The organism is Rahnella contaminans (assembly GCF_011065485.1).
Lineage (GTDB): Bacteria > Pseudomonadota > Gammaproteobacteria > Enterobacterales > Enterobacteriaceae > Rahnella > Rahnella contaminans.
Genome location: NZ_JAADJS010000001.1, coordinates 1,614,281 through 1,671,951, shown reverse-complemented (window position 1 = coordinate 1,671,951; position 57,671 = coordinate 1,614,281). Strand labels below are relative to the sequence as shown.

Here is a 57,671-nt window from a genome sequence, read left to right as displayed (position 1 = left end):
GCGGACTATCCGCAAACAGGCCACGCAGGTTTATAAGGAAGGTTCGACGTTCACCATCGGCAAGGCGAATCTGCTGCGCGACGGCAGCGATGTGACGCTGATTGCCAACGGTATTATGGTGGCGGAAGCGCTGAAGGCGGCAGAAATGCTGGAGCGTGAAGGCGTCAGCGCCGCCGTGATCGACATGTTTACACTCAAACCTATCGATAAAGACATCATCATTAAGTACGCCGCGAAAACGGGCAAAATCGTGACCTGTGAGAACCACAGTATTCATAACGGTCTGGGATCGGCGGTAGCTGAAGTGCTGGTAGAGAATCACCCTGTACCGATGCGCCGTGTCGGTGTGAAAGAGCGTTACGGTCAGGTGGGAACACAGGAGTTTTTACAGCAGGAGTATGGCCTGACGGCAGAGCATATTCTGGAAGCCGCAAAAGCGTTGCTGTAATTTCCTTTGCGCCAAAAAAAACGCCGGTCATCAAGACCGGCGTTTTGCGTTCAGAGGGTTCAGCTTATTTAGCCGGAACCGCCGCTTCTGCCTGAGCAGACTGAATCGCAGTCAGGGCTACGGTGTAGACGATATCGTCAACCAGTGCGCCACGGGACAGGTCGTTAACCGGTTTGCGCATGCCCTGCAACATCGGCCCGATAGAGACCAGATCCGCAGAACGCTGTACCGCTTTATACGTGGTGTTACCGGTGTTCAGATCAGGGAAGATGAACACGGTAGCTTTACCTGCAACCGGTGAGTTTGGTGCTTTGGATTTCGCTACGTCAGCCATGATAGCGGCGTCGTATTGCAGCGGGCCATCGATGATCAGGTCAGGACGTTTTTCCTGCGCCAGACGGGTCGCTTCACGCACTTTCTCAACGTCGCTACCTGCACCGGAGTTGCCGGTAGAGTAGGAGATCATCGCAACGCGCGGTTCGATACCGAATGCAGCCGCGGAATCCGCAGACTGGATTGCGATTTCTGACAGCTGTTCAGCCGTTGGGTCCGGGTTGATCGCGCAGTCGCCATAAACCAGAACCTGGTCAGGCAACAGCATGAAGAATACGGAAGAAACCAATGAGCTGCCCGGTGCGGTTTTGATCAGCTGCAACGGAGGACGGATGGTGTTTGCGGTAGTGTGAACAGCACCGGAAACCAGGCCGTCAACGTTACCCTGTTCGAGCATCAGTGTGCCCAGAACCACGTTGTCTTCCAGCTGTTCGCGGGCAACCACTTCGGTCATCCCTTTGCTTTTACGCAGCTCAACCAGACGGGCAACGTATTCTTCACGCACAGCAACCGGATCAACGATTTCGATGCCTTTACCCAGCGTTACGCCCTGAGCGGCTGCAACGCGTTTGATTTCGTCAGGGTTACCCAACAAAACGCATTCCGCGATACCACGTTCAGCACACAGCGCTGCGGCTTTCACGGTACGCGGCTCGTCGCCTTCTGGCAGCACGATACGTTTGCCGGCTTTGCGGGCCAGTTCGGTCAGCTGATAACGGAAGGCCGGAGGAGACAGACGACGTGAACGCTCGGAGTGTGCGCTCAGGGAGTTAATCCAGTCAGCGTTGATGTGAGAAGCCACGTATTGTTGCAGTTTCTCAACGCGCTGATGGTCGTCCGCAGGCACTTCCAGATTGAAGCTTTGGAGGCTCAGGGAAGTCTGCCAGGTGTTGGTGTCTACCATGAAGACCGGCAGGCCAGTCTGGAAGGCACGTTCGCACAACTGGTTGATACGGTCATCAATTTCATAACCGCCGGTCAGCAGGATTGCGCCGATCTCAACGCCGTTCATTGCGGCCAGACACGCGGAAACCAGCACGTCAGGACGGTCTGCGGACGTCACCAGCAGGGAACCCGGACGGAAATGTTCCAGCATATGAGGAATGCTGCGTGCGCAGAACGTCACGGACTTCACGCGGCGGGTTTTGACATCACCTTCGTTGATGATGCGGGCATTCAGGTGTTTCGCCATGTCGATTGCGCGGGTGGCAATCAGCTCGAAGCTCCACGGAATGCAACCCAGAACCGGCAGCGGGCTGTTGGCAAACAGCTGAGTCGGGTCAACGTTGGCAACGCTGGCTTTGGTGGAATCATCGAAGATTTCAGACAGGTCAGGACGTGTACGACCCTGATCGTCAACCGGTGCGTTCAGTTTGTTGATGATAACGCCGGTGATGTTTTTGTTTTTGCTGCCGCCGAAGCTGCTGCGCGCCAGTTCGATGCGCTCTTTCAGCTGTGCCGGAGAATCGTTACCCAGCGCCAGAACGAAGACGATTTCTGCGTTCAGGGTTTTGGCGATTTCATAGTTCAGGGCGTTCGCGAACTGGTGCTTACGCGTAGGAACCAGGCCTTCAACCAGAACGACTTCAGCGTCTTTGGTGTTTTCGTGGTAACGCGCGATGATTTCTTCCATCAGCACGTCTTGCTGGTTTGAACTCAGCAAGGTTTCAACGTGGCTCATTTTCAGCGGTTCCGCTGCGGTCACGGTGGAGTTAGCACGAATGATGGTGGTGGTCTGGTCCGGAGCATCGCCGCCGGTGCGCGGTTGCGCGATAGGCTTGAAGATGCTCAGGCTGACGCCTTTTTGTTCCATGGCACGGATCACACCCAGGCTGACGCTGGTCAGACCTACGCTGGTGCCTGTGGGGATCAACATAATTGTACGGGACACGGCTAAACCTCTTTAACGGTTGCCAGGCAAGAACATTCGCAGGTTTGTGCAGAGGGGATAATGATCAGCATAAGCGCGACGATTATCCTGCGCGGTGCGTCCAAACGGGCGGCGTTTGCCTTTGATGATAATAGAAAAATGACTGCCAGCTTTCGCTGGCAGTTTAGGGTCGTTTTATGCGGTCAGGCGCGCGGCGTCTTGTGCAATGACCAGCTCTTCATTGGTTGGAATAACCAGCGCGGTACGGGTGCCCTCTTTGTTGATAGCACCGGATTTGCCAAAACGTGCAGCCAGGTTACGCTCGTGGTCAACTTCAAAGCCCAGCAGAGCCAGTTTGTCCAGAGACAGTTCGCGGACCATTGCCGCGTTTTCGCCGATACCACCAGTGAACACGACAGCGTCCAGACGGCCTTCCATCAGTGAAGTATATGCACCGATGTATTTCGCCAGACGGTGGCAGAACACGTCCATTGCACGTTTAGCATCAGCTTTGGTGGCGTAGTTGTCTTCAACATAACGGCAGTCGCTGGTGACTTCAGTCAGGCCCAGCAGGCCGGATTCTTTGGTCAGCATTTTGTTGATTTGATCAACGCTCATGCCCAGAGAATCATGCAGGTGGAAGATGATTGCCGGGTCGATGTCACCGCTGCGGGTACCCATGACCAGACCTTCCAGCGGGGTCAGACCCATAGAAGTATCAACGCATTTACCGTTACGGATTGCGCTGACAGAACCGCCGTTACCCAGGTGGCAAGTGATCAGGTTCACTTCTTCCACTGGTTTGTTCAGCATTTTCGCGGCTTCCTGAGTCACATAGAAGTGGCTGGTGCCGTGTGCGCCGTAACGACGGATGTGGTGATCTTTATACAGGCTGTACGGCAGCGCGTAGAGGTAAGATTCTTCAGGCATGGTCTGATGGAACGCGGTGTCGAAGACAGCAACGTTTTTGTCAGCCAGTTTAGGGAAAGATTTCAGTGCTTCATCAATACCGATCAGGTGGGCCGGGTTATGCAGCGGTGCAAACGGGATAGATTCTTTGATACCCTCGATTACAGCGTCGTTGATCAGCATGGATTTAGTCAGCTTCTCGCCGCCATGAACGATGCGGTGGCCGATTGCTACCAGCTCAGCAGACAGTTCAGGTTTTTTGCTCAGAATATTGTTAACGATGAATTTCAGCGCTTCGCTGTGTGCGGCACCCGCACCTAAAGCGGCTTCTTCTTTGCCACCGTCCATTTTCCATTTAATGCGTGCTTCTGGCAGATGGAAACATTCGGCTAAACCTGAAATGTGTTCTTCACCGTTTGCAGCATCAATGATGGCAAACTTAAGGGAAGAACTACCACAGTTAAGAACCAGTACAAGCTTACTCGACATGGAAGTACCTATTTATTGTTGGTGCTGTTTAAAAAAAACAATACACATGGTTAATAAATCGTCAGTCTGACATCAAGCGTAGCGCATAATGGCGGCGACAATTATGATTAACATCATGCCAGAGAGCCATAACAGGCATGACGATGAAAAAGCTGAAGAATCGTTGGGAGCAGATTTTTTAATCTCCCGGATAACGGAGAAACGTCCGTCCTGCAGACGAAAACGTTTCTGTTATGCCTCTTCAGAATGTTGCTAATAAGTAAAAACACTAACAAAAAATACAATAACTAATTACAAAACCACCCGACGCAAGGCACTATGCTTAATGTAGGGAGAAAACATTGCAATTTCGCGTTTCCGCCCCAACTTTATATTAACCTTGTCGGCTGAGAGGTATGCAAGGCTGCGATAGAATACCGACAGGTGCCAGCAAAAACAAAATATATTTTATCGTGGTAAACTCCAGTTTGTGTTTTACAAATATTTTTTAAATTTTATGCGTGAAGTTGAGGTGCATCTATGACGAGTAAGCCAACAGGCTCCGTAGGCTGGTTCCAGATTTTCCAGCGCGGGCAGCACTACATGAAGACATGGCCGTCAGATAAGCGTCTGGCTCCGGTATTCCCTGAGAACCGGATTTCCAGTGCCACCCGATTTGCCGTACGCGTTATGCCCGCCGTGGCCGTTTTCACGCTGAGCTGGCAAATTGCCATGGGCGGACAACTGGGCCCGGCCGTGGCGACCGCTATTTTTGCCTGCAGCCTGCCGATGCAAGGGTTGTGGTGGCTTGGCCGTCGTTCCCTGACGCCGTTGCCGCCGACGCTGATGAGCTGGTTCCACGATGTGCGCAATAAACTCGTCGAAGCCGGGCAGGCATTAGCCCCGATTGAAGGCACGCCGACATATCAGTCGCTGGCCGATGTCCTGAAGCGGGCTTTCAAGCAGCTTGATAAAACCTTTTTAGACGATCTGTAATTCTGCCCGTCCCGTCATTAACATCGTTTTACGCCGCATTTTGACCGGAGGAACGTCTCCTCCGGTGATTATTTCAGATGAGATCCAGACCCAAATCAAAGAATGGTGTGCTTGCGATTTCGCAGAACTTTGCGCTATGCCATGCTTTGCTCATTATGCAGACATGAGGATTTTCACGATGGAAATGACGAACGCTCAACGCCTGATTTTGTCGAATCAATATAAAATGATGACCATGCTGGACCCTGATAACGCGGAGCGTTATCGCCGGTTACAAACGGTGATCGAACGTGGTTTTGGTTTGCAAATGCGCGAGCTGGACAGGGACTTTGGCGAATTGCCGGAAGAAACCTGCCGCACCGTAATTAACATTATGGAGATGCATCATGCGATGCAGGTTTCATGGACCAATCTGAAAGACACCCAGGATTTGGATCGCCGCCGTATTGATTTCCTCGGTTTTGATGCTGCAACAGAATCCCGCTATTTAAGCTATGTCCGCTTTATGGTGAACACCGAAGGACGTTACACTGATTTTGATGCGGGGACGCACGGCTTTAACGCACAGACCAAAATGTGGGATAAATACCAGCGCATGCTGGCCGTCTGGCAATCTTGTCCTCGTCAGTATCATTTGAGCGCCGTCGAGATAGCGCAAATCATAAATGCCTAAATTGAGATAACTAAAGAGGAATTGCCTGTGGAGTGCAAAGGTTTCTTGTTCGACCTTGATGGAACGTTAGTGGATTCACTGCCCGCCGTAGAACGCTCATGGATTAACTGGGCACTCAGCTGGGGGGCCAACCCGCAGGAGGTTCTGGCCTTTATTCATGGCAAACAGGCAATCACTTCTTTACGTCATTTCATGGCAGGCGCAAGCGAAGAAAAGATTCAGGAAGAGTTCGATAAACTGGAAAAGATCGAAGCCACTGATACTGAAGGGGTTACGGCGCTGCCGGGCGCTCATCTTATTCTGAGTGAACTCAGCCGTATGAATATTCCGTGGGCGATTGTGACCTCGGGTTCCATGCCGGTGGCCAGTGCGCGTCATAAAGCCGCGAATTTGCCTGAGCCGGAAGTGTTCATCACGGCAGAACAGGTTAAACACGGTAAGCCTAAGCCAGATGCTTATCTGCTGGGTGCAGAACATCTGGGCCTGGCGCCGGAAGATTGTGTCGTGGTGGAAGATGCCGCGGCGGGCGTAATGGCCGGTCTTGCTGCCGGTTGTAAAGTGATTGCGGTTAACGCGCCGTCTGACACTCCGGGAATCGAAGACGTAGATTTCGACCTTTCCTCGCTGAAAGATTTACTGCTTAATCCTTCCGATAACGGCGTGACCGTCAGTCTGCGATAAGCGCATAAAAAGTACAATTAACGCCTTTTAATTGATATAAACCCCGCAGCCACGGGGTTTTTTTATGCCATCCTGAACCCCGTTATTCTTCAAATAACCTCATTGAGCTTATTTCTGCCATCTCAACGCAAAAGGAGTTTGTTTTGACCGGTGAATTAATCTGGGTAGTGATACTGCTGGTGATCGCCATGGTGCTGTTCGCGCGCAATACGCTGCGGATGGATATCGTGGCGTTACTCGTCATCATTGCTTTCGTGCTGAGCGGAACGCTGACCATCAATGAAGCGCTGGCCGGATTCAGCGACCCGAACGTGATTCTGATTGCGGCGCTTTTTGTTGTCGGGCACGGGCTGGTCAGGACCGGCGTGGCTTATCAGGTGGGCGACTGGCTGATGAAAGTCGCGGGTAACAGCGAAACCCGTATGCTGGTTTTACTGATGCTGACCGTCGCCGGGCTGGGCGCGTTCATGAGTTCGACCGGCGTAGTCGCGATTTTCATTCCCGTTGTTATCAGTGTCTCTGCCCGCATGAAAACCTCTCCCGCCCGCCTGATGATGCCACTGAGTTTTGCGGGGCTTATCAGCGGCATGATGACACTGGTCGCGACCCCGCCCAATATGGTGGTTAACAGCGAGTTACTGCGTGAAGGATTTGATGGTTTTGGTTTCTTCGGCGTGACACCGGTGGGGCTGGTCGTGCTGGTAATGGGCGTAGGATATATGCTGCTTGCCCGCCGCTGGCTGTCTTCCGATGACGCCTTACAGGATAAACAGCGCTGGAAGCGTCGTACTTTTCGTGATCTTATCCGCGATTACCATCTGACCGGTCGTGCGCGGCGGATGACGGTACGTCCCGGATCTCCGCTGGTCGGCCGTACGCTGGACGACGTGCATCTGCGTTCCCGCTATGGCGCAAACGTGGTGGGGATTGAACGCTGGCGCAAATTTCGTCGTGTGATGGTCAGTGCAACCGGGAGCACCGAGCTGTGTGCCCGCGATGTGCTGCTGCTGGATATGGCTGATCCTGACGTTTCTGTCCGCCAGTTTTGTACCGATGAAATGCTTGAGCCGATGGTTTTACGCGGTGAGTATTTTTCCGAGCAGTCACGGGATGTCGGAATGGCTGAAGTGTCTCTGATCCCCGACTCCGAGTTGCTGGGTAAAACGCTGCGCGACGTGGCTTTCCGCTCAACTTACGGTCTGAACGTGGTCGGTATTCGCCGGCAGGGCGAAGCGCTCGACGGCAAACTTGTTGATGAGGTTTTACAACTGGGCGATATGTTGCTGGTGATTGGCGACTGGAAACTCATCCGCCAGCTACAACAGCAAATGCATGATTTCATTGTGCTGAATCTGCCCGCAGAAGTGGATGAAGTCGCGCCTGCACTCAGCCAGGCACCCCATGCGCTGTTTTGCCTGGCGCTGATGGTCGCGTTAATGCTTACCGACGACGTGCCGAATGCCATCGCGGCCATTATTGCCTGCATGCTGATGGGCAAGTTCCGCTGCATCACGATGGAAGGCGCATATAAAGCCATTCACTGGCCGAGTCTGCTGCTGATCGTCGGGATGATGCCTTTCGCGCTGGCGCTGCAAAAAACCGGCGGGGTGGCGCTGATTGTGAAAGGCCTGATGGAAGTGAGCGGGGGATACGGTCCGTACATGATGCTGCTGAGTTTGTTTGTGCTCTGCGCCGGTATCGGGTTATTTATTTCCAATACTGCAACGGCCGTTCTGATGGCGCCGATCGCCATTGCGGCGGCGCATCAGATGGGTGTTTCGCCTTACCCGTTTACCATGATTATCGCGATTGCGGCCTCAGCGGCGTTTATGACGCCGGTTTCATCACCGGTGAATACGCTGGTGATGGTGCCCGGTAACTACAAGTTCGGCGATTTCATCCGTATCGGCGTGCCTTTTACGCTGCTGGTGATGGTCGTCAGCATTTTTCTGGTGCCGGTACTTTTCCCGTTCTGACGCGCGGGAGGCGATCAGAGCGGAGAATCGAGGCTGATTTCATCCAGTGACAGACTGAAGCTCGGGATAAAGACTTCCATGAAGTAGTCCATTTCCGGGCTTTTTCTGTCGGCCAGCGTCTTCTCCAGACGCGCTTTTGCCAGCGTAAACTCGTTATTCCCCGCAGACAATTCTTCCAGGCATTTCAGGTATGCGCACAAGGCATCGGCCTGTTTTACTGTCAGTTTTTCATCTTCCGTATAGTAATGCTCGTCAATCAGCGGACGGAAATCCTCCTGCAGTTCTTTCGGCAGCATTTCGATCAGTTTTTGCTGAGCAATTTTCTCGATCTTTTTGTATTCATGAGCAATTTGCGGATTGTAATACTTAATTGGTGTGGGCATATCGCCGGTCAGTACTTCACTGGCGTCATGATACATCGCCAGAAGGGCAACGCGTTCGGCGCTCAGATTGCCGTTAAATTTGCGGTTTTTAATCACGGCTAAAGCATGAGCCACAAAGGCGACCTGGAGGCTGTGTTCGGACACATTCTCGGTGCGGACGTTGCGCATCAGCGGCCAGCGGCTGATCAGTTTAAGACGGGAAAGGTGGGCGAAAAAATGGCTCTGACTCATAGCACTCTCAATAACAACGGTGAATGAGAGTCCATTGTGAGCAGTGCGAAACCGTTATGCAAATGCGGAAATGCGCAGAAAGAAAAAAGGGCGCAGATGTCTGCGCCCTGATCATTACTGACGGTAAGTTTCGAGGAAACGACCGAACTTGTTCACTGCCATTTCCAGTTCGTCTACGCGCGGAAGCGTCACGATTCGAACGTGGTCCGGATAAGGCCAGTTAAAGGCGGAACCCTGAACCAGCAGGACTTTTTGCTGTAACAGCAAATCGAGCACCATTTTCTGGTCATCCTGAATATTGAAACGCTTGGCATCAATTCGCGGGAACATATACAGCGCGCCTTTCGGCTTCACGCAGGACACACCCGGGATCTGATTAATCAGTTCCCACGCGCGGTCACGCTGTTCGACCAGGCGCCCGCCCGGCTGAATGAATTCGCTGATACTCTGGTAACCGCCCAGCGCCGTCTGAATGGCGTGCTGCATCGGAACGTTGGCACACAAACGCATCGAGGCCAGCATTTCCAGACCTTCTATATAGCCTTTGGCGTGCTTTTTCGGGCCGTTCAGTACCATCCAGCCCTGACGGAAACCGGCAACGCGGTAAGTTTTTGACAGACCATTGAAGGTTACGGTCAGAAGATCCGGCGCCAGCGACGCAATGGAAATGTGCTGAGCGTCGTCGTACAGGATCTTGTCGTAGATTTCATCGGCAAAAATGATCAGATTGTGTTCACGCGCAATCTCGACGATCTGCATCAGCAATTCCTTGCTGTACACCGCGCCGGTCGGGTTGTTCGGGTTGATGATCACAATGCCACGGGTACGCGGCGTGATTTTGTCACGAATATCGGCGATATCCGGGAACCAGTCAGCGCCCTCATCACACAGGTAATGCACCGCGTTACCGCCAGACAGGGAAACTGCGGCGGTCCACAACGGATAATCGGGCGCAGGCACCAGCATTTCATCGCCCGTGTTCAGCAATGCCTGCATTGACTGAACGATCAGCTCAGAAACACCGTTACCGATGTAAATGTCTTCAACCGTGATGTCGCGCATATCGCGCGCCTGATAGTGCTGCATGATCGCTTTACGTGCAGAAAACAGGCCTTTTGAATCACAGTAGCCCTGTGAAGTCGGCAAATTGCGGATTACGTCGATCAGGATTTCATCAGGCGCGTCGAAACCGAACGGGGCAGGGTTGCCGATGTTCAGTTTGAGGACTTTGTTGCCTTCTTCTTCAAGACGTTTAGCTTCTTTGAGCACCGGGCCGCGAATGTCATAGCAGACGTTGTCCAGTTTGTGGGATTTTTCAATCGGGGACATGTAAATAGGAGCCTTTTGCAGTAAAGCCTGTTCTTCCCTGGCGCCAGGCGACCGTAGAACAGTGCGAAGGGGTCAATTTACTCCCCCGAAGCGGGTGTGAGAAGGGCTGTGCACCGTTTTGGTGAAAAACAGCAGTAATGCGACCGGAGGTGGTTCTTTCCCATGGCTTGCATGACGGTGGATGGTTTTTAATTCTTATAATTGGTGTTTGTGTAATTTTTTATTTTGCAATAGCTGATTCTATAACCGGTAATTCCACTGTTTTTGCTGCACTACGATCTTCGTTCCGGCTTAGCGGCTGTGTTCTTTTTGGGCAGAACATCATGAAAACTTACCAAAGCTCGACAAATTCTGAAAAAAAATCGGGTGCGGATGATTAACAAGGAAAAATGTCTGATGAGAATTAGTTTTATTTATCTAATGATTAATAGTAAATGCTGGATGAATGATCATGTCGGGGCAATATCTGAAACCTATTCTTTTTTGAATAAGTGAATGCTTTACTGGCATATATATAATAAAAATCGCTATAAACAAAATTTGATAAAACAAGAAAAGTCTTAATGATCATTTAACTAATGACCAGTGGCATTAAATGGTTATTCGTTTGAGCCGATGAATTTAATAGGTTATATTTCCATATCTTACTTTTATTCGTTAATTTAACTTATGTTTTTTCTCCAGATGATTTAACGATTGTCAGGGTTTTGTCAGCAGCAGGCCGGTATGTAGGTATGTGGAAGGGTTTCACGGGACGGACTATATTAATTAAGACGCTCTAATCATTCCTGCTTTGTGCGGAATTACTGTGCGTGCTTTAAAAGGTTCGATGCTCACAAAGTGGAAAACTTTCGTGCACAAATATTTCTCAATTTCACTTATCAAATGAGTGAGTATCTGCCATATCTGGTATTCTGCTTTTTGCGGGTACTTTGACGCACCATCAGGGTAGCTTGTTATTAGATTCTATAAAGTGAAGAAAAACTATGACAATAGCAAATCGTCCAATCCTCAATCTCGACCTTGACCTGTTGAGGACATTTGTCGCTGTTGCCGATTTAAATACGTTCGCTGCGGCAGCTGCTGCCGTGTGTCGTACTCAGTCGGCGGTCAGCCAACAGATGCAACGTCTAGAACAACTCGTTGGAAAAGAACTGTTTGCCAGACATGGACGCAATAAATTATTAACTGAACATGGTATTCAGTTATTGGGGTACGCACGGAAAATTCTTCGTTTTAACGACGAAGCGTGCACCTCTTTGATGTACAGCAACGTCCAGGGCGGGATAACGATTGGTGCGTCAGACGATACGGCTGACACCATCTTACCTTTCCTGCTCAGCCGCGTGACTTCGGTATATCCAAAGTTGTCTATTGATGTTCGCGTGAAACGCAGCCCGTTTATGTTGTCGATGCTGGAAAGTGAGGAAGTCGATTTGGCCATCACGACGATGACCAACACCGATCATCCGCATATCGTCCTGCGGACTTCGCCAACATTATGGTATTGCTCGGCTGATTTTGCCTATCCGTCAGGAGACAGTGTGCCGCTGGTGGTGCTGGATGAACCCAGCCCGTATCGCATGATGGCGATAGAGCATCTCAACCAGGCGGGGATCCCGTGGCGCATTGCGTATGTGGCATCAACATTGTCTGCCATTCGTGCTGCGGTTCGTGCCGGTTTGGGCGTGACTGCGCGGCCGATTGAAATGATGAGCCCGGAACTGCGTGTTTTGGGTGAGCAGGATGGTCTGCCACGCTTGCCGGACACTCAGTACGTGCTGTACAAAAATGCCCGTTGCGAAAATGAACTGGCGATGGCGATTTTCAACGCTGTTGAGCAAGGGAATGATCCTTATTCTCTCAGTGCCTATGGTCCGCGTCCGGTTGTGGATGACGATCATGAGTTCCTGGCAGACTCTCAAAGTTAAAAATAAACCCGGCTTTACCTTCCGCCTCCGATCAGCGGGGCGGGGGTAAAGGTTTCTACCTCTTTAGAGGTGCAAAAGTTGTATTTTTAGCGGTTTAATTTAATAACTCCACTCAAACCTGACTTTTTCTGCATTAACCCCGTTTCTTTCCCGCTACGACTGTCATTCCCGTTGACTATCACTTCACTAAACGACGCAAAATCCTGAACTTTTTTAGGTTAAAAGAATGCATCAAATTTCTCCGTAATTCGCTTGTCATTTTTTGAAAATCAATAAAACTTGTTAAATGTGTGGCCATTTCTGTCTCAAAATTGACAGAACTCTGACATGGATCAAAAAAATACCCCTATTAAGAGAGTGGAAGAGCCGACTATTCCTGCGACAATAGGAAAGCCCGAAAGATGTAATAACTCCCATCCCAGGCCCATGCTTTATCACGGTATTTAACTGACACGATTTAGCTTAAGTTCCGTCGCATGATATGTTAATTAAATGCTAAGCATGTAAACTAATGTGGAGATACTTTTGTCAAAGTTGACAAAAGGTTATAGAAAAGGGTAAAAAGCCCACAACAAATCACTGGCTTAATGCCTTGTTGAGCCGTGAACTGTGTGGTTATTAATCCTTCCCTTGAATCGATGTGGTACGCAAACTGCCGGCCCTAAGAGCAGATGCCAAAGTGCCACTTTTGATGAGTAAGCAATGAGTATGTCAACAGCCACTGAAGTCATCGCTCAACATTGGGCGTTCGCCGTTTTTCTTATCGTTGCCGTTGGGCTGTGCTGCCTGATGTTACTGGGCGCCGCGTTCCTTGGCGGGAGAGCCAGAGCACGCTACAAAAACACGCCTTTTGAATCAGGTATCGCCTCGGTGGGCACTGCCCGTCTGCGCCTTTCCGCAAAGTTCTATCTGGTTGCAATGTTTTTCGTCATTTTCGACGTTGAAGCCCTGTATCTCTATGCATGGTCAACGTCAATCCGCGAAAGCGGCTGGACGGGATTCGTTGAAGCCACCATTTTCATTTTGGTACTGCTGGCCGGTTTGTTCTATCTGGTGCGAATTGGCGCACTCGACTGGACCCCAACACGTTCGAAAGGACCTGTTAAACCGAGCCCGGCAATTAATACCAACAATCACCCTCAGTAAGCAGTCATAGCGAGGCATTAAGATGGACTATACGCTCACCCGCATAGACCCGGACGGTGAGAACGACCGTTACCCCCTGCAAAACCAGGAGGTCGTCGGCGATCCTCTTCAGGAGCAGGTTAAGCGCAGCGTTTTCATGGGGAATCTCCAGGAATCATTGCACGGCATGGTGAACTGGGGACGCAAAAACTCCCTCTGGCCCTACAACTTCGGCCTTTCCTGCTGCTACGTCGAAATGGTGACGTCATTCACTGCGGTGCATGACGTTGCGCGTTTTGGGGCAGAAGTTCTGCGTGCATCACCCCGTCAGGCTGACTTCATGGTGGTTGCAGGTACCTGCTTCACCAAAATGGCCCCGGTTATTCAGCGCCTGTACGACCAGATGCTGGAACCAAAATGGGTGATTTCGATGGGCGCCTGTGCGAATTCCGGCGGCATGTACGATATTTACTCTGTTGTGCAGGGCGTGGATAAATTCCTGCCTGTCGACGTGTATATCCCGGGTTGCCCGCCGCGTCCGGAAGCGTATATGCAGGCATTACTGCTGCTGCAGGAGTCTATCGGTAAAGAACGTCGCCCATTGTCATGGGTTGTCGGCGATCAGGGTGTTTACCGCGCGAATATGCAGTCTGAAAAAGAGCGTAAACGTGCTGAGCGTATTGCCGTGACAAATCTGCGTTCGCCGGACGAGATTTAACACTGCGGTCTGAGAGTCAACCCTGAGGGGTGAGGTGTCCCCCTTATGGCATAAATGACCATTTAGTGTGGTGAAAAAAATATGACAGATTTGACGACGCAAGATTCCGCCCTGCCAGCATGGCATACCCGTGATCATCTCGATGATCCGGTTATTGGCGAATTGCGTAACCGTTTTGGGCCAGAGGCCTTTACTGTTCAGGCGACCCGCACCGGAATTCCCGTGGTGTGGTTCAAACGCGAACAGGTACTGGAAGCGATTACCTTTTTACGAAAACAGCCAAAACCTTATGTCATGCTTTTCGATTTGCATGGCTTTGATGAGCGTTTACGTACTCACCGCGACGGTTTACCGGCTGCGGATTTTTCCGTTTTCTACCACCTGATCTCGGTCGAGCGTAACCGCGACATCATGATCAAGGTGGCGTTGTCAGAAAACGATCTCCATGTTCCGACCGTTACCAAGGTGTTCCCGAACGCCAACTGGTACGAGCGCGAAACCTGGGAAATGTTCGGTATTACCTTTGATGGCCACCCGCATCTGACGCGCATCATGATGCCGCAGACCTGGGAAGGTCACCCGCTGCGTAAAGATTATCCGGCGCGCGCCACTGAGTTCGACCCTTATGAGCTGACTAAGCAAAAAGAAGAACTCGAGATGGAATCGCTGACCTTCAAGCCGGAGGACTGGGGCATGAAGCGCGGTACCGACAACGAGGACTTCATGTTCCTCAACCTCGGGCCAAACCATCCGTCCGCGCACGGTGCGTTCCGTATCGTATTGCAGCTTGATGGCGAAGAAATTGTCGACTGCGTTCCGGACGTCGGTTACCACCACCGTGGTGCTGAAAAAATGGGCGAACGTCAGTCCTGGCACAGCTACATCCCGTATACCGACCGTATCGAATATCTTGGCGGTTGTGTTAACGAAATGCCTTACGTGCTGGCAGTTGAAAAACTGGCCGGTATCGTAACGCCGGATCGCGTTAACACCATCCGCGTGATGCTGTCTGAACTGTTCCGTATCAACAGCCATCTGCTGTACATCTCTACGTTTATTCAGGACGTGGGCGCGATGACGCCGGTGTTCTTTGCCTTTACCGATCGTCAGAAAATCTACGATCTGGTGGAAGCGATCACCGGTTTCCGTATGCACCCGGCCTGGTTCCGAATTGGTGGCGTTGCACATGACCTGCCGAAAGGCTGGGATCGCCTGCTGCGTGAGTTCCTTGACTGGATGCCAGCGCGTCTGGATTCCTACGTCAAAGCGGCGCTAAAAAACACCATTCTGATTGGCCGTTCCAAAGGCGTGGCTGCGTATAATGCAGATGACGCTCTGGCCTGGGGCACCACCGGTGCTGGCCTGCGCGCAACGGGTATCCCGTTCGACGTGCGTAAATGGCGTCCCTATTCTGGCTATGAAAACTTTGACTTTGAAGTTCCGACAGGTGATGGCGTCAGTGACTGCTATTCCCGCGTCATGCTCAAAGTAGAAGAACTGCGTCAGAGCCTGCGCATTCTGGAACAGTGCTACAAAAACATGCCGGAAGGCCCGTTCAAGGCGGATCACCCGCTGACCACGCCGCCACCGAAAGAGCGCACGCTGCAACACATCGAAACCCTGATCACCCACTTCCTGCAAGTGTCGTGGGGGCCGGTCATGCCTGCGCAAGAATCTTTCCAGATGGTTGAAGCAACCAAAGGGATCAACAGCTACTACCTGACCAGTGACGGCAGCACCATGAGCTACCGCACCCGTGTCCGTACGCCAAGCTTCCCGCATTTGCAGCAGATCCCGTCCGTAATCCGTGGCAGCCTGGTATCCGACCTGATCGTGTATCTGGGCAGTATCGATTTTGTAATGTCAGATGTGGACCGCTAACGATGACAGATATCAATAAAGACTCAGAAGTTCAGTACATCAACGTCAGCGAGCCCGTCGCGCCGCCGGTGTTTGTGCTGAGCGACGCTGAACGTGAAGCGATTGAGCACGAAAAACATCACTACGAAGATGCCCGCGCGGCCTCTATCGAAGCGCTGAAGATCGTGCAAAAGGCGCGTGGCTGGGTGCCAGATGGCGCTATCTACGCGATCTCCGATGTTCTGGGCATTCCTGCCAGCGACGTCGAAGGTGTGGCGACATTCTACAGCCAGATCTTCCGTCAGCCGGTAGGGCGTCATGTGATCCGTTACTGTGACAGCGTGGTGTGCCACATCACCGGTTATCAGGGGATCCAGGCTGCTCTGGAACAACAGTTGCACATCAAGCCGGGCGAAACGACCGAAGACGGACGCTTTACCCTGCTGCCGACCTGCTGCCTCGGTAACTGTGACAAAGGCCCGTCAATGATGATTGACGAGGACACGCACAGCCACCTGACGCCGGAAGCGATCGGCTCGCTACTGGAGCGCTACGCATGACCTACATTCCAAGACATATCGAACGCACACCGGAGATGCATCCGCTGACCTGGCGTATGCGTGAGGATAAACAGCCTGTCTGGTTCGACGAATACCGCAGCAAAAACGGTTACGTCGGTGCAGAAAAAGCCCTCAAAGGCATGGCTCAGGAAGAAATCGTCAATCTGGTTAAAGACGCGGGCCTGAAAGGGCGCGGCGGCGCAGGTTTCTCCACCGGTCTGAAGTGGAGTCTGATGCCGAAAGACGAAAGCATGAACATCCGCTATCTGCTGTGTAACGCCGATGAGATGGAGCCGGGTACGTATAAAGACCGCATGCTGATGGAGCAAATGCCGCACCTGCTGGTGGAAGGCATGTTGATCTCGGCATTCGCGCTGAAATCTTACCGTGGTTATATCTTCCTGCGCGGCGAATACATTGAAGCGGCTGTTAACTTACGTCGTGCGATTGCCGAAGCTACCGAAGCGGGCCTGCTGGGTAAAAACATCCTCGGCACCGGTTTTGATTTTGAACTGATTGTTCACACCGGCGCAGGGCGTTACATCTGCGGTGAAGAAACTGCGCTGATTAACTCGCTGGAAGGCCGTCGTGCTAACCCGCGTTCCAAGCCACCGTTCCCGGCATCTGCCGGAGCATGGGGTAAACCGACCTGCGTTAATAACGTCGAAACCCTGTGCAACGTGCCAGCGATCCTTGAGCACGGCGTGGACTGGTACAAAGGTATGTCTGCGGGCAAAAGTGAAGATGCCGGCACCAAACTGATGGGTTTCTCCGGCCGGGTTAAAAATCCGGGCGTCTGGGAGCTGCCGTTTGGGACTACCGCACGTGAAATTCTTGAAGACTATGCCGGTGGCATGCGCGATGGTCTGAAATTCAAAGCCTGGCAGCCGGGCGGGGCAGGGACTGACTTCCTGACCGCCGATCATCTGGACCTGCCGATGGACTTTGCCAGCATTGGTAAAGCCGGCAGCCGTCTGGGGACTGCGCTGGCGATGGCAGTGGATCACGAAATCGGCATGGTTCCGCTGGTACGCAACCTGGAAGAGTTCTTCGCCCGCGAATCTTGTGGCTGGTGTACACCGTGCCGCGATGGCCTGCCGTGGAGTGTGAAAATTCTTCGTGCGCTGGAACGGGGTGAAGGTCAGCCGGGGGATATCGAAACTCTCCTGCAACTTTGCCGCCAGCTTGGCCCGGGCAAAACCTTCTGCGCACACGCGCCGGGTGCCGTGGAGCCATTGCAGAGTGCGATTAAATATTTCCGGGAAGAATTTGAGGCGGGTATCGCCAAACAGCATTACAACAACGCACATGCGATTGCGGGCATTCAGCCAAACAATCTGCTGAAAGAGCGCTGGTAGTGAAGGCAACAGGCAGCGGACGTGAGCCCGCTGTGCGCGAATTTCCGGAACAAGGGACGCGCTGTCGAATGATATACGCCAACCCGGCAAGAATTTTTGATTAACGCCCGCTCAGGCGGGCCACGTGGAAGCATGCTGACTATGGCTACGATTCATGTAGACGGCAAAGAATACGACGTAGACGGAGCGGACAACCTGTTACAGGCTTGCCTCTCTCTCGGCCTCGATATTCCTTATTTTTGCTGGCATCCGGCGCTGGGAAGCGTCGGCGCTTGCCGCCAATGTGCGGTTAAGCAATACCAAAATGCGGAAGACACGCGCGGTCGTCTGGTGATGTCATGTATGACACCAGCGTCTGATGGCACCTTCATTTCCATCGACGACTCTGAAGCGAAAGAATTCCGTGAAAGCGTCGTGGAATGGCTGATGACCAACCACCCGCACGATTGTCCGGTGTGTGAGGAAGGTGGTAACTGTCACCTGCAGGATATGACAGTGATGACCGGCCACAGTATGCGCCGTTACCGCTTCACCAAGCGTACCCATAACAACCAGGATCTCGGTCCGTTCATCTCGCATGAAATGAACCGCTGTATCGCCTGTTATCGCTGTGTCCGTTACTACAAGGATTACGCGGACGGCACTGATCTGGGCGTTTATGGCGCACACGACAACGTCTATTTCGGCCGCCCGGAAGATGGCCCGCTGGAAAGCGAGTTCTCCGGTAACCTGGTAGAAGTGTGTCCGACCGGCGTATTCACCGATAAAACGCACTCCGAACGCTATAACCGTAAATGGGACATGCAGTTTGCACCAAGCATCTGTCAGCAATGTTCTGTTGGCTGCAATACCAGCCCGGGTGAGCGTTACGGCGAACTGCGTCGTATCGAAAACCGTTATAACGGTACCGTAAACCACTACTTCCTGTGTGACCGTGGTCGTTTCGGTTATGGCTACGTGAACCTGAAAGATCGTCCGAAGAAACCTTTGCAGCTGCGTGGTAACGACTGGATCGAACTTAACGCCGAACAGGCGATGCAGGGCGCGGCAGATATTATCCGTCAGGCGAAGAAAACCATCGGTATCGGTTCTCCGCGTGCCAGCCTGGAAAGCAACTTTGCGTTGCGTGAACTGGTCGGTGCTGAAAACTTTTATACCGGAATTAACGCGGCAGAGCAGGGGCGTCTGCAACTGATGCTGAACATTCTGCGCAACAGCGGCGTTCACACGCCAGCGCTGCGTGAAATCGAAGAATATGATGCGGTTCTGGTGCTGGGCGAAGATTTAACCCAGACCGGTGCGCGTATCGCACTGTCTGTGCGTCAGGCTGTTAAAGGTAAAGCCCGCGCGATGGCTGCGGCTCAGCGCGTTGCCGACTGGCAAATCGCCGCTGTTCAGAACATCGGTCAGCACGCCAAACACCCGCTGTTTATGACCAACGTAGACAACACCAAACTCGACGATATCGCGGCCTACAATTACCGTGCACCGGTCGATGAGCAGGCGCGTTTCGGCTTTGCTATCGCTCATGCACTGGATAATTCTGCGCCAGCGGTCACCGATCTGGCTGATGGCCTGAGCAAGAAAATCGACGTGATCGTGCAGGCGCTGACCGGTGCCCGCAAGCCATTGATCATCACCGGTTCTAACGCCGGCTCTGACGCCATTATCGAAGCAGCGGCCAATATCGCCAAAGCGCTGAAAATTGCGGGCAGTGATGTCGGCATTACGTTCGTGGCTTCTGCGGCTAACAGCATCGGTCTTTCGATGATTGGTGGTGGCACACTCGATGAAGCACTTGAGTTGCTGACCCGTGGCGAAGCAGACAGCGCGATTGTGATGGAAAATGACCTTTACCGTCAGGCGCCTGAGGCGAAAGTCGATGCAGCATTAGCTAATGTGCAGAACCTGCTGGTCGTTGACCATCAGCGTACCCGCATCATGGATAAAGCCAGCCTGATCCTGCCTGCGGCGAGTTTTGCCGAAAGCGACGGTACGCTGGTAAATCAGGAAGGTCGCGCACAGCGCTTCTTCCAGGTTTATGACCCGGCTTACTACGACACAACGGTTGCCATGCTCGAAAGCTGGCGCTGGATGCACTCGCTGCATTCCACTATCAACAGCCGTCATGTTGACTGGACTCAGCTTGATCACGTGATTGAAGCCTGTGTTGAAGCTCTGCCACAGCTGAAAGGCATGGTAGAAGCAGCGCCAAACGCCAGCTTCCGTATTCGTGGTCAGAAGCTGGCGCGTTCTCCGGCACGTTCAAGTGGTCGTACCGCTATGCGCGCGAACATCAGCGTTCATGAACCGCGTCAGCCACAAGATAAAGACACCATGTTTGCCTTCTCGATGGAAGGGAACAACAGCCCGACAGCCAACCGCAACCAGGTGCCATTCGCCTGGGCGCCGGGCTGGAACTCACCGCAAGCCTGGAACAAATTCCAGAGTGAAGTGGGCGGCAGTCTGCGCCACGGTGATCCGGGTGTGCGTCTGATTGAAGCCGGTGAGGGAACACTCGATTACTTCACCACGATCCCGGCGGCCTTTACTGCGCAGAGCGATAACTGGCGTGTAGCGCCTTATTATCACCTGTTCGGCAGTGAAGAAATGACACAGCGCTCGAAAGTTATCCAGCAACGTATGCCACAAGCGTATGTGATGGTTAACCCTGCAGATGCTGCGCAGTTAGGGGTGAATGCAGGTTCTCAGGTGGAATTCACCTGTGCCGGTCAGACCCTCAGATTGCCCGTTCGTCTGAGTGAAACATTGAGTCAGGGCCAGGTTGGCCTGCCGCTGGGCTTGCCGGGCATTCCTCCGGTGCTGGTTGGCGCAACGGTTGAAAATCTGCGGGAGGCAGCACAATGAGCTGGTTTACACCTGTAGTCATCGATTCGTTGATCGCCATTCTGAAGGCGGTGGTGATCCTGCTGGTTGTTGTGACCTGCGGGGCCTTCATGAGCTTCGGCGAGCGCCGTTTGCTGGGCCTGTTCCAGAACCGATACGGACCAAACCGTGTCGGCTGGGGCGGTTCCCTGCAACTGGTCGCTGACATGATCAAAATGTTCTTCAAGGAAGACTGGGTACCTAAATTCACCGACAAAGCCATCTTTACGCTGGCACCGATGATTGCGTTTACATCCCTGTTGATCTCCTTTGCGATTGTTCCGGTCAGCCCGACCTGGTTCGCCGCAGACCTGAACATCGGTATTTTGTTCTTCCTGATGATGGCCGGTCTGACCGTCTATGCGGTGTTGTTTGCTGGCTGGTCCAGTAACAACAAATACTCGCTGCTGGGGGCGATGCGTGCATCCGCTCAGACGCTGAGCTACGAAGTGTTCCTCGGCTTATCGCTGATGGGCGTCGTGGCGCAGGCGGGTTCTTTCAATCTGCAAGACATCGTCAATTCTCAGGCACATGTGTGGAACATCATCCCGCAGTTCTTTGGCTTCGTGACCTTTGCGATTGCCGGTGTGGCTGTGTGTCACCGCCACCCGTTTGACCAGCCGGAAGCCGAGCAGGAACTGGCCGACGGTTACCACATTGAATATTCCGGTATGAAATTCGGTCTGTTCTTTGTCGGGGAATACATCGGTATCGTGACTGTCTCTGCGCTGATCGTCACCTTGTTCTTCGGTGGCTGGCAGGGGCCGTTCCTGCCGCCGTTTATCTGGTTTGCGCTGAAAACCGCTTTCTTCATGGTGATGTTCATTTTGATCCGTGCTGCTTTGCCGCGTCCCCGCTACGACCAGGTGATGTCATTTGGCTGGAAAGTTTGCCTGCCACTGACCTTGCTTAATCTGCTGGCGACCGCTGCGGTCATCTTGTACAACGCGCAATAAGGGGTAATGAAACCATGACATTGAAAGACATAGTGGTCGGGTTCGGTACCCAGGTTCGCAGCTTGTGGATGATAGGCATGCACGCCTTCGCCAAGCGCGAAACCCAGATGTACCCTGAAGTTCCGGTCAATCCGCCTCCGCGCTACCGTGGCCGTATCGTGCTGACGCGCGACCCGGACGGCGAAGAGCGCTGCGTTGCCTGTAACCTGTGTGCAGTAGCCTGTCCGGTAGGCTGTATTTCTCTGCAAAAAGCAGAAATGAAAGATGGCCGCTGGTATCCGGAGTTCTTCCGCATCAACTTCTCACGCTGCATTTTCTGCGGTTTGTGTGAAGAAGCCTGCCCGACAACAGCGATTCAGCTGACGCCGGACTTCGAGCTGGGCGAATTCAAACGCCAGGATCTGGTGTACGAAAAAGAAGATCTGTTGATTTCTGGGCCGGGTAAATATCCGGAATACAATTTCTACCGGATGGCCGGTATGGCGATTGACGGCAAGTCGAAAGGCGAAGCTGAAAACGAAGCCAAACCGATCAACGTCAAAGGTCTGTTGCCTTAAGGAGCCGCAAGCATGGAATTTGCATTTTATATTGCAGCCCTGGTGGCCGTGTTGGCGACATTGCGTGTTATCACGCACACCAACCCGGTGCATGCACTGCTGTATCTGATCGTCTCTTTACTGGCGATTGCTGCGGTCTTCTTCTCGCTCGGCGCGTACTTCGCCGGTGCACTGGAGATCATCGTTTACGCGGGCGCCATTATGGTGCTCTTCGTCTTCGTCGTGATGATGCTCAACCTCGGCAATGTCGAAGAACAGGAACGTGCCTGGCTCAAACCTGCCACCTGGATCGGGCCTTCAGTTTTGTCAGTCATCCTGCTGGTGGTGATGATCCTGTCTATTCTCGGTGTGCATGACCATGGCATCAAAGGCGACATGATTGACGCGAAAGCGGTGGGTATCGCGCTGTTCGGGCCTTACGTTCTGGCGGTTGAGCTGGCGTCAATGTTGCTGCTGGCCGGTCTGGTCGTGGCATTCCATGTTGGTCGTGAACACAAACCGGGTGAAGTCTTCGGTGACGCACCGGCCACGACCGAAATGGCTACAAAAAGAAAACCGGAGGAGAGAGCATGATCCCTCTACAACATGGTCTTATTCTGGCCGCGATCCTCTTTGTTTTGGGGCTTACCGGGCTGCTGGTTCGTCGTAATCTGTTGTTTATGCTAATCAGTCTTGAAGTGATGATTAACGCGGCAGCGCTGGCGTTTATTGTGGCGGGAAGCTACTGGGGTCAGGCAGACGGGCAGGTGATGTACATTCTGGCCATCAGCCTGGCTGCGGCGGAGGCCAGTATTGGTCTGGCGTTGCTGTTGCAACTGTATCGCCGTCGCCACACTCTCAATATTGATACTGTCAGTGAGATGCGCGGATGAACTTACTCTATTTAACTATTCTGTTCCCGCTGATTGGCTTCCTGTTACTGGCCTTTTCTCGCGGTCGCTGGTCTGAAAATACCTCCGCTACCATTGGCGTGGGTTCCATTGGTCTGACAGCACTTACCACCGTTTATGTGGGCATCAACTTCTTCAGCCAGAAAGCGGCGGGCGTTGAAGTCTTCAACCAGCATCTGTGGAACTGGATGCAGGTGGGTGACTTCAATATTCCAGTCACACTGACGCTCGACGGTTTGTCTATGACCATGCTGTCTGTGGTAACCGGCGTCGGTTTCTTCATCCACATGTTCGCTTCCTGGTACATGCGCGGTGAAGAAGGCTACTCACGCTTCTTTGCGTACACCAACCTGTTTATCGCCAGCATGGTGGTTCTGGTACTGGCTGACAACTTGCTGCTGATGTACCTCGGCTGGGAAGGCGTGGGTCTGTGCAGCTACCTGCTGATCGGTTTCTACTACACCCATCCGGCCAACGGTGCGGCGGCGATGAAAGCCTTTATCGTGACCCGTGTTGGTGACGTATTCCTGGCTTTCGCGTTGTTCATTCTTTACCGCGAACTGGGTACGCTGAACTTCCGCGAACTGATGATCCTGGCACCGCAAAAACTGGCAGTGGGCGACACGGCAATCACCTGGGCAACCCTGATGTTACTGGGTGGCGCCGTGGGTAAATCCGCGCAGCTTCCTTTGCAGACCTGGCTGGCAGATGCGATGGCTGGTCCGACGCCGGTTTCTGCGCTGATCCACGCCGCGACCATGGTAACCGCCGGTGTTTATCTGATTGCACGTACTCATGGCCTGTTCCTGATGGCGCCGGAGATCCTGCATCTGGTGGGCATTATTGGTGCGGTAACGCTGGTTCTGGCAGGTTTTGCTGCGCTGGTACAGACCGACATCAAACGCGTTCTTGCGTACTCGACCATGAGCCAGATTGGTTACATGTTCCTGGCGCTGGGCGTTCAGGCGTGGGATGCCGCTATCTTCCACCTGATGACGCACGCATTCTTCAAAGCACTGTTGTTCCTTTCTTCCGGTTCGGTCATTTTGGCCTGCCACCACGAACAGAACATTTTCAAAATGGGTGGATTACGTAAATCCATTCCTCTTGTCTATCTCTGCTTCCTGGTCGGTGGTGCGGCGCTGTCGGCCTTGCCAATCATCACTGCGGGCTTCTTCAGTAAAGATGAAATCCTCGCGGGTGCGCTGGCTAACGGACACCTGAATCTGATGGTTGCCGGTCTGGTCGGTGCGTTTATGACCTCGCTGTACACCTTCCGCATGATCTTCATCGTGTTCCATGGCGAAGAGAAAATCAAAGCGCATGCGGGTAAAGGCATCACTCACCACCTGCCGCTGCTGGTGTTACTGGTTCTGTCCACCTTCATTGGCGCGATGATTGTTCCGCCACTGAAAGGCGTACTGCCGGATACCACTGAGCTGGCGCATGGCAGCGTGCTGACGCTGGAAATCACATCAGGCGTGATTGCAATTGCTGGCATTCTGCTGGCGGCGGCCCTGTATCTGGGTAAACGCTCGCTGGTCAACAGCATTGCGAAAAGCGCACCGGGTCGTTTCTTCACGACCTGGTGGTTCCATGCCTGGGGCTTCGACTGGCTGTACGACATGATTTTCGTGAAACCTTATCTGCTGGTCGCGAAACTCCTGCAACGTGATCCGCTGAACTCGATGATGAATCTGCCTGCGCTGTTTGCCCGTCTGGGTAACCGTGGTCTGACTCTGAGCGAAAACGGTCAGGTACGTTGGTACGTCGCGTCAATGGGGCTCGGTGCGGTCGTCGTTCTGGCGCTGCTGCTGGTGATTTAAGCCTGCATTACGGGTGTAGTTATCAATGCCGGTCTGTTGGTGTAACTGACCGGCAAGTGAAATAGCCTTCGGGCATAAAAGAAGGGAACGACACGCCATGCTATTACCTTGGCTAATATTTATCCCCTTTATCGGCGGGCTGCTGTGCTGGCAGACTGAGCGCTTTGGGAGCAAAGTACCGCGCTGGATCGCGTTGATTGCGATGGGGCTGACGCTGGCTCTTTCCGTGCAATTGTGGTTGCAGGGAGGATATTCATTAACGACGCCTGCGGGTATTCCACAGTGGCAATCCGAATTTTCGGTGCCGTGGATCCCTCGTTTTGGCATCAGCTTCCATCTGGCGCTGGACGGTTTGTCCCTGCTGATGGTGGTTCTGACCGGTCTGCTGGGTGTCCTGGCGATCCTCTGTTCGTGGCGTGAAATCCAGAAGTATCAGGGCTTCTTCCACCTGAACTTACTGTGGATCCTCGGCGGCGTAATCGGCGTGTTCCTCGCCATCGACATGTTCCTGTTCTTCTTCTTCTGGGAAATGATGCTGGTGCCGATGTACTTCCTGATTGCCTTGTGGGGACACAAAGCGTCAGACGGTAAAACGCGTATCAGCGCAGCAACCAAATTCTTCATCTATACGCAGTCCAGCGGTCTGGTGATGTTGATTGCCATACTCGGTCTGGTGTTTGTGCATTACAACGCCACCGGTGTATGGACGTTCAATTACGCTGACCTGCTGAAAACGCCAATGTCGCACGGTGTTGAATACCTGCTGATGCTCGGTTTCTTCATCGCGTTCGCGGTGAAAATGCCGGTTGTGCCATTGCACGGCTGGTTGCCCGATGCACACAGTCAGGCACCGACCGCCGGTTCCGTCGACTTAGCCGGTATTTTGCTGAAAACCGCAGCCTACGGGATGTTGCGTTTCTGTCTGCCGCTGTTCCCGGAAGCGTCACACCAGTTTGCCCCGATTGCCATGTGGCTGGGTGTGATTGGTATCTTCTACGGCGCGTGGATGGCGTTCTGTCAGACCGACATTAAACGTCTGATTGCATACACCTCAGTTTCGCATATGGGCTTCGTACTGATTGCTATCTACACCGGCAGCCAGCTGGCATACCAGGGCGCAGTGATTCAGATGATTGCACACGGCCTGTCCGCAGCCGGTATGTTCATCATCTGTGGTCAGCTTTACGAACGTCTGCATACCCGTGATATGCGCCAGATGGGCGGATTGTGGGGCCGGATTAAATACCTGCCAGCGTTGTCGCTGTTCTTCGCCGTCGCCACCTTGGGGATGCCGGGTACCGGTAACTTCGTCGGTGAATTCCAGATCCTGTTCGGCAGCTACCCGGTTGTGCCGGTGATCACTGTCATCTCAACATTTGGTCTGGTGTTCGCTTCGGTTTACTCACTGGTGATGATGCAGCGCGCTTACTATGGCAAAGCAAAATCTGACGAACCGCTGCCGGGCATGACCTCACGCGAACTGTCGATCATCTTGTTGCTGGTAGTATTGCTGGTGGCGCTGGGCTTCTACCCGCAGCCAATTCTGGATACTTCAAGCGCCGCGATGAGCAACATTCAGCACTGGTTCGGGTCTTCAGTTTCCACTATTTCAACGACAAGGCCGTAATTCGCCATGACATTTACACTTCAAAATCTGATCGCACTATTACCGCTGATGATCGTCGGATTGACGGTGGTGGTGGTGATGCTGTCCATTGCGTGGCGACGCGACCATTTTCTTAATGCCACTCTGACAGTCATCGGGCTGAACGTTGCCTTACTTTCCCTTTACTACGTCGGGCAGGTCGGGCCGCAGGACGTCACACCGTTGCTGCGCGTTGACGGCTACTCGATGTTCTACATCGGGCTGGTGCTGCTGGCGAGTCTGGCCACCAGTACGTTTGCTTACCCGTGGCTGGCCGGTTATCCGGACAACCGTGAAGAGTTCTACCTGTTAGTTCTCATCGCGGCCATGGGCGGCATTCTGCTGGCATGTTCAAACCATCTGGCGTCAATGTTCCTCGGGATCGAACTGATTTCCCTGCCATTGTTCGGCCTGATTGGTTACGCCTACCGCCAGAAACGTTCGCTGGAAGCCGCTATCAAATACATGCTGCTGTCGGCTGCTGCGTCTTCTTTCCTGCTGTTCGGTATGGCACTGCTGTACGCACAGTCCGGTGATTTGTCCTTCGCATCTCTGGGCAAAAATCTGGGTGACGGCGTGATGCTGCATCAGCCGGTGCTGATGGCCGGTCTGGGCATGATGATTGTCGGTCTGGGGTTCAAACTGTCGCTGGTTCCGTTCCACCTGTGGACGCCAGACGTTTATCAGGGCGCACCTGCACCGGTTTCGACTTTCCTGGCAACCGCCAGCAAAATCGCAATCTTCGCGGTAGTGATGCGTTTGTTCCTCTACGCGCCGGTGGCTGACAGCGAATCGATCCGGATTGTGCTGAGCATTATTGCGTTCTGCTCAATTCTGGTCGGTAACCTGATGGCAATCAGCCAGAGCAATATCAAACGTCTGCTCGGTTACTCTTCCATCGCTCACCTTGGTTATCTGCTGGTGGCGCTGATTGCGGTACAAACGCATCAGTTGTCGATGGAAACTGTCGGCGTTTACCTGGCCGGTTATCTGTTCAGCAGCCTCGGTGCTTTCGGTGTGGTCAGCCTGATGTCCAGCCCGTACAAAGGTCCGGACGCGGAATCGCTGTTCTCCTACCGTGGTCTGTTCTGGCATAAGCCAATTCTGTCTGCGGTAATGACCGTGATGATGCTGTCACTCGCCGGCATTCCGATGACGCTGGGCTTTATCGGTAAGTTCTACGTGATTGCGACCGGTGTGACCGCGCATCTGTGGTGGCTGACCGGTGCTGTGGTTGTCGGTTCTGCGATTGGTCTTTACTACTATCTGCGCGTAACGGTGAGCCTGTATCTGAGCGCGCCTGAAACGCTGGTTCGTGATACGCCTAATAACTGGGCGCTCACGGCAGGCGGGGTGGTTGTACTGATTTCCGCGATTCTCGTGCTGCTGCTGGGTATCTTCCCGCAACCGCTGATCTCGCTGGTGCAGATGGCGCAACCGCTGCTCTGATAAAGCCTGTACACGCAGTCCTGAAAGCTGACATAGCCGCTCTCATGAGCGGCTTTTTTAATCGTATCGATGCATTTTTGTGATATCAATCACATTTATATGTACGTTCATTCAAATATTACATTTGTTTTGTGATCTTGCCCATTCCATTATTCCCGCCAATGCGTACACTGCGCGCTTGTTCAGATTCGTATGGATTTACACCATGAATGTTTTAGTGATGATTGCCATAACCACCGGCATCCTCTCCGGTGTCTGGGGTTGGGTGGCCATCAGCCTTGGGCTGATAAGCTGGGCGGGATTCCTCGGATGCACGGCATATTTCGCCTGTCCGCAGGGTGGACTACGCGGATTACTGATCAGTACGCTGACCTGCATGAGCGGTGTCTTTTGGGCGGTCGTCATTATCGCGGGCAGCGCCATGCGCCCCGAATGGAGCATTCTCGGTTACATGCTGACCGGCGTCGTCGCTTTCCTGATGTGCATTCAGGCCCGGCAACAGTGGCTGGCTTTTGTGCCGGGAACATTTATCGGTGCCTGTGCGACTTTTGCCGCGCAGGGCGACTGGCGTCAGGTGGTGGTGTCATTGCTGGTCGGACTGGTATTCGGTTACGCGATGAAAAACAGCGGATTATGGCTGGCGAAACAGCGTGAAAAACCGCGTGCGCAGCTGGAAAAATCCGTCGTTTTTGTGGAAACCAAAGGGTCAGAAGGTTCTTAAAACTCCCGAATTTACGGCAGTTTATGGGATCCGGCGGGCATTTACTCCCGTTCTGCGCTAGGGTTATAGGCAGTGTGAACTTTCACATCATAAGGAGATAAATATGGCTGACCAATTTGAGACACAGCAGAACTCGTTAGATGACGATTTGCGTATGCTGACTGAAACTCTGGAAGAAGTGCTGAAATCTTCCGGTGATAAAGCCGATGAGAAGTATGTCCAAATCAAAGCGCGTGCAGAAAATGCACTGAAAGATATCAAATCGCGCATTGATCCGCAGGCTCGCTCTTACTGCAAAAAAGCCCGCAAAGTTGCAGAACAAACTGACAGCTATGTGCGCGAAAACCCATGGCACGGCGTTGGTGTAGGCGCGGCTGTCGGTCTGGTGGTTGGCCTCCTTCTGCGTCGCTAATCCCGCTGAGCAGGAGCGGTTTTCGCTGCTCCTGCTACCTCACGTTTGATTACTCCTTTCTCTCCTCCTATACTCCTTCTTAGCTAACGTCACTCACTTCAGCTTGATCTGTCGCATATTTTCATTTTTCGTATCGCCGCATAATTCATCCGTAATTGATCCAACCCGTTTTTTGATCCAGAAGGGTATTTCTGCCCGTCACAAAACATCCGGTATGGCCCGAGGTAGCGGTGAAACAAATATCAGCAATCATTGAACAGCTTGATACAGCCCTGGCAGGCGAATGGCCTGATACCGCGGGTATCCGACAGTTCAGTTATTCTCTGCAAAAACAGCCTGACACCGGCCTGCTTGAATGGTTATCCGCACAACCTTGCTATCCAAAATTCTACTGGCAGCAGCGCGATGGCGATGAAGAAGCCGCCGTGTGTGGCGATGCCTATGCGTTTGGCAACCTGTCGCAGGCGCAGGATTTTATCCGAGAGTACCAGGACATTTCCGATCTGCATATCTGGGGCCTGAACGCCTTTAATGCGGACAACGATGACGCCGCATTTGCGGCCAACGCTCTCTTCCTGCCACGCATTGAGCTCTGCCGCAAAGGCACCACTTACTGGCTGCGCTGTACCGTTTTCAGCACCCTTTCGTTATGGAATGAAGCGCGCCGGACCCGGTTGTTCCTGCGTTCGCTGGTCGCCAGCCGGGATTTGCCGCCGATCACTTCCCGCGTCATCCAGCACCAGCATTTGCCCGCTCAGCCGCAGTGGAACGAACTGATTTCACAGGCGCTGACCTGTATCGAACAGCAGCAATTCGACAAAGTCGTTCTCGCCCGTAAAACTACCCTAACGCTCAGCCAGCCGCTGAACGCCTGCGCTTTCCTCGCCGCCAGCCGCGAAGTCAATCATCGCTGTTATCACTTTATGCTGGCGTTCACGCCGCAACAGGCTTTTCTGGGATCCAGCCCGGAACGTCTGTTCCTGCGCGACCATACTGAGTTATTCACCGAAGCGCTGGCGGGCACTGTCGCTAATCATCCTGATGATGGTGAAGCACAAATGCTGGGTGAATGGCTGCTGAATGACGGCAAAAACCAGCGTGAAAACTTGCTGGTGGTTGATGATATTTGCCAGCGTTTGCAGGGCGGGGCGCATTCTCTGGACGTGATGCCCGCTGAGATTCTGCGGTTACGCAAAGTGCAGCATCTGCGCCGCAGCATCCACGGCGAGCTCGCCGAGGCCGATGACGCCGGATGCCTGCAACGTCTGCAACCGACGGCGGCGGTGGCCGGATTACCGCGTCAGGCCGCGCGTGAATTTATCGCCCGTTATGAGCCATTTGACCGCCAGTGGTACGCCGGTTCTGCCGGGTATCTCAGTACCGAACAAAGTGAATTTACCGTGGCATTGCGCTCTGCGGCGGTAAAAGGACAACAGCTGGAACTTTACGCCGGGGCGGGGATTGTCGCCGGTTCTGACGCTGCACAGGAATGGCAGGAAATCGAAAACAAAGCCGCCGGTTTGCGTACTTTGCTGGAAGAGCACTACACGCCTGCCGTTCAGGCCGGATAATCCTTTGCCGGAGTGAGTTCATCATGTCTGTTGCCGTCTTTAACCGTCGCTGGGCGACGCTGATCCTTGAAGCACTGACCCGCCATAATGTGCAGCATGTCTGTATTGCTCCCGGTTCCCGTTCCACGCCGCTGACCCTTGCAGCCGCGGCACATCCGTATCTGATCTGTCACACCCATTTTGACGAACGCGGCCTCGGCCATCTGGCGCTCGGGCTGGCAAAAGCCAGCGGGCAGCGCGTGGCTGTCATTGTCACTTCCGGCACGGCGGTCGCCAATCTTTATCCGGCACTGATCGAAGCGGGACTCACCGGCGAAAAACTGGTGCTGCTCACCGCCGATCGCCCGCCGGAACTCATCGACTGTGGCGCCAATCAGGCTATCCGCCAGACCGGTATTTTTGCCAGCCATCCGGTTCAGACGCTGGATTTGCCGCGTCCGACGCCGGAAATCAGTGCCCGCTGGCTGGTGTCGGCGCTCGATAACGCGCTGGCGCAGCAGACGCATGGCGCGGTACATATAAATTGCCCGTTTGCTGAGCCGCTTTATGGTGAAGATAACGGTGAACATCAGGTCTGGCTGCAAACGCTGGGCGACTGGTGGCAGGGAGATCAGCCGTGGCTGTCTTATTCGCCGGTGCAGCATCCGGTGGCACAGTCTGACTGGTTTTCATGGCGGCAAAAGCGCGGCGTGATTATCGCCGGTCGTATTTCAGCGCAGGAAAGTGAGCTGGTCGCCCGCTGGGCAGAACTGCTTGGCTGGCCGCTGATAACTGACGTTCAGGCATCAACCGGTAATCCGCTTCCCTGTTCCGATTTATGGCTTGCCTCCCCGCAGGCGCAGGCTGTGCTGTCGAAAACTCAGCTGGTCATTCAGTTTGGCGGCGGTTTAACCGGTAAGCGTTTGCTGCAATGGCAGGCCGCGTGCCAGCCGGAGGAATACTGGCTGATCGACACCTTACCGGGCAGGCAGGATCCGGCGCAGCACCGTGGCCACCGTATTCAGGCCGATGTCGCTGAGTGGCTTCTGGCGCACCCTGCGCAGCCTCAGCCGGACTGGGCAGAAGAGCTGGAACAGTGTTCCCAACGCGCGCTAAACGCCGTGGAAAATCGTCTTGAAGGCACCTTTGGTGAGGCCGCGGTGGCGTGGTGTCTTCCCGCTTTATTGCCGGAGCACGGTCAGCTTTTTCTTGGCAACAGCCTGATTGTCCGGCTCGTGGATGCTTTCGCGCAGTTGCCTGCCGGTTATCCGGTTTTCGCCAACCGCGGCGCCAGCGGAATTGACGGCCTGCTCTCAACAGCCGCCGGTGTTCAGCGCGCAACCTGCAAACCCACGCTGGTGCTTCTCGGCGATATCTCCGCACTTTACGATTTAAACGCGTTGGCGCTGATGCGCCAGTGTTCCGCCCCGACGGTCATCATCGTGGTGAACAACAACGGCGGGCAGATTTTCTCTTTGTTGCCGACGCCGGAGGCCGAGCGTCAGCGTTTTTACTGCATGCCGCAAAACGTTGAATTCAGCCATGCGGCAGCGATGTTTGGTCTGGATTACGCCTGCCCGGATTCCATGAGCACGTTACGCGACGCCGTCAGCCAGTGCTGGCAGCACGGCGGTGTAAAACTTATCGAGCTGAAAGTCAGTGAAACGGAAGGCGCTGAGTGTCTGCGTGATTTAGTCAGAGAGGTCAGCGCATCATGACGCTGGCCTGCACGCGGCTCAGTGGCGACGCCGAAGGGCGTCCGTGGCTGGTCTTTCTCCACGGTTTGCTGGGCAGTGCTGAAGACTGGCAGCCGCTTTTGCCTTCGCTGACCGGATGGCCGTGCTTACGGGTGGATTTGCCGGGGCACGGGCGTTCCACCGCGATTACCGCCGCTGGTTTTGCCGACGTCAGTCAGTTGCTGACCGAAACGCTGAACGGGCAGGGCATAACTTCTTACTGGCTGATCGGTTATTCGCTGGGCGGGCGCATCAGCCTGTATCACGCCTGTCACGGCGACACGTCCGGCTTGCAGGGTGTGCTGGTGGAAGGTGCACATCCCGGGCTGACCTGTCCGGCAGAACGCGCGCAGCGCCGTCATCACGATCAGCAATGGGCCGCCCGTTTCACGCAAGCATCCTGGCCGCAGACACTCGCCAGCTGGTATCAGCAGCCGGTGTTTTCCAGCCTGACGGACGAACAGCGCGCTGAGCTGGTTTTATTGCGTGAGGGCAATAATCCCCGCGCCGTTGCCGCGATGCTGGCCTCCACGTCGCTGTCGGTGCAGCCGGATTTGCGCCCTGAACTGCGTCTGCTTTCCCGTCCACTGGCGTGGCTGTGTGGCAGTGCCGACACCAAATTTATCCATCTTGCACAGCAGTCCGGTTTCGAACTGCGTACCGTCGCCAATGCCGGGCATAACGCCCATCGTGACAATCCGGCGGAATTTGCCCGTCAGGCGCTGGCGTTCATTAATTCACCTGTCTTAAAGGAAGTTGAGCATGATTTATCCTGATGAAAAAGAACTGTATGCGCCGGTTGAATGGCGTGATTGCACCGGCGAATTCGAAGATATCCGTTATCACAAATCTGCAGATGGCATTGCTAAAATCACCATCAACCGTCCGCAGGTGCGTAATGCGTTTCGCCCGCTGACCGTCAAAGAAATGATCCGTGCGCTCGACGATGCCCGTAACGACGAAGGTATTGGCGTGATCGTGCTGACCGGCGAAGGCGAAAAAGCCTTCTGCGCCGGCGGTGATCAGAAAGTCCGCGGCGATTACGGCGGCTATCAGGACGCCAGCGGCGTGCACCACCTGAACGTGCTGGATTTTCAGCGTCAGATCCGTACCTGCCCGAAACCTGTTGTGGCGATGGTAGCCGGTTTCTCCATCGGCGGCGGACACGTTCTGCATATGATGTGCGACCTGACGATTGCCGCGGATAACGCCATCTTTGGCCAGACCGGCCCGAAAGTCGGTTCCTTCGACGGCGGCTGGGGCGCTTCTTATATGGCGCGCATCGTCGGCCAGAAAAAAGCCCGCGAAATCTGGTTCCTGTGCCGTCAGTACGACGCGAAAGCCGCGCTGGAAATGGGCCTGGTTAACACTGTAGTTCCGCTGGCCGATCTGGAAAAGGAAACCGTGCGCTGGTGCCGTGAAATGCTGGAAAACAGCCCGATGGCGCTGCGTTGCCTGAAAGCTGCACTCAATGCTGACTGCGACGGTCAGGCCGGGTTGCAGGAACTGGCGGGTAACGCCACGATGCTGTTCTACATGACCGACGAAGGTCAGGAAGGCCGCAACGCGTTTAACGAAAAACGCCAGCCGGACTTCAGCAAATTTAAGCGTAATCCGTAATGCGCCGCGCCACGGTGTACCGGTATAGCCTGCCGATGGAGGCGGGCGTGGTGCTGCGCAATCAGCGTCTGAAAACGCGTGACGGTTTGCTGGTATCACTGTGGCAGGACGATAAAACCGGCTGGGGCGAAATTGCGCCGCTGCCCGGTGTTAGTCAGGAAGCGTTGCCGCAGGCGCAGGATGCCGTTCAGCACGGGCTGAGCCAGTGGGTGCAGGGCGCATCGCTGACGGCGGTTGCGTCGGCGTTCAGCAGTTTGCCTTCTGTGGCGTTCGGCCTCAGTTGTGCCGATGCGGAATTGCGCGGCGAATTGCCGGAAGTCATGAGTTTGCGCTGTGCGCCGCTGTGTCATGGCGATCCGAACGAACTGTATGCGCGTCTGGGTGAATTGCCGGGTGATTTATTTGGCCAGAAAGTCGCCAAAGTGAAAGTCGGTTTGTACGAATCGGTAGGCGACGGGCTGAATGTCAGCATGTTGCTGGAGGCGTTGCCGGAGCTGCGTTTACGCCTCGACGCTAACCGCAGCTGGACGCCGGTCAAAGCCGAGGGGTTTGCCCGTCACGTCGCCCCTGAGCTGCGTTCCCGCATCGCTTTTATCGAAGAACCCTGCCTGACGCGTGAACAATCCCGCGATTTTTCCCGTACCACCGGCATTAAGATTGCCTGGGACGAAAGCGTGCGCGAGCCCGGTTTTACCGTTCAGGCCGAGCCGGGTCTGGCGGCGATCATCATCAAACCTACGCTGACGGGAAGCCTGTTGCGCTGCCGCCAGCTGATTGCGCAGGCCCACGCGGCGGGGCTGGAAGCAGTCATCAGTTCATCGATTGAATCCAGCCTCGGGCTGACGCAGCTGGCGCGTATCGCGCAATGGCTGACGCCCGACGCCGTGCCGGGGCTCGATACACTGGATCTGATGCAGGCACAGTTGATCCGGCAATGGCCGGGTTCCACACTCCCGCTGACGGATGTTTCTCAACTGGAAAAGGTATGGCAGAGCAAATGATCAATGACTGGCCATGGCGTGAACGGGCGAACCGTTCGCCGTTTGCCATGGCGCTGAAAGCCGGGGATATCACCTGGTGCTGGCGTGATTTGCAACATCGTGTTGATTCACTGGCCGCCGGATTTATTCAGCAGGGCGTCAGTGAAGGCGCGGGTGTTGTGCTGCGCAGTAAAAACAGTCTGGATGCGCTGCTCAGTTATCTGGCGCTGTTGCAGACTGGCGCGCGTTTACTGCCGCTGAATCCGCAGTTGCCGCAGGGTCTTTGCGAAAAATTATTACCCCAGCTGGACATCAGTTTTGTGCTGGATCTGACCGGACAGCCGCTGTCCCTGAGCCAGACGCCGCTGCATTTGCGTAACGCGTTTTCCGTCAGCTGCGTTTCATGGCAGCCGGAGCGTATTGCAACAATGACGCTCACTTCCGGCTCCAGCGGGTTGCCGAAAGCCGCAGCGCATACCCTTTCCGCTCATCTTGCCAGTGCGCGCGGCGTTCTGGGTTTGATTCCGTTTACACACAACGACAGCTGGCTGCTTTCGCTGCCGCAGTTTCATGTATCGGGGCAGGGGATTATCTGGCGATGGCTTACCGCCGGTGCCACGCTGGTGCTGGCTGGGGATAAAAATATCGAGACCGCGCTGGCGGAATGCAGCCATGCGTCGCTGGTGCCGACGCAGCTCTGGCGTTTGTTGCAACAAACGGCATTCCCGGCGTCCCTGCGACACGTTCTGCTCGGCGGTGCGCAGATCCCGCTGGAGCTGACCACGCAGGCCGAAAAGGCTGGTGTGCAGTGCTGGTGCGGTTACGGGATGACGGAAACGGCGTCCACGGTGGCGGCCAAACGCGCTGATGCGTCGGCGGGTGTGGGCATGCCGCTGGCCGGAAAAGACGTCCGTATTTCTGACGAAGAAATCCTGATCCGTGCCGACAGTCTGGCGGCCGGTTACTGGAAAAACGGTAGTCTGATGCCGCTGACGGATGCCGATGGCTGGTTGCATACCCGCGATCGCGGCGGGTGGCATGCCGGAGAACTGTTTATCGCCGGGCGTCTGGACAATCTGTTTTTCAGCGGCGGCGAAGGCATTCAGCCGGAAGATATCGAAAAAGTGCTGGTCAGCCATCCTCAGGTTTCGCAGGCTTTTGTGGTTCCCGTTGCTGATGAACAATTCGGACATCGTCCGGTGGCGGTGCTTGACGCACAGGCCGGGCTGGTTTATGCGGAACTGAATCTCTGGCTTAGCCGGAAATTACCGCATTTCCAGTTGCCGGTGGCGTATCACGCGTTGCCCGAAACGCTGGCGCAGGGCGGTATCAAAATCTCCCGGCTGCGCATCCGGCAGTGGATTGAAACGCTGACCGCGTAGACGAAAAAAGGGCCGCATTGCGCGGCCCTTATCATTGCTTACGGTGTAAACCGGATCAGGCTTTCAGTGCTTCTTCAACGCCCGCGCCATACGCCGGATCGACTTTATAGAACAGGTCGAGCTGACGTAGTTGCGTTTCAGGTGACGCATGCTTCAGTTCACCGGCAATGCGCGCAAACATACGCTGATGTTCGGCTTCAGACAGCAGGTTAAACAGCAAACGCGGCTGAGTGAAATAATCATCATCTTCACGATGATTCCAGTGATCGGCTGCGCCCTCAATGCTCAGCGGCGGTTCGCTGAAATCGGGCTGTTCCTGGAATAAACCTGCGCTGTTCGGCTCGTACGTCACGCCGTTACCGCTGTTGCCGTCAACGCGCATCGCGCCGTCGCGGTGATAATTATGGAACGGGCATTTTGGTGCGTTCACCGGGATCTGATGATGGTTCACGCCCAGACGGTAACGGTGCGCGTCGCCGTAAGAGAACAGGCGCCCCTGCAACATTTTGTCCGGGGAGAAGCCGATGCCCGGCACCACGTTCGCCGGGCTCATCGCCACCTGCTCAACTTCGGCAAAGTAGTTTTCCGGATTACGGTTCAGCTCGAATTCACCGACCTCAATCAGCGGATAATCGCTGTGCAACCAGACTTTGGTCAGGTCAAACGGGTTGTACGGCAGTTGGGAGGCTTCCGCTTCCGGCATGATTTGCACGAACAGTTTCCAGCGCGGGAAATCGCCGCGTTCGATGGCGTCATACAGGTCGCGCTGTGAACTTTCGCGGTCGGTGCCGACCAGTTTTTCGGCTTCATCATCCATCAGGTTTTCAATACCCTGCTGGCAGCGGAAATGGAATTTCACCCAGAAACGCTCATTTTCTGCGTTGATAAAGCTAAAGGTGTGGCTGCCGAAACCGTGAATGTGACGGTAAGACGTTGGCAGGCCACGGTCACTGACGTCGATGGTCAGCTGATGCAACGCTTCCGGCAGATGCGAGAAGAAATCCCATTTATACGCCGGGTTACGCAGGTTAGTGCGCGGGTCGCGTTTCACGACGTGGTTCAGATCCGGGAACTTCAGCGGGTCACGCAGGTAAAATACCGGCGTGTTATTACCGACCAAATCCCAGTTGCCTTCTTCGGTGTAAAACTTCATGGAGAAGCCGCGGATATCACGTTCTGCATCCGCCGCGCCGCGCTCACCGGCCACGGTAGAGAAACGGATAAACATGTCGGTTTGCTTGCCGATTTCAGAGAAGATCTTCGCGCGGGTGTACTGCGTAATATCGTGCGTCACGGTGAAGGTACCGTGCGCGCCGGAACCTTTCGCGTGCATTCGACGCTCAGGGATCACTTCGCGGTCGAAGTGCGCTAATTTCTCAAGAAACCAGACATCCTGCAGAAGCAGCGGGCCACGGCGGCCAGCGGTGATGACATTGTTATTATCGACGACGGGTGCGCCAGAGGCTGTTGTTAATCCTTTCTTCGTCATGACAATTCCTTCCAGTTTGAAACGGGTGTGGGGTAAAAGGGGCTGTGGAAGCCTTTTTACATTCCTTGTCTGAGGGTTGCTTTCCTAAGCAAAATTCACTCTACCCACAAGTAATAAACCCTATATTGATCAGGGGCAAATAGGCTGGAGTTATCATTCCGATTAGAAATCGTCGTTTCATCAATGAAATCGATGTTTCTTACAATTTACCGCCTTTTCGCGAATGTTTTAAAGTTCCAAAAAGTTGTTACAACAGAGTGAATTGCTTTAGACTTCACGCGGAAGAATCATTGTCGTTTAGCAATTATTTAGGATAAATAATGAAAAAGTTTCTTGTCGCTGGTGTAGCTGCCAGCCTGATGTTCGCGGCTGCTTCTGCAAATGCAATCAGCGTGAATGGTGAAGTTGGCGAGCATTACACTCACTTAGGCGTGGGCTTCGGCACCACTTCTCCGGGTCTGGCTTTAAGCGGTGACTGGACACATAACGATGACGACGGCGATGTTGCCGGTCTGGGTCTGGGCTACAACATCCCGCTGGGTCCGTTCATGGCCACCGTTGGCGGTAAAGGGCTTTACACCAACCCGAAAGACGGCGACGAAGGTTACGCGGCAGCAGTTGGTGGCGGCCTGCAATTGCCAATCGCTAAACTGTTCACCCTGTACGGTGATTACTATTATTCCCCGGATTCCCTGTCCAGCGGCATTGGCAATTATAAAGAAGCTAATGCAGGCGTCCGTCTGACCGCGATTCCGTTAGTGACCGTGAGCGTGGGTTACCGGTACATGGCGCTGGACGGCAAAGATGGCAACCGTGACAACATCGTGGCTGATGGCGCATACCTCGGCGGCGCCATCAACTTCTGATCCCCGTCCTCTTTCGGGAAATCTCCTGATAAGCCTGCTTAGCAGGCTTTTTTTTCGCCTGAATGTTCCCTTCCGCACTCTCACTTTGTGCTTTTGCAATTGTGTTTCGGCCTGAGCCTTTCTACAGTGGAGTGACAAAAACAGAAGGAGAACGGGATGCTTAGGGTTGAGATGCTGAGTACGGGTGACGAAGTGCTGCACGGCCAGATTGTGGATACCAATTCTGCGTGGCTGGCGAATTATCTGTTCGAACAGGGTTTACCGATGACCAGCCGCGAAACCGTGGGTGACAGTCTCGACGCGCTGGTGGCCGTTCTCGAAGAACGCAGCCATATCGCGGATGTGCTGATTGTAAACGGCGGTTTAGGGCCAACAACGGATGATTTAAGTGCGCTGGCCGCGGCTAAAGCCTGCGGCGTAGAACTGGTGGAGAATGCCGGCTGGATTGAAACCATGCAGGCATTCTTTAATGAACGTGGCCGTCCGATGGCCGAATCTAACCGTAAACAGGCACAAATTCCGGCCAATGCCGAACTGCTGGATAACCCGGTCGGCACCGCCTGCGGGTTTAGCGTCAGGCTCAACCGCTGTCAGATCTTCTTCACGCCGGGCGTACCTTCTGAATTTAAAGTGATGGTGGAGCAGCAAATCGTTCCGCGACTTCACAAACAATTTCCCGCACTTGAAGCGCCGTTGTGTCTGCGTCTGACCACGTTCGGACGCGGCGAAAGCGATCTCGCCACCGAACTGGATAAGCTTGAACTGCCGGAAGGTGTGGTGATGGGTTACCGTTCGTCATCGCCGATTATCGAGCTGAAAGTTACCGGCCCGCGTTCGCAGGAAGCCGCGATGCACAAAGCGTTTGAGCGTGTACGGGAAGTGGCGGGGGAGAGCACGATTTTCGAAGGGCTGGGCAGTCTGCCAGATCGTCTGGCTGAGCGTCTGCTGGCACAAAATCTGCGTCTTGCGGTGAGTGAAAGTTTCACCGGTGGTCTGCTGAACTGGCGGCTGCAAAGCGCAGGTGTTCCGTTGGCTAACGGCGAGCTCCTGCCGCGAAGCGACGATGCCTCACCGGAGAAATCCCTCGAAAACTTACTGGCGCGCGCCCGGTCACTGGCCGAAAGCAGCGGTGCACAGCTGGCGCTGGCCGTCGGGGCATTATCAGGCGACCGGCTCAGTCTGGCACTGCATACGCCATCAGGAACCAGCGGATTAACGATTCGTTACACCGCGACGCGACACGGTCTTACGTTACGGCAGGAGACTATCGCGATGGTGGGAATGGATATGCTGCGGCGGTATCTGAACGGGTGGGAGCCGGTAGCGGACTATCCTTGGCTCGACCGAGTCGAGAAAGTCTGGTGATTATTTAAGGTCAAGACCTTGGGCTGCGGCCCAAACTGGCTCTAAGGTCAAGACCTTGGGCTGCCGCCCAAACTGGCCCAAAGGACGCGTAAACGCGCGCCCTCTGGACTCCCGCGTTTTTTAAAACACGTGCCAAGCAACCCGGCTCTGTTTCAGAAACGCCAGCTATTGCCGCATAATCCCGCCGCTGCGCGGTGCCCTCCGTTCGGGTTACAACCCGCGCAAAATCGCGCGGTTTTCCACCTCTCCTCCGGCGCGATTTTTGAACGCGGCCAGAGGCTTTTTAGGTCACAGCTTCACCGGCTCGGATCACATGAAAAGCAAAACACTTTGCTTAATATTCAATTGGTTTTTTCTTTTAAAATGGTGGGATGGCGCGATAAAAAAATCCTGCTGAACGGAGCGGCTTCGAGACCTTAGGCTCGAAGGCCGAGAGAAGGCACCGCGCAGCGGCAGGGTTTTGAGCCACATGTGGAGTCACAGAACACGTCCATCGGCCTTGCGACAGCGCATGTTTTAAAAAAACGCGGGAGTCCAGAGGGAGAAGGTTTATTCTCCCTCTGGTCGGTGTGGGCCGACGCCCACGACCTTGACGTTGAAGTCGGTTTTGAAGTGGTTGTTAAAGCAGTTCGCAACATCGGGCTGTGGGCCAAAACCCACTAAAACTCAATCTCAATATCCCCGACCGGCATACAACAACACGGCAAAATCTCGCCGTCAGAGATGAACGCTAAGGGTTTTTCACTGTACTCCACCGCACCGCTAACCAGCCGCATGCGGCACGATCCGCAATAGCCTTCACGACACTGATACTCGACGTCAACATCATGATGTTCAAACACTTCCAGCAGATTGCGATGGTGGCTTTCGCACACCAGCTGTCTGCCACCGGCTGAAAGTGTGATGGTTCTGTCCGTCATTTACAGCTCGAAATCACTCAGATCGTCAGCATGAACTTCAGAGTCAATCTGACCGACCAGATAGGAGCTGACCTCCACTTCCTGAGGTGCAACCTGCACGTTGTCGGACACCAGCCAGGCGTTGATCCACGGAATTGGGTTAGAGCGGGTTTTAAATGGCGCATCCAGACCCACAGCCTGCATACGGATGTTGGTGATGTACTCGACGTACTGGCACAGAATGTCTTTGTTCAGGCCGATCATCGAGCCGTCTTTGAACAGATATTCAGCCCAGTCTTTTTCCTGCTGCGCGGCGAGCACGAACAAATCATGGCATTCCTGCTGACATTCCAGCGCGATCTCAGCCATTTCCGGATCGTCCTGACCTGAGCGCAGCAGGTTCAGTGCGTGCTGCGTGCCGGTCAGATGCAGGGCTTCGTCACGGGCGATCATCTTGATGATTTTCGCGTTGCCTTCCATCAGTTCACGTTCTGCGAACGCAAACGAACAGGCGAAGCTGACGTAGAAACGCACGGCTTCCAGCGCGTTTACGCTCATCAGGCAGATGTAGAGTTTTTTCTTCAGTTCACGCAGGTTTACCACGACAGTTTTGCCGTTCACCTGATGCGTGCCTTCGCCCAGCAGGTGGTAGTAGCTGGTCATCTCAATCAGCGTATCGTAATAGCCGGAGATATCTTTCGCGCGCTTGAGGATTTCTTCGTTGGTCACGATATCGTCAAACACAATCGCCGGATCGTTAACGATGTTGCGGATAATGTGCGTGTAAGAACGCGAGTGAATAGTTTCCGAGAACGCCCAGGTTTCGACCCAGGTTTCCAGCTCCGGGATAGAAATCAGCGGCAACAGCGCGACGTTCGGGCTGCGGCCCTGAATGGAATCGAGCAGCGTCTGGTATTTCAGGTTGCTGAGGAAGATGTGCTTTTCGTGCTCCGGCAGTGCCTGGAAATCGATACGGTCGCGGGAAACATCAATCTCTTCCGGACGCCAGAAGAAGGACAGCTGCTTTTCGATCAGTTTTTCAAAGATTTCATGCTTCTGCTGGTCGAAACGGGCAACGTTAACCGACTGGCCAAAGAACATTGGCTCAAGAAGCTGATCGTTTTTATTCTGGGAAAAAGTACTGTAGGCCATAACTTCCTCGAAATTCTCGGCAAAAACCCCCTGACGGGGGTTTCGAATAATAATTGAGTTAAAACAGACGATTAGATTTTGCAGGCGCCGCTTTCGCAGTCATCAGCCACTTCAGCTTTCATGTCTTCCTGCACATCGTCAGCACCGTCGCGGGTGTTCTGATAGTACAGCGTTTTCACGCCAAATTTGTAGGCCGTCAGCAGGTCTTTCAACAACTGCTTCATCGGCACTTTGCTGTTCGGGAAGCGCGACGGATCATAATTGGTGTTAGACGAAATCGCCTGGTCGATGAATTTCTGCATCACGCCAACCAGTTGCAGATAACCGTCGTTGTTCGGCATATCCCACAACAGTTCGTACTGATCTTTCAGACGCTCATATTCCGGCACAACCTGGCGCAGGATGCCGTCTTTCGACGCTTTGATACTGATGTGGCCGCGCGGTGGCTCGATACCGTTGGTGGCATTGGAGATCTGCGAAGACGTCTCGGAAGGCATCAGCGCGGACAGCGTGGAGTTACGCAGGCCGTGGGTTTTGATGCTTTCGCGCAGGGAATCCCAGTCCAGATGCAGCGGCTCGTCGCAAATCGCATCCAGATCTTTCTTGTAGGTATCCACCGGCATGATGCCCTGGGAATAGGTGGTTTCATTGAACCACTGACACGCGCCTTGCTCTTTCGCCAGCTCGTTGGAGGCTTTCAGCAGGTAATACTGAATGGCTTCAAACGTTTTGTGCGTCAGGTTGTTGGCGCTGCCATCGGAATAACGCACGCCGTTTTTCGCCAGATAATACGCGTAGTTAATCACGCCGATACCCAGCGTACGACGGCCCATCGCGCCACGTTTCGCGGCTTTGATCGGGTAATCCTGATAATCGAGCAGGGCGTCAAGGGCACGAACTGCCAGCACTGCCAGCTCTTCCAGATCGTCGAGGCTTTCGATAGCGCCGAGGTTGAAAGCAGACAGCGTACACAGCGCGATTTCGCCGTTTTCGTCGTTGACGTCATCCAGCGGTTTGGTTGGCAGCGCGATTTCCAGACACAGGTTGGACTGGCGAACAGGCGCGATAGCCGGATCAAACGGGCTGTGGGTGTTGCAGTGGTCAACGTGCTGAATGTAGATACGGCCTGTAGAAGCACGTTCCTGCATCATCAGCGAAAACAGCTCAACCGCTTTTACTTTCTGCTTACGGATGCTGGCGTCCTGCTCGTACTTCTCGTAGAGACGTTCGAACTCGTCCTGATCGGCAAAGAAGGCATCGTACAGGCCTGGCACGTCGGACGGGCTGAACAGCGTGATATCGCCGCCTTTCACCAGACGCTGATACATCAGTTTGTTGATCTGCACGCCGTAGTCCATATGACGGACGCGGTTGCCTTCAACACCACGGTTGTTTTTCAGCACCAGCAGGCTTTCAACTTCCAGATGCCACATCGGATAGAACAATGTGGCTGCGCCGCCGCGAACGCCGCCCTGAGAACAGGATTTCACGGCGGTCTGGAAGTGTTTGTAGAACGGGATACAACCGGTGTGGAACGCTTCGCCGCCACGGATCGGGCTGCCCAGCGCACGGATGCGACCGGCATTGATGCCGATACCGGCACGTTGGGAAACGTATTTCACGATAGCGCTGGACGTCGCGTTGATGGAATCCAGGCTGTCGCCACATTCAATCAGAACGCAGGAGCTGAACTGACGGGTTGGGGTGCGCACGCCAGACATGATCGGCGTAGGCAGAGAAATTTTGAAGGTAGAAATCGCGTCATAGAAACGTTTGATGTAATCCAGACGGGTTTCACGCGGGTAGCCGGAGAACAGGCAGGCCGCGACCAGAATGTACAGAAACTGTGCGCTTTCGTAGATATCGCCGGTCACGCGGTTCTGTGCCAGATATTTCCCTTCCAGCTGCTTCACAGCTGCGTAGGAGAAATTCATGTCGCGCCAGTGGTCAATAAAACTGTCCATCTGCTCGAACTCTTCAGCCGTGTAGTCTTCCAGCAGATGTTTGTCGTATTTACCCATTTCAACCATGCGCGTGACCTGGTCGATCAGTTTTGGCGGTTCAAACTGGCCGTAGGCTTTTTTACGCAGGTGGAAGATTGCCAGACGGGCGGCCAGATATTGGTAATCCGGGGCATCTTTGGAGATCAGGTCGGCAGCCGCTTTGATAATCGTTTCATGAATATCAGCGGTTTTAATCCCGTCATAGAACTGGATGTGTGAACGAAGTTCTACTTGAGAAACTGATACGTTTTGAAGACCTTCCGCTGCCCAGTCAATGACACGGTGGATTTTATCAAGGTTGATGCGTTCTGTGCGGCCATCACGTTTAGTAACAAGCAGACTTTGGTTCATTCGGTGTGATACCTCAAAGGTTTATACAGTGCCTGACCTGGCCGTGAAAACACGCGCGACAGCACAAAGAGTCCCTTGTGTGCTGGTCAGGATATAAACACAATATATTGTGGGTTTGTTATTTTCTGATGACAAGATAGTGACTGAATGGCCCTTTTGCAAGTGAACAAAATGGCCTGTTTTGTGGATAAGTTGGGGAGAAATTTTTGCCTCAAGCCTGAGGAGTCCGTCATTGCTGGCGCGACAAACCTGTCAATATCTGAGATACGATTTTCTTATATTTTTGCGAAAGGTGATCGACTGCCGGTTTATTAAACGTTAGAAAAAAACGCTATATTGATCTGGATAACTATTCTAAAAAAACATGTTGCGCCTGCCGGATGAACCAACACCCTAAAAACTAAGGTTTAAGTGAAATTATGAGCAGGGATGTTTGGGTAAAGTCTGAAGATTTCAGCCCGGAACGCATCTTCCGGGCTTGACGCAGGGGTGATTTCGGGCACTCAGCTCACGCTGTTATTTTCAGCCTGCGTATGAATCATGTAATTCACATCGACGTTTGGCCCGAGTTTGAAATGGTCGGTCAGAGGGTTGTAATGCAGCCCCATAATGTGGCGTTCAAACAGCGGCGTGCGGTCAATCATGTTCAGCAGCTCTGACGGCTTGATGAACTTTTTGATGTCATGCGTGCCCTTCGGCACCATCTTCAGCACGTATTCCGCGCCGAAAATCGCCATCAGCCAGGCTTTATTATTGCGGTTGATGGTTGAGAAGAAAACGTGGCCGCCGGGCTTTACCAGACGGGCGCAGGCCGCAACCACTGACGCCGGGTCCGGTACGTGTTCCAGCATTTCCATACAGGTCACGACATCGTACTGCTGCGGATGCGCATCGGCATGTGCTTCGACAGTTTCCTGCACGTAAGTGACTTTCACACCGCTTTCCAGCGCATGCAGACGCGCGACCTGCAACGGCTCGCCGCCCATGTCCAGACCGGTCACTTCTGCGCCAGCCACCGCCATGCTTTCACTTAAAATTCCGCCGCCGCAGCCGACGTCGAGAACCTTCTTCCCGAACAGGCCGTCGGCGCGCTCCAGAATGTAGTTCAGACGAAGTGGATTAATGCGGTGAAGGGGTTTGAATTCGCCTTCCAGATCCCACCAGCGCGAGGCGACGGCCTCAAACTTGGCGATTTCTTCATGGTCAATATTCTGTGGCTTAGAGGCCGGTGTGGTTGTCATGAGCGTGATGAACTCCTTATATCCAGATGAGCGGATTATACATATTCCGTCCGGTTTGGTTCAGTTTTGTCGCGACTGGCTAATCTTTGTACGAATTCACGCGCTTTGCGCAAAGGTTTGAATCATGTTGGATAATACTGCGCAAAAGGGGGAGGTTGTTTTCCACGTTTGGCTGGTTTGTGGTATAGTTTTACACCTTTGCGCTATATATGCCTACGTGGGCAGCGGCCATGAATAATCAGTAGAGGGATAGCAGCTCCATGAGCGACCTTGCCAGAGAAATCACACCGATTAACATCGAAGAAGAGCTGAAAAACTCTTACCTGGATTATGCGATGTCCGTTATTGTCGGACGTGCGCTCCCAGATGTGCGCGATGGTTTGAAACCGGTGCACCGCCGCGTACTTTTCGCAATGAATGTTCTCGGTAACGACTGGAATAAAGCCTACAAAAAATCGGCCCGTGTGGTCGGTGACGTTATCGGTAAATATCACCCGCACGGTGATACTGCTGTTTATGACACCATCGTTCGTATGGCTCAGCCTTTTTCACTTCGCTACATGCTGGTGGACGGGCAGGGTAACTTCGGTTCGGTGGATGGCGACTCCGCCGCCGCCATGCGTTATACCGAAATCCGCATGTCAAAAATTGCACACGAATTGCTGGCAGACTTAGAAAAAGAAACTGTCGATTTCGTGCCAAACTATGACGGCACCGAACAAATTCCTGCGGTAATGCCAACGCGTATTCCTAACCTGCTGGTTAACGGCTCGTCAGGTATCGCGGTCGGTATGGCGACGAACATTCCGCCGCATAACCTCACTGAGGTGATCAACGGCTGTCTGGCGTACATCGAAGATGAAAACATCAGCATTGAAGGGCTGATGGAACACATCCCGGGGCCTGACTTCCCGACGGCAGCGATCATCAATGGCCGTCGTGGTATCGAAGAAGCTTACCGTACAGGCCGTGGCAAAATCTCCATCCGTGCCCGCGCTGAAGTGGAAGCGGACGCCAAAACCGGTCGCGAAACCATCATTGTTCACGAGATCCCGTATCAGGTGAACAAAGCCCGTCTGATCGAAAAGATCGCCGAGCTGGTGAAAGAAAAGCGTGTCGAAGGCATCAGCGCACTGCGTGATGAGTCCGACAAAGACGGTATGCGTATCGTCATTGAAATCAAACGCGACGCTGTCGGTGAAGTGGTTCTGAATAACCTCTATTCACTGACGCAGCTACAGACTTCTTTCGGCATCAACATGGTGGCATTGCACCAGGGTCAGCCGAAAATTCTCGGTCTGAAAGAGATCCTGTCTGCGTTTGTCCGTCACCGTCGTGAAGTCGTCACGCGTCGTACTATCTTCGAACTGCGCAAAGCCCGTGACCGTGCACATATCCTTGAAGCACTGGCCATCGCGCTGGCAAACATCGACCCAATCATTGAACTGATCCGTGCTGCACCGACGCCGGCTGAAGCGAAAGCGGGCCTGATCGCGCGTTCATGGGATCTGGGTAACGTTGCTGCGATGCTGGCAAGCGCCGGTGATGATGCGGCTCGTCCTGAATGGCTGGAACCACAGTTTGGTATTCACGACGGTAAATACTTCCTGACTGAACAGCAGGCACAGGCGATTCTGGATCTGCGCTTGCAGAAACTGACCGGCCTTGAGCACGAAAAACTGCTGGATGAATACAAAGAGCTGCTGGTGCAAATCGCCGAGCTGCTGTTCATCCTGTCCAGCCCTGAGCGTCTGATGGAAGTCATTCGTGAAGAACTGGAAGCGATCCGCGATCAGTATAACGATCCGCGTCGCACCGAAATTACGGCGAACTCTTCTGACATCAACATCGAAGACCTGATCAATCAGGAAGACGTTGTGGTGACATTGTCGCATCAGGGGTATGTGAAATATCAGCCTCTGACCGACTATGAAGCGCAGCGTCGCGGTGGTAAAGGCAAATCAGCCGCACGCATTAAAGAAGAAGACTTTATCGACCGTCTGCTGGTGGCTAACACCCATGACACCATTCTGATGTTCTCAAGTCGCGGACGTTTGTACTGGATGAAAGTCTATCAGTTGCCGGAAGCCAGCCGCGGTGCCCGTGGCCGTCCGATCGTCAACTTACTGCCGCTTGAGCCAAACGAACGTATTACCGCCATTCTGCCAGTACGCGAGTACGAAGAAGGCCGTCATGTGTTCATGGCAACCGCAAGCGGTACCGTGAAGAAAACTGCTCTGACCGATTTCAGCCGTCCGCGCAGCGCCGGCATCATCGCCATCAACCTGAACGAGGGTGATGAGCTGATTGGTGTTGACCTGACTGACGGTAAAGACGAAGTCATGCTGTTCTCTGCCGCCGGTAAAGTGGTGCGCTTCTCCGAAGAAGCCGTCCGCTCGATGGGCCGTACGGCGACCGGTGTACGCGGTATCCGTCTGGGCGAAGGCGACAGCGTTGTGTCCCTGATTATCCCACGCGGCGACGGTTGTATTCTGACTGTGACGCAAAACGGCTTCGGTAAACGGACTGAGTCCACAGAATATCCAACCAAATCCCGTGCAACGCAGGGCGTAATCTCAATCAAAGTGAGCGAGCGTAACGGACCGGTTGTTGGCGCGATTCAGGTAGATGAAGCGGATCAGATCATGATGATCACCGACGCCGGTACGCTGGTGCGTACCCGTGTTTCTGAAGTGAGTACAGTAGGCCGTAACACCCAGGGTGTGACGCTTATCCGTACCGCAGAAGAAGAACACGTCGTCGGTCTGCAACGTGTTGCAGAGCCGGTAGAAGACGAAGAACTGGATGGCGTAGCCACTGAAGCGGGCGAACTGGAAGCGGCACAAGCAGCCGATTTGCCGGACGACGCAGAAGGTGAAGACGATCAGCCAGCAGACGACGAAGAAGAATAAGTTTTCTTAGTCGGATAAATGAAGGGCATAACATGGCAACGTGTTATGCCTTTTTTATTAACATCGTATTTTTTAGAAACCACGACAATAGTGTATTCTGAATCCTAAACGTATCCTGCTCACTGAGCCGTTACACCGATGGTTAATCCTTGAAATATCTTGCTTCGTTTCGAACAACGCTAAAAATATCCCGCTATCTGTTCCGGGTGCTGGCGCTTATGTTGTGGACACTGGGTGTGCTGCTGACCACCTTTTATGTGCTGAATATCTTCCACAACAAAGAATCTGAGATCCGCGATGAGGATAACCTCAACTACGATCTGGCGCAGAGCTACGTCAAAAACTCCAATGACGTCATGCACAGCATAAAGTTCATGGCCGAAAAGCGTCTCAGCGATTCCATGAACGGGCTGGATATCATCAATGGCATGATCAGCACCAAAAGCACGCCGCCGACCTATCTTTCGCTGTTTCCTGAGTCCGATTGTTCTCAGATAAACAGCAGCTACCGCAACTCGCTGGCGTCGCTTGGTAACATGATCCATTACTGGAAAGACAATTTCTCCGATGCTTACGATCTGAATCGTGTGTTCTATATCAGCGGCGAGAATTTGTGTCTGGTGGATTTTGGGGTCAGCAGCGAACCGCTGGAGCGTGAAAGTCAGGAGCAGCTGAAATCGTTGCATGAGAAAATCCTGCAATACCGCAACGGTAAAAACCAGGACAAGGCCAACAGCCTGTACTGGGTGTCGCAGTCCGGTAATAAAGATTCCGGCTATCTGTATGTATTAACCCCAATTTATGTCGGTAATAAACTCGAAGCGCTGATGGGTATTCAGCAAAATTTGCGTCTTGAAGATTTACTGAATCCTAATGCCCAGCACACCGGCGTGACGCTGCTGGATGAAGACGATCAGCCGTTGCTGAGCATTTCTGAAGATGACGGTAACACGGCGACGCTGGGAAATTACCCGGAAGAAAGCTCTTATTTCGGCTACATGAACGGCTATAAAGATCTCATTTATAAAAAGCCGCTGACACCATCCACGCTGAGCGTAGTCTATTCAATGCCGTTCAACACCTTGCTTGAACGGTTCAAGATACTGATTTTCAACGCCGTATTGCTGAATATCTTCTCCGGTCTGCTGCTATTTATTCTGGCCTGGGTATTTGAGCGTAAGATGTTCTTACCGGCGGAAGAAAACGCGTTCCGTCTGGAAGAACATGAGCAGTTTAACCATAAAATCGTTGCCTCGGCGCCGGTAGGAATTTCGATTCTGCGCATCAGTGATGGCGTGAATATCCTGAGTAATGAGCTGGCGCATAATTATATCAATATGCTGACGCAGGAAGACCGCCAGCGTATTACGCGGATCATCTGCGACCAGCAGGTCAATTTTGTTGATGTGATTACCAAGAATAACAACAACATCCAGCTGAGTTTCGTTCACTCTCGCTACCGGAATGAAGACGTGGCCATCTGCGTTCTGATAGACGTCAGCTCGCGGGTGAAAATGGAGGAATCACTCCAGGAAATGGCCAATGCGGCGGAACAGGCCAGCCAGTCGAAATCCATGTTCCTGGCGACGGTCAGCCATGAATTGCGTACGCCGCTGTACGGGATTATCGGTAACCTGGATTTACTGCAAACGCAGGGGCTGCCGCAGGGCGTTGACCGTCTGGTAACGGCGATGAACAACTCCTCGGCGCTTTTACTGAAAATCATCAGCGACATTCTCGACTTCTCGAAAATTGAATCCGAGCAGCTGAAAATCGAGCCGCAGGAATTCTCGTGCCGTGAAGTGATTACCCACATTGCCGGCAACTATCTGCCGCTGGTGGTGAAAAAGCACCTCGGCCTTTACTGTTTTATCGAGCACAACGTGCCGCTGTCGTTTAACGGCGATCCGGTGCGTTTGCAGCAGGTCATTTCGAATATCCTGAATAACGCGATCAAATTTACCGATACCGGCTGTATCGTTTTGAACGTCAGAACCTGCGGTAATTATCTGGAATTCCAGGTGCGCGATACCGGCGTGGGCATCCCGGAGCGGGAAATCACCCGCCTGTTTGACCCGTTCTTCCAGGTCGGAACCGGCGTGCAGCGCCACTTCCAGGGCACCGGGCTCGGGCTGGCGATTTGTGAAAAGCTGATCAACCTGATGGATGGCGACATTGACGTTGAATCCGAACCGGGGCTGGGCAGTTCGTTTACCGTGCGTATTCCGTTGTACAACGCCACGTTCCCGTCCGAAGAACCGCTCGATAACTGGCAGGACAAAACGGTCTGGCTGGATGTGCGTAACGCGTATCTGGAAAGCTATCTGATGCAGCTGCTACGTTACCACGGCGCGAATATTCAGCGCTTTGAGGCAGGAATGCAAAGCCAGCGCGAAGATGTGCTGATCACCGATACGCCGCTCATCCACAAAGGTGAACTGGCGGCACAGATTGAGTTTTCTATCGCGCACATCGGGCCGCCGGTCGAGACACGCCCGGGGTACTGGGTTCACAGCACCTCGACGCCGCTGGAAATCACCGCGCTGCTTAACCGTATTTACCGGCTGGAAACGTCAGCAGAAGAAGGCGGTTTACCGGCACCGGAAGCCACTGTGGTTCACGATTACAGCGATATCACATTGCTGGTGGTGGATGACCATCCGATCAACCGGCGTCTGCTGGCAGATCAGCTGGGCACGATGGGATACGTCGTGGTGACGGCGAATGACGGTATGGACGCGCTGGACGCCATGCGTTCCCATGAAATCGACATCGTTCTCAGTGACGTAAACATGCCACGGCTGGATGGTTACGGGCTGACCCAAAAACTGCGTGAGCTGGGCCATACGCTGCCGGTGATTGGCGTGACTGCCAACGCACTGGCCGAACAACGTCAGCGTTGTCTGGAAGCGGGGATGGATAACTGCCTGTCGAAACCGGTCACGCTGGAGACGTTGCGCGATACGCTTAGTTACTACAGCGCGCTGGTTCGCAAGAAACGGGAAAGTGAGCAGTAATAGAAAAGCAAAAGGCACCCGGAGGTGCCTTTTTTATGTCTTAACGTTCAATAATCAGAGTAACGTCCTGAAACGTTAGTCTTTATCGACTGGCTGGGAACTGACGGAAGACAGGTAGTTAAGCAGGGCGATATCGTTTTCCACGCCCAGTTTAAGCATCGCAGATTTCTTCTGGCTGCTGATGGTTTTGATGCTGCGGTTCAGCTTTTTAGCAATCTCTGTCACCAGGAAGCCTTCTGCAAACAGACGCAGAACTTCGCTTTCTTTCGGAGACAGACGCTTGTCGCCGTAACCGTTGGCGCTGATTTTTTCCAGCAATTTGGCAACGCTGTCAGGGGTAAACTTCTTGCCCTTCTGCAACGCGGCCAGCGCTTTCGGTAAATCGGTTGGCGCGCCTTGTTTTAGCACAATCCCTTCAATATCCAGATCCAGGACAGAGCTCAGGATCGCCGGATTATTGTTCATGGTCAGAACAATAATGGACAGCTGCGGATAGTGACGTTTGATGTACTTGATCAGCGTAATGCCGTCGCCGAATTTGTCGCCTGGCATTGAAAGGTCAGTAATCAGAACATGGGCGTCAAGTTTGCTTAAGCTGTTAACCAGTGCTGTCGAGTCTTCGAATTCACCGACAACGTTCACCCATTCAATTTGTTCAAGGGACTTACGAATACCAAACAGGACGATAGGATGGTCATCAGCAATAATTACGTTCATATTATTCATGTGATTAGCTACCTTGCTGGAGCAGTCTGGAGACAAAAGAATCAATGTGATTGATGGTTTCAGTAATCTGTAATGCATCGCCGTCTGCGATGTATTGTTCTAACGCTTCGCACATTTGCTTGCCGGGAGTCAGATTCAGCATGGCGAATACCCCCTTAAGGCGATGTGCTGTTTGTGACAGTGACGTAAAATCACGACGTTGGTTTTCATTATACAGTTTCTCAAGATCTTCCGGTACTGTCTCGACAAAAAGCTGATAGTAATCGCTTGATTTTAACTGCTTTTCGTACTGATCGAGAGAGTCTTCGCCGGGTTCTTCGGGTGAAACACTGTCATCGGAAACAGAAAATTGCTGTTCGATTAACAGTAAGGTTGCGTCGATCAGCGCACTGCTGATGTTGTAATTGACGCGAATATAATGCTTTTCAAGCGGCTGGAAACCGGCTTCATCGTCGGTCAGCAGCAGCGTATATTTATCGCTGTTTTGCGCATTATCCGTCAGTAAAACGTCGTACTCGCGCGTCACCTGGCGCTCGTCTGCCACAATACACACCGCGCCATATGCATTCATGGTGCGGGTGACAATGCCGCGAACTTCTTCCGAGGTGATGTCGAGTAAAACCGTGACATCATTGAGCAACTGCTCATGTTCGGCTTCCACTTCCTGCGCCTGCGGACGCTGCTTCACGCGCACGGTGTAGCGGGTTCCGATGTTCAGCTTACTGCGGATTTCGAGCTGACCGCCGAGCTTCTTGCACAGCTGATTACACAGGAAGAACGTCAGTCCTGACCCGTGATTAAAGCGATCGACTAACGTCTGGCTCAGGAAAGGATAATTCAGATTGCTCAATTCTTCCTTCGAAATTCCGCTGCCGGTGTCGGTAATGTGGAAAATCAGCTGATCCGGGCGATCTTCGTCCTGTTCACTGGTCAGCGTGATTTTGCCCAGCGACGTGGTAACGATGGCGTAATCGATCAGCAGCGACAGAATTTTCTTCACCGCCTGCATATCGCCAACAAAGGACGCTTCCGGCGCAATCTGGAAATGGTTCAGCAGCCCGAGCCCTTTCTGGCTGAGGCGGGGCAGGGCGTCGAGTAACAGTTCATCAACCATCGCCGATAACACATAACCGTCGCTGGAAGGCTGCCAGTCCTGCGTTTCCAGCCGCGTCAGCAGGGTAATATTGTCCACCAGCGTCAGTGCGTTACGCGATTCATTGAGCAGTTTGGCTTCCAGCGCCAGACGCTCTTCCGGTTGCTGTTCTTCGGTCAGCGCCTGCGCCAGTCCGTTGAGTTCCTGAAGCGGCTGGTTAAGCTCAATGCCCAGATTATGCAGCATCAGTTTGCGCGCCTGGAGGTTCTTTTCGAACTCGCGTTTGGCCTGTTGCAGCGTCCGGTTCACCATCACTTCTTTGTCCTGATCGTGCAGCATGAACAGGTAGGTTTCCGGTGAAATCTGGCTGCGGAGCATGCGTATCTCGTACACCTCATTATTGACGGTGGCCTGTATCGTACCGTGATGCTGCTCGGCCATATTGGCAATTTTATTGAGGCTCAGGTGCGGCAACAGCTGATCGGCAATCTTGTTGCTCAGGATCACGCTGTGGTTACTGAAATTGTACACCAGCAATCCGAGCGGCAGACCGGAGATAATTTCCTGATTGAGCGCCTGCTGCATCTGCAACTGCGCCGCCATATTTTCGCTCGGGCGGATGTACTGATGGCGGATGAAATAGATACTCGCCATCGCAAGCCCCATCAGGAACAGATTGATGAGGATCAGCCAGAAGTTGTTGCGCGACAGATCCACGACCAGGCTAAACAGCGGCACATGGTAAGTCAGCGACAGCGGAGAGTTGTTCAGAGGGACATTAAAGACCATCGACCAGCCTTGCAGCGTAATGGTACTCGCGGCGCCGTCGTCGGTCGGATCCCCTTCATTGACGTCCGAGGTATTGCCGTTGAGCTGGAAATTATCCCGCGCCATGCTCGACGGGATCAGGTCGCTCATCGGTAAATCAAAGGCAATTACCGTTGCCAGATGACCCGGATTATTGAAGGTCGTGCGCAGGGAGAATGAATATTCATTGCTCTGGCGGGATTTGCGCAGCGGAGAATAACTTTCCCGCTCGTCCAGCGTGTTGGCTTGCTGGAGCATCTCCGCACGGCGCGATTGCAGCGTGCTGGTGAAATAGTTTTCTTTCAGCCGGGAATCCTGCTGCTGCAACGGCACTGTGGTAATCAGCATCATGCTGTTGTCCTGGCCATTCAGATAATACAGGGAATAAGGCAGGGTGGTTGAGCCCCACTGATCGTCGAGAAATGCCGAGACCTTCAACGTGAGATCCAGCGTCGAGCTGTCGTGCGTACCGAAGATCAGCGCATCCGTTTTCTTATGCGGCTTGGAAACGAAGAACATATCCTGACGAAGACGGATTTCCTGCGCATTCACTGCATCGGGCGTCATCGGCTGACCGGAAAAATCATCGTAAATCTGGTAAGTCATGTAGCGATATTTATCGATGCGTTTTTGCAACTGATCGGCAAGAGTTTGCGTCGTGTGCAGTTTGTCATTCATGTACGCGTTGGTGTAGTTGTAACCGTAAAGGCCCAGCCCCACGACCAGCAACAGAATGAACAACCAGAAGAAACGCGTAATGTTGGTTGATGTCAGTGATAAATATTTACCAGCCATGATGATGAATTTTTTCCTTCATTCTTGTTATCACTCTTTTATCGGAGCACGGCTTTCGCGCAGGCCGTGACACATAACATCATTGCTGCCACGCAGCCCAGTGCGACAGACAAACTGCTCAGTTGCGCGATAAAGCCAATCAGCGCGGGACCCGCCAAAATACCGGCATAACCCAGGGTTGTCACGGAAGCGATAGCCATGCTGGCGGGCATCGCCGTCTGATTCCCCGCGGCGCTGAACATAATAGGCACCAGATTCGACGCACCAAAACCGGTCATGATGAAGCCGAGACCGGCAAACCAGAGATTGTCTACCGTGGTCAGTAAAATCATACCAAGGCTGGCGCAAAGGCTGCCAAACATCAGCACTTTATAACGTCCCATTGCCGCAATAATACGGTCGCCGGTCAGGCGGCCCAGGGTCATCGCAATAGAAAACACCGCATAACCCAGACCGGCCTGATGGGCGGAAACGCCGCGTTCCGTGGTCAGGAACAGCGCGCCCCAGTCCAGCATTGAGCCTTCGGTCAGGAACATCACAAAACATAAAAAACCGAGCAAAATCACCCAGCCGCGCGGCAGAACAAACATCGGCCCGTCGCCGTCGTGACGGGTGTCTTTCCAAAAATGAGGGCTGGTCAGCACCACTAAAACAGCCAGCGCGGCCACCACGATCATCACCGAAATAAACGGTGTCATGCCCAGAAAGAGCAGGCCGGTGATGGCCAGTGCGCCAAAAATACTGCCCATGCTGAAAAAGCCATGGAACCCGGACATCATCGCGCGTCCGCTGGCTTTTTCGACCACCACGGCGTGAACGTTCATCGCCACATCGACCATGCCAATTGCTGCGCCGAATACCAGCAAAATCAGCGCCATACCTTCAACGCTGTTCATTAGCGTCAGTAACGGCAGCGCCAGCAAAAGCAATGTGCTGGCGATTAAAATCACGGTTTTGCACCCGAGTTTACCGGTGAGAAAACCGGTCAGCGGCATCGAAAACGTCGAGCCTGCGCCGATACACAGAAGCAATAATCCGAGCGTGCCGTCGCTGATATCGAGCCGCAATTTTACAAACGGCACCAGCGGCGCCCAGGCTGCCATGGCAAAGCCGGAAAGCAGAAAAATAAGCCGTGTCGCGTGTTGCTGTGCGACGCCGGGCTGTGGCGTTCCGGCGATTTGTTCTTCTGAAGAATTCTGTGAATCAACGTCTGAAATACTTTCTTTAGCAGGCTGTGTGAGCAGCGGGTCATGAGGCATGGTGCAAAATCCCTTTGTACTGATTGGCGAAATTATAAAAAAAATTAATTAATCAATCCTGCTGCCGGTTTTCTCTCTGAAACGGGCCGGAAGGGGTTGCACGACAACCCGGTTTTCGCTTAACCCGTAGGCTTTTAACGGCTGAGAGGTTCTGAAAAACATCACACAAACTTACTAACCGGGCATCTTATCAGAAAGCATAAGTCACTGTGATTGCGCATAGTCTTAAATATTTGCTGGCGGAATACAGTAGTGCCAGAAAATCTAAGAGGCGATCACACAATTGGTAAGTCAATTTGATGAGTTATCAGTGCGGCTAATGCTTGATTTTATTAATAATGATCCCGCTTAGTCTTTAAGATGAAGTTGCAAACTTGTTATTTATCATCATGTTGTTTTTTAACGCTTTGGGCTAGAACAGGAATTACCTCGCGTCAAACTTATATTTCCACTCCAAACGATAAATAAATTTTATCTTAAAGATTATCTTTTTTTTATGCACTTAACTTAAATCATGCATATAACTTATGGAGTTTCGGACAAAAAGTTACCGTAACGATTACATAAAAAGAACATTCTAGCCTTAAATGACGTGTTAATTGCTCGATTTGTAGTCTATGGCATTCCCCAACACCAGTTGGAAGTTAACCCATTTTCGTAATGGTCATCATACCTGCTGAACCGCTCTTCTCCGATAACGGAAAGCGTGGGCCATGCGCGTGTGAGTCTCAACTGGATGTTATAGGGGTACAACATGGCTCAGAACGGTAGCGTTGTTATTGATGTTCTCTCTCGTAAAAATGGTGCAGTAATCTCTCAGGTTTCCAGTGCCAGTCAGGATGTTACCCTCAATCAGGCCAGCATAATTCGCATTCACGGCACCCGTGAAGCGGTGTCCAGCTATGAGCGCGTGGGCAATGATCTCGTCATCCACATGAAAGACGGCAGCACCGTCCGCTACCACAGTTTCTTCAACACCGAAGGTGCCGAAGACAGCGTTCTGGTATTCGATGATGGGGTTCATCCCATTGAACACGCCGCGTTTGTCGATACCGGTGCCACAGCCGGTGCCGTACCGATTGTTCCCGCTTATCAGACCATCCCGGATATCGGTGTTCTGCTTGAAGATTCCTCAAGCTTTAGCCCGGGCGTATTAGCCGCGGTGCTGGGCGTTGTGGCGCTCGGCGCGGGTATCGCGATTGCCGCCGGCGGCGGTGGTGGCGGCGGGGGCAGCAGC

Annotated in this window: 44 protein-coding genes (2 of these 44 running past the window's edge); 32 read left to right on the top strand and 12 right to left on the bottom strand. The window is 53.4% G+C overall.

Annotated elements, in window-relative coordinates:
- A protein-coding gene (locus tag GW579_RS07315; RefSeq protein WP_165058303.1) for a transketolase family protein crosses the window boundary here: on the top strand, window positions 1–448 show its final stretch. It extends 506 nt beyond the left edge of the window; only the last 448 of its 954 coding nucleotides appear in the window; its start codon lies beyond the left edge, outside the window; it ends in the stop codon at window positions 446–448.
- Window positions 449–512: 64 nt separating this feature from the next.
- Here the strand turns inward: GW579_RS07315 and pta are convergent, their stop codons facing one another.
- Window positions 513–2,657, bottom strand: coding sequence for a phosphate acetyltransferase (pta, locus tag GW579_RS07310; protein WP_193333090.1), 2,145 nt, complete (start codon window positions 2,655–2,657; stop codon window positions 513–515).
- Between the two features lie 189 nt (window positions 2,658–2,846).
- The gene (ackA, locus tag GW579_RS07305) at window positions 2,847–4,049 is read right to left on the bottom strand and encodes an acetate kinase (RefSeq protein ID WP_152324375.1); all 1,203 of its coding nucleotides are present in this window, start codon (window positions 4,047–4,049) and stop codon (window positions 2,847–2,849) included.
- A gap of 519 nt (window positions 4,050–4,568) precedes the next feature.
- On the opposite strand from ackA, the gene yfbV reads away from it, so the two are divergent.
- The 4 genes from yfbV (at window position 4,569) to GW579_RS07285 (ending at window position 8,354) form a co-directional block, all read left to right on the top strand.
- On the top strand, window positions 4,569–5,024 hold the full coding sequence (yfbV, locus tag GW579_RS07300) for a terminus macrodomain insulation protein YfbV (protein WP_165058301.1): 456 nt from the start codon (window positions 4,569–4,571) through the stop codon (window positions 5,022–5,024).
- A 178-nt stretch (window positions 5,025–5,202) separates the two neighbouring features.
- On the top strand, window positions 5,203–5,697 hold the full coding sequence (locus tag GW579_RS07295; protein WP_165058299.1) for a YfbU family protein: 495 nt from the start codon (window positions 5,203–5,205) through the stop codon (window positions 5,695–5,697).
- A gap of 27 nt (window positions 5,698–5,724) precedes the next feature.
- Complete coding sequence (locus GW579_RS07290) at window positions 5,725–6,378, top strand: sugar phosphatase (protein WP_165058298.1); 654 nt, start codon at window positions 5,725–5,727, stop codon at window positions 6,376–6,378.
- Window positions 6,379–6,521: 143 nt separating this feature from the next.
- Window positions 6,522–8,354, top strand: coding sequence for an SLC13 family permease (locus GW579_RS07285; protein ID WP_152324372.1), 1,833 nt, complete (start codon window positions 6,522–6,524; stop codon window positions 8,352–8,354).
- 14 nt (window positions 8,355–8,368) lie between these two features.
- Here the strand turns inward: GW579_RS07285 and yfbR are convergent, their stop codons facing one another.
- Both yfbR and GW579_RS07275 read right to left on the bottom strand, forming a co-directional pair.
- A complete protein-coding gene (yfbR, locus tag GW579_RS07280) occupies window positions 8,369–8,968 on the bottom strand; it encodes a 5'-deoxynucleotidase (protein ID WP_152324371.1) in 600 nt (199 codons plus the stop codon).
- A 114-nt stretch (window positions 8,969–9,082) separates the two neighbouring features.
- On the bottom strand, window positions 9,083–10,297 hold the full coding sequence (locus GW579_RS07275; RefSeq protein WP_165058296.1) for a pyridoxal phosphate-dependent aminotransferase: 1,215 nt from the start codon (window positions 10,295–10,297) through the stop codon (window positions 9,083–9,085).
- 986 nt (window positions 10,298–11,283) lie between these two features.
- Between GW579_RS07275 and lrhA the strand changes: the two genes are divergently transcribed.
- From lrhA to menE, 22 genes are all read left to right on the top strand, one after another.
- The gene (gene lrhA, locus GW579_RS07270; RefSeq protein ID WP_152324369.1) at window positions 11,284–12,228 is read left to right on the top strand and encodes a transcriptional regulator LrhA; all 945 of its coding nucleotides are present in this window, start codon (window positions 11,284–11,286) and stop codon (window positions 12,226–12,228) included.
- Window positions 12,229–12,930: 702 nt separating this feature from the next.
- Window positions 12,931–13,374 (top strand): NADH-quinone oxidoreductase subunit A, encoded by a 444-nt coding sequence (locus GW579_RS07265; RefSeq protein ID WP_104921271.1) that lies wholly within the window; start codon window positions 12,931–12,933, stop codon window positions 13,372–13,374.
- Between the two features lie 22 nt (window positions 13,375–13,396).
- Window positions 13,397–14,071, top strand: a complete 675-nt coding sequence (locus GW579_RS07260; protein ID WP_101076105.1) for a NuoB/complex I 20 kDa subunit family protein — start codon at window positions 13,397–13,399, stop codon at window positions 14,069–14,071.
- 81 nt (window positions 14,072–14,152) lie between these two features.
- The gene (gene nuoC, locus GW579_RS07255; protein WP_152324368.1) at window positions 14,153–15,952 is read left to right on the top strand and encodes an NADH-quinone oxidoreductase subunit C/D; all 1,800 of its coding nucleotides are present in this window, start codon (window positions 14,153–14,155) and stop codon (window positions 15,950–15,952) included.
- 2 nt (window positions 15,953–15,954) lie between these two features.
- Entirely contained in the window at window positions 15,955–16,491 is a 537-nt protein-coding gene (gene nuoE, locus GW579_RS07250; protein WP_226790007.1) for an NADH-quinone oxidoreductase subunit NuoE, read from the top strand.
- Entirely contained in the window at window positions 16,488–17,849 is a 1,362-nt protein-coding gene (gene nuoF / locus GW579_RS07245; RefSeq protein ID WP_152324367.1) for an NADH-quinone oxidoreductase subunit NuoF, read from the top strand. Before nuoE ends, nuoF begins: the two co-directional genes overlap by 4 nt.
- A 141-nt stretch (window positions 17,850–17,990) precedes the next feature.
- Entirely contained in the window at window positions 17,991–20,717 is a 2,727-nt protein-coding gene (gene nuoG, locus GW579_RS07240) for an NADH-quinone oxidoreductase subunit NuoG (RefSeq protein ID WP_165058294.1), read from the top strand.
- Complete coding sequence (nuoH, locus tag GW579_RS07235) at window positions 20,714–21,691, top strand: NADH-quinone oxidoreductase subunit NuoH (protein ID WP_013574595.1); 978 nt, start codon at window positions 20,714–20,716, stop codon at window positions 21,689–21,691. Before nuoG ends, nuoH begins: the two co-directional genes overlap by 4 nt.
- A gap of 14 nt (window positions 21,692–21,705) precedes the next feature.
- A complete protein-coding gene (gene nuoI, locus GW579_RS07230; protein WP_112289933.1) occupies window positions 21,706–22,248 on the top strand; it encodes an NADH-quinone oxidoreductase subunit NuoI in 543 nt (180 codons plus the stop codon).
- Window positions 22,249–22,260: 12 nt separating this feature from the next.
- Complete coding sequence (nuoJ, locus tag GW579_RS07225; RefSeq protein WP_165058292.1) at window positions 22,261–22,821, top strand: NADH-quinone oxidoreductase subunit J; 561 nt, start codon at window positions 22,261–22,263, stop codon at window positions 22,819–22,821.
- Window positions 22,818–23,120: an NADH-quinone oxidoreductase subunit NuoK gene (nuoK, locus tag GW579_RS07220; protein ID WP_004936014.1), complete on the top strand. Its 303-nt coding sequence runs from the start codon at window positions 22,818–22,820 to the stop codon at window positions 23,118–23,120. Before nuoJ ends, nuoK begins: the two co-directional genes overlap by 4 nt.
- Window positions 23,117–24,964: an NADH-quinone oxidoreductase subunit L gene (gene nuoL / locus GW579_RS07215; protein ID WP_165058290.1), complete on the top strand. Its 1,848-nt coding sequence runs from the start codon at window positions 23,117–23,119 to the stop codon at window positions 24,962–24,964. The genes nuoK and nuoL overlap by 4 nt, the downstream gene beginning before the upstream one ends.
- 97 nt (window positions 24,965–25,061) lie before the next feature.
- The gene (gene nuoM, locus GW579_RS07210; protein WP_152324363.1) at window positions 25,062–26,591 is read left to right on the top strand and encodes an NADH-quinone oxidoreductase subunit M; all 1,530 of its coding nucleotides are present in this window, start codon (window positions 25,062–25,064) and stop codon (window positions 26,589–26,591) included.
- A gap of 6 nt (window positions 26,592–26,597) precedes the next feature.
- A complete protein-coding gene (gene nuoN, locus GW579_RS07205; RefSeq protein ID WP_165058288.1) occupies window positions 26,598–28,058 on the top strand; it encodes an NADH-quinone oxidoreductase subunit NuoN in 1,461 nt (486 codons plus the stop codon).
- Between the two features lie 205 nt (window positions 28,059–28,263).
- Entirely contained in the window at window positions 28,264–28,779 is a 516-nt protein-coding gene (locus tag GW579_RS07200) for a DUF1097 domain-containing protein (RefSeq protein WP_165058286.1), read from the top strand.
- 103 nt (window positions 28,780–28,882) lie between these two features.
- Entirely contained in the window at window positions 28,883–29,191 is a 309-nt protein-coding gene (locus GW579_RS07195; RefSeq protein WP_152324361.1) for a DUF883 family protein, read from the top strand.
- A 230-nt stretch (window positions 29,192–29,421) separates the two neighbouring features.
- Complete coding sequence (gene menF, locus GW579_RS07190) at window positions 29,422–30,762, top strand: isochorismate synthase MenF (protein WP_165058284.1); 1,341 nt, start codon at window positions 29,422–29,424, stop codon at window positions 30,760–30,762.
- 23 nt (window positions 30,763–30,785) lie between these two features.
- Window positions 30,786–32,459 carry a 2-succinyl-5-enolpyruvyl-6-hydroxy-3-cyclohexene-1-carboxylic-acid synthase gene (menD, locus tag GW579_RS07185; protein WP_165058282.1) on the top strand — a complete coding sequence of 558 codons (1,674 nt, stop codon included), beginning with the start codon at window positions 30,786–30,788 and terminating at the stop codon, window positions 32,457–32,459.
- Window positions 32,456–33,253 (top strand): 2-succinyl-6-hydroxy-2,4-cyclohexadiene-1-carboxylate synthase, encoded by a 798-nt coding sequence (gene menH, locus GW579_RS07180; protein ID WP_165058280.1) that lies wholly within the window; start codon window positions 32,456–32,458, stop codon window positions 33,251–33,253. Before menD ends, menH begins: the two co-directional genes overlap by 4 nt.
- The gene (gene menB, locus GW579_RS07175) at window positions 33,240–34,097 is read left to right on the top strand and encodes a 1,4-dihydroxy-2-naphthoyl-CoA synthase (RefSeq protein WP_152324357.1); all 858 of its coding nucleotides are present in this window, start codon (window positions 33,240–33,242) and stop codon (window positions 34,095–34,097) included. The genes menH and menB overlap by 14 nt, the downstream gene beginning before the upstream one ends.
- The gene (menC, locus tag GW579_RS07170; RefSeq protein ID WP_165058279.1) at window positions 34,097–35,098 is read left to right on the top strand and encodes an o-succinylbenzoate synthase; all 1,002 of its coding nucleotides are present in this window, start codon (window positions 34,097–34,099) and stop codon (window positions 35,096–35,098) included. The genes menB and menC overlap by 1 nt, the downstream gene beginning before the upstream one ends.
- On the top strand, window positions 35,083–36,459 hold the full coding sequence (gene menE, locus GW579_RS07165) for an o-succinylbenzoate--CoA ligase (protein ID WP_165058277.1): 1,377 nt from the start codon (window positions 35,083–35,085) through the stop codon (window positions 36,457–36,459). The genes menC and menE overlap by 16 nt, the downstream gene beginning before the upstream one ends.
- 55 nt (window positions 36,460–36,514) lie before the next feature.
- Here the strand turns inward: menE and GW579_RS07160 are convergent, their stop codons facing one another.
- Entirely contained in the window at window positions 36,515–37,948 is a 1,434-nt protein-coding gene (locus GW579_RS07160; protein WP_165058275.1) for a catalase, read from the bottom strand.
- Between the two features lie 320 nt (window positions 37,949–38,268).
- On the opposite strand from GW579_RS07160, the gene GW579_RS07155 reads away from it, so the two are divergent.
- Complete coding sequence (locus tag GW579_RS07155) at window positions 38,269–38,814, top strand: YfaZ family outer membrane protein (protein WP_152324353.1); 546 nt, start codon at window positions 38,269–38,271, stop codon at window positions 38,812–38,814.
- 156 nt (window positions 38,815–38,970) lie between these two features.
- Window positions 38,971–40,179 carry a nicotinamide mononucleotide deamidase-related protein YfaY gene (locus GW579_RS07150; protein ID WP_165058273.1) on the top strand — a complete coding sequence of 403 codons (1,209 nt, stop codon included), beginning with the start codon at window positions 38,971–38,973 and terminating at the stop codon, window positions 40,177–40,179.
- Between the two features lie 659 nt (window positions 40,180–40,838).
- Here the strand turns inward: GW579_RS07150 and yfaE are convergent.
- The 4 genes from yfaE to ubiG form a co-directional block, all read right to left on the bottom strand.
- The gene (yfaE, locus tag GW579_RS07145) at window positions 40,839–41,099 is read right to left on the bottom strand and encodes a class I ribonucleotide reductase maintenance protein YfaE (protein ID WP_165058271.1); all 261 of its coding nucleotides are present in this window, start codon (window positions 41,097–41,099) and stop codon (window positions 40,839–40,841) included.
- Window positions 41,100–42,230 (bottom strand): class Ia ribonucleoside-diphosphate reductase subunit beta, encoded by a 1,131-nt coding sequence (nrdB, locus tag GW579_RS07140; RefSeq protein WP_152324349.1) that lies wholly within the window; start codon window positions 42,228–42,230, stop codon window positions 41,100–41,102.
- Between the two features lie 71 nt (window positions 42,231–42,301).
- Complete coding sequence (gene nrdA, locus GW579_RS07135; RefSeq protein WP_165058269.1) at window positions 42,302–44,584, bottom strand: class 1a ribonucleoside-diphosphate reductase subunit alpha; 2,283 nt, start codon at window positions 44,582–44,584, stop codon at window positions 42,302–42,304.
- Between the two features lie 503 nt (window positions 44,585–45,087).
- Window positions 45,088–45,825: a bifunctional 2-polyprenyl-6-hydroxyphenol methylase/3-demethylubiquinol 3-O-methyltransferase UbiG gene (gene ubiG / locus GW579_RS07130; RefSeq protein WP_152324347.1), complete on the bottom strand. Its 738-nt coding sequence runs from the start codon at window positions 45,823–45,825 to the stop codon at window positions 45,088–45,090.
- A 260-nt stretch (window positions 45,826–46,085) separates the two neighbouring features.
- Between ubiG and gyrA the strand changes: the two genes are divergently transcribed.
- Window positions 46,086–48,737: a DNA topoisomerase (ATP-hydrolyzing) subunit A gene (gene gyrA / locus GW579_RS07125; RefSeq protein ID WP_165058267.1), complete on the top strand. Its 2,652-nt coding sequence runs from the start codon at window positions 46,086–46,088 to the stop codon at window positions 48,735–48,737.
- A 149-nt stretch (window positions 48,738–48,886) separates the two neighbouring features.
- A complete protein-coding gene (rcsC, locus tag GW579_RS07120; RefSeq protein WP_165058265.1) occupies window positions 48,887–51,754 on the top strand; it encodes a two-component system sensor histidine kinase RcsC in 2,868 nt (955 codons plus the stop codon).
- A gap of 75 nt (window positions 51,755–51,829) precedes the next feature.
- Here the strand turns inward: rcsC and rcsB are convergent, their stop codons facing one another.
- From rcsB to GW579_RS07105, 3 genes are read right to left on the bottom strand one after another with little or no spacing between them, the layout of a single operon-like run.
- Window positions 51,830–52,480: a response regulator transcription factor RcsB gene (rcsB, locus tag GW579_RS07115; protein ID WP_013574620.1), complete on the bottom strand. Its 651-nt coding sequence runs from the start codon at window positions 52,478–52,480 to the stop codon at window positions 51,830–51,832.
- A 4-nt stretch (window positions 52,481–52,484) separates the two neighbouring features.
- Window positions 52,485–55,175 (bottom strand): phosphotransferase RcsD, encoded by a 2,691-nt coding sequence (gene rcsD, locus GW579_RS07110; RefSeq protein ID WP_165058263.1) that lies wholly within the window; start codon window positions 55,173–55,175, stop codon window positions 52,485–52,487.
- A gap of 38 nt (window positions 55,176–55,213) precedes the next feature.
- Window positions 55,214–56,434, bottom strand: coding sequence for an MFS transporter (locus GW579_RS07105; protein WP_235937320.1), 1,221 nt, complete (start codon window positions 56,432–56,434; stop codon window positions 55,214–55,216).
- A 754-nt stretch (window positions 56,435–57,188) separates the two neighbouring features.
- Between GW579_RS07105 and GW579_RS07100 the strand changes: the two genes are divergently transcribed.
- On the top strand, window positions 57,189–57,671 hold the 5' end (the start) of the coding sequence (locus GW579_RS07100) for an Ig-like domain-containing protein (protein ID WP_165058261.1). Its footprint extends 13,386 nt past the window's final position; the window shows 483 of its 13,869 coding nt (coding positions 1–483); its start codon is at window positions 57,189–57,191; its stop codon lies off the right edge, out of view.

Bases quoted from the DNA above. Each gene is read 5' to 3' on its own strand.
- pta (WP_193333090.1), bottom strand. From the start codon at position 2,657: ATGTTGATCCCCACAGGCACCAGCGTAGGTCTGACCAGCGTCAGCCTG.
- ackA (WP_152324375.1), bottom strand. From the start codon at position 4,049: ATGTCGAGTAAGCTTGTACTGGTTCTTAACTGTGGTAGTTCTTCCCTT.
- yfbV (WP_165058301.1), top strand. From the start codon at position 4,569: ATGACGAGTAAGCCAACAGGCTCCGTAGGCTGGTTCCAGATTTTCCAG.
- GW579_RS07295 (WP_165058299.1), top strand. From the start codon at position 5,203: ATGGAAATGACGAACGCTCAACGCCTGATTTTGTCGAATCAATATAAA.
- yfbR (WP_152324371.1), bottom strand. From the start codon at position 8,968: ATGAGTCAGAGCCATTTTTTCGCCCACCTTTCCCGTCTTAAACTGATC.
- GW579_RS07275 (WP_165058296.1), bottom strand. From the start codon at position 10,297: ATGTCCCCGATTGAAAAATCCCACAAACTGGACAACGTCTGCTATGAC.
- lrhA (WP_152324369.1), top strand. From the start codon at position 11,284: ATGACAATAGCAAATCGTCCAATCCTCAATCTCGACCTTGACCTGTTG.
- GW579_RS07265 (WP_104921271.1), top strand. From the start codon at position 12,931: ATGAGTATGTCAACAGCCACTGAAGTCATCGCTCAACATTGGGCGTTC.
- GW579_RS07260 (WP_101076105.1), top strand. From the start codon at position 13,397: ATGGACTATACGCTCACCCGCATAGACCCGGACGGTGAGAACGACCGT.
- nuoC (WP_152324368.1), top strand. From the start codon at position 14,153: ATGACAGATTTGACGACGCAAGATTCCGCCCTGCCAGCATGGCATACC.
- nuoE (WP_226790007.1), top strand. From the start codon at position 15,955: ATGACAGATATCAATAAAGACTCAGAAGTTCAGTACATCAACGTCAGC.
- nuoF (WP_152324367.1), top strand. From the start codon at position 16,488: ATGACCTACATTCCAAGACATATCGAACGCACACCGGAGATGCATCCG.
- nuoG (WP_165058294.1), top strand. From the start codon at position 17,991: ATGGCTACGATTCATGTAGACGGCAAAGAATACGACGTAGACGGAGCG.
- nuoH (WP_013574595.1), top strand. From the start codon at position 20,714: ATGAGCTGGTTTACACCTGTAGTCATCGATTCGTTGATCGCCATTCTG.
- nuoI (WP_112289933.1), top strand. From the start codon at position 21,706: ATGACATTGAAAGACATAGTGGTCGGGTTCGGTACCCAGGTTCGCAGC.
- nuoJ (WP_165058292.1), top strand. From the start codon at position 22,261: ATGGAATTTGCATTTTATATTGCAGCCCTGGTGGCCGTGTTGGCGACA.
- nuoK (WP_004936014.1), top strand. From the start codon at position 22,818: ATGATCCCTCTACAACATGGTCTTATTCTGGCCGCGATCCTCTTTGTT.
- nuoL (WP_165058290.1), top strand. From the start codon at position 23,117: ATGAACTTACTCTATTTAACTATTCTGTTCCCGCTGATTGGCTTCCTG.
- nuoM (WP_152324363.1), top strand. From the start codon at position 25,062: ATGCTATTACCTTGGCTAATATTTATCCCCTTTATCGGCGGGCTGCTG.
- nuoN (WP_165058288.1), top strand. From the start codon at position 26,598: ATGACATTTACACTTCAAAATCTGATCGCACTATTACCGCTGATGATC.
- GW579_RS07200 (WP_165058286.1), top strand. From the start codon at position 28,264: ATGAATGTTTTAGTGATGATTGCCATAACCACCGGCATCCTCTCCGGT.
- GW579_RS07195 (WP_152324361.1), top strand. From the start codon at position 28,883: ATGGCTGACCAATTTGAGACACAGCAGAACTCGTTAGATGACGATTTG.
- menD (WP_165058282.1), top strand. From the start codon at position 30,786: ATGTCTGTTGCCGTCTTTAACCGTCGCTGGGCGACGCTGATCCTTGAA.
- menH (WP_165058280.1), top strand. From the start codon at position 32,456: ATGACGCTGGCCTGCACGCGGCTCAGTGGCGACGCCGAAGGGCGTCCG.
- menB (WP_152324357.1), top strand. From the start codon at position 33,240: ATGATTTATCCTGATGAAAAAGAACTGTATGCGCCGGTTGAATGGCGT.
- menC (WP_165058279.1), top strand. From the start codon at position 34,097: ATGCGCCGCGCCACGGTGTACCGGTATAGCCTGCCGATGGAGGCGGGC.
- menE (WP_165058277.1), top strand. From the start codon at position 35,083: ATGGCAGAGCAAATGATCAATGACTGGCCATGGCGTGAACGGGCGAAC.
- GW579_RS07160 (WP_165058275.1), bottom strand. From the start codon at position 37,948: ATGACGAAGAAAGGATTAACAACAGCCTCTGGCGCACCCGTCGTCGAT.
- GW579_RS07155 (WP_152324353.1), top strand. From the start codon at position 38,269: ATGAAAAAGTTTCTTGTCGCTGGTGTAGCTGCCAGCCTGATGTTCGCG.
- GW579_RS07150 (WP_165058273.1), top strand. From the start codon at position 38,971: ATGCTTAGGGTTGAGATGCTGAGTACGGGTGACGAAGTGCTGCACGGC.
- yfaE (WP_165058271.1), bottom strand. From the start codon at position 41,099: ATGACGGACAGAACCATCACACTTTCAGCCGGTGGCAGACAGCTGGTG.
- nrdB (WP_152324349.1), bottom strand. From the start codon at position 42,230: ATGGCCTACAGTACTTTTTCCCAGAATAAAAACGATCAGCTTCTTGAG.
- nrdA (WP_165058269.1), bottom strand. From the start codon at position 44,584: ATGAACCAAAGTCTGCTTGTTACTAAACGTGATGGCCGCACAGAACGC.
- ubiG (WP_152324347.1), bottom strand. From the start codon at position 45,825: ATGACAACCACACCGGCCTCTAAGCCACAGAATATTGACCATGAAGAA.
- gyrA (WP_165058267.1), top strand. From the start codon at position 46,086: ATGAGCGACCTTGCCAGAGAAATCACACCGATTAACATCGAAGAAGAG.
- rcsB (WP_013574620.1), bottom strand. From the start codon at position 52,480: ATGAATAATATGAACGTAATTATTGCTGATGACCATCCTATCGTCCTG.
- rcsD (WP_165058263.1), bottom strand. From the start codon at position 55,175: ATGGCTGGTAAATATTTATCACTGACATCAACCAACATTACGCGTTTC.
- GW579_RS07105 (WP_235937320.1), bottom strand. From the start codon at position 56,434: ATGCCTCATGACCCGCTGCTCACACAGCCTGCTAAAGAAAGTATTTCA.